Origin of the sequence: Stappia sp. 28M-7 (assembly GCF_014252955.1) — a bacterium.
In the GTDB taxonomy this organism is placed as follows: Bacteria; Pseudomonadota; Alphaproteobacteria; order Rhizobiales; family Stappiaceae; genus Stappia.
The window spans coordinates 961,719-1,016,771 of sequence record NZ_JACMIA010000001.1; the positions used below are offsets into that span (position 1 = coordinate 961,719).

55 protein-coding genes (2 of these 55 running past the window's edge) are annotated in these 55,053 nt (G+C 66.2%); 32 read left to right on the forward strand and 23 right to left on the reverse strand.

All coding sequences use genetic code 11. The features are described 5' to 3' along the window. Positions 1-156: the end of an NADP-dependent malic enzyme gene (locus tag H7H34_RS04380; RefSeq protein WP_185924371.1), read on the forward strand. The gene continues 2,148 nt to the left of window position 1, outside the view; only the last 156 of its 2,304 coding nucleotides appear in the window; the start codon falls outside the window, past its left edge; the stop codon is at positions 154-156. Positions 157-268: 112 nt separating this feature from the next. Then, positions 269-826, forward strand: coding sequence for a flavodoxin domain-containing protein (locus H7H34_RS04385; protein ID WP_158592671.1), 558 nt, complete (start codon positions 269-271; stop codon positions 824-826). A 48-nt stretch (positions 827-874) separates the two neighbouring features. On the opposite strand, the gene H7H34_RS04390 is transcribed toward H7H34_RS04385, so the two are convergent. Further along, positions 875-2,554, reverse strand: a complete 1,680-nt coding sequence (locus H7H34_RS04390; RefSeq protein WP_185924372.1) for an electron transfer flavoprotein-ubiquinone oxidoreductase — start codon at positions 2,552-2,554, stop codon at positions 875-877. Positions 2,555-2,795: 241 nt separating this feature from the next. On the opposite strand from H7H34_RS04390, the gene H7H34_RS04395 reads away from it, so the two are divergent. The 3 genes from H7H34_RS04395 to H7H34_RS04405 all read left to right on the forward strand — a co-directional run bounded on the left by H7H34_RS04395 (position 2,796) and on the right by H7H34_RS04405 (position 4,857). Beyond that, positions 2,796-3,716 (forward strand): uracil-DNA glycosylase, encoded by a 921-nt coding sequence (locus H7H34_RS04395; protein ID WP_185926435.1) that lies wholly within the window; start codon positions 2,796-2,798, stop codon positions 3,714-3,716. Positions 3,717-3,803: 87 nt separating this feature from the next. Beyond that, positions 3,804-4,655, forward strand: coding sequence for a S49 family peptidase (locus H7H34_RS04400; protein WP_185924373.1), 852 nt, complete (start codon positions 3,804-3,806; stop codon positions 4,653-4,655). A 16-nt stretch (positions 4,656-4,671) separates the two neighbouring features. Then, positions 4,672-4,857 carry a hypothetical protein gene (locus H7H34_RS04405; protein WP_120268711.1) on the forward strand — a complete coding sequence of 62 codons (186 nt, stop codon included), beginning with the start codon at positions 4,672-4,674 and terminating at the stop codon, positions 4,855-4,857. A 69-nt stretch (positions 4,858-4,926) separates the two neighbouring features. Here the strand turns inward: H7H34_RS04405 and H7H34_RS04410 are convergent, their stop codons facing one another. Further along, on the reverse strand, positions 4,927-5,325 hold the full coding sequence (locus H7H34_RS04410) for a hypothetical protein (RefSeq protein WP_185924374.1): 399 nt from the start codon (positions 5,323-5,325) through the stop codon (positions 4,927-4,929). Positions 5,326-5,621: 296 nt separating this feature from the next. Between H7H34_RS04410 and H7H34_RS04415 the strand changes: the two genes are divergently transcribed. From H7H34_RS04415 to glyS, 5 genes are all read left to right on the forward strand, one after another. After that, positions 5,622-6,569 carry a glycine--tRNA ligase subunit alpha gene (locus H7H34_RS04415; RefSeq protein ID WP_199270633.1) on the forward strand — a complete coding sequence of 316 codons (948 nt, stop codon included), beginning with the start codon at positions 5,622-5,624 and terminating at the stop codon, positions 6,567-6,569. Positions 6,570-6,615: 46 nt separating this feature from the next. Further along, positions 6,616-7,089: a hypothetical protein gene (locus H7H34_RS04420; RefSeq protein WP_185924375.1), complete on the forward strand. Its 474-nt coding sequence runs from the start codon at positions 6,616-6,618 to the stop codon at positions 7,087-7,089. A 171-nt stretch (positions 7,090-7,260) separates the two neighbouring features. Beyond that, positions 7,261-7,818 carry a LemA family protein gene (locus H7H34_RS04425; RefSeq protein ID WP_120268715.1) on the forward strand — a complete coding sequence of 186 codons (558 nt, stop codon included), beginning with the start codon at positions 7,261-7,263 and terminating at the stop codon, positions 7,816-7,818. A 15-nt stretch (positions 7,819-7,833) separates the two neighbouring features. After that, positions 7,834-9,777 (forward strand): DUF2207 domain-containing protein, encoded by a 1,944-nt coding sequence (locus tag H7H34_RS04430; RefSeq protein ID WP_185924376.1) that lies wholly within the window; start codon positions 7,834-7,836, stop codon positions 9,775-9,777. A gap of 116 nt (positions 9,778-9,893) precedes the next feature. Further along, positions 9,894-11,972, forward strand: coding sequence for a glycine--tRNA ligase subunit beta (gene glyS / locus H7H34_RS04435; protein ID WP_185924377.1), 2,079 nt, complete (start codon positions 9,894-9,896; stop codon positions 11,970-11,972). Between the two features lie 89 nt (positions 11,973-12,061). Here glyS and H7H34_RS04440 read toward each other — a convergent pair whose 3' ends face one another. The 4 genes from H7H34_RS04440 to H7H34_RS04455 form a co-directional block, all read right to left on the reverse strand. Continuing rightward, on the reverse strand, positions 12,062-13,321 hold the full coding sequence (locus H7H34_RS04440) for an MFS transporter (RefSeq protein WP_120268718.1): 1,260 nt from the start codon (positions 13,319-13,321) through the stop codon (positions 12,062-12,064). A 246-nt stretch (positions 13,322-13,567) separates the two neighbouring features. Further along, entirely contained in the window at positions 13,568-14,290 is a 723-nt protein-coding gene (locus H7H34_RS04445; RefSeq protein ID WP_185924378.1) for an anti-sigma factor, read from the reverse strand. Next, the gene (locus H7H34_RS04450) at positions 14,287-14,820 is read right to left on the reverse strand and encodes a sigma-70 family RNA polymerase sigma factor (RefSeq protein WP_245164973.1); all 534 of its coding nucleotides are present in this window, start codon (positions 14,818-14,820) and stop codon (positions 14,287-14,289) included. The genes H7H34_RS04445 and H7H34_RS04450 overlap by 4 nt, the downstream gene beginning before the upstream one ends. Before the next feature lie 257 nt (positions 14,821-15,077). Continuing rightward, a complete protein-coding gene (locus H7H34_RS04455; protein ID WP_120268720.1) occupies positions 15,078-15,881 on the reverse strand; it encodes a DUF4394 domain-containing protein in 804 nt (267 codons plus the stop codon). 432 nt (positions 15,882-16,313) lie between these two features. Between H7H34_RS04455 and nadA the strand changes: the two genes are divergently transcribed. From nadA to nadC, 3 genes are all read left to right on the forward strand, one after another. Continuing rightward, the gene (gene nadA, locus H7H34_RS04460) at positions 16,314-17,399 is read left to right on the forward strand and encodes a quinolinate synthase NadA (protein ID WP_209006153.1); all 1,086 of its coding nucleotides are present in this window, start codon (positions 16,314-16,316) and stop codon (positions 17,397-17,399) included. 126 nt (positions 17,400-17,525) lie between these two features. After that, positions 17,526-19,154, forward strand: a complete 1,629-nt coding sequence (locus tag H7H34_RS04465) for an L-aspartate oxidase (protein WP_185924380.1) — start codon at positions 17,526-17,528, stop codon at positions 19,152-19,154. Further along, positions 19,154-20,023 (forward strand): carboxylating nicotinate-nucleotide diphosphorylase, encoded by an 870-nt coding sequence (gene nadC, locus H7H34_RS04470; protein WP_185924381.1) that lies wholly within the window; start codon positions 19,154-19,156, stop codon positions 20,021-20,023. The genes H7H34_RS04465 and nadC overlap by 1 nt, the downstream gene beginning before the upstream one ends. A gap of 21 nt (positions 20,024-20,044) precedes the next feature. On the opposite strand, the gene H7H34_RS04475 is transcribed toward nadC, so the two are convergent. The 4 genes from H7H34_RS04475 to H7H34_RS04490 form a co-directional block, all read right to left on the reverse strand. Further along, positions 20,045-21,910 carry an EAL domain-containing protein gene (locus tag H7H34_RS04475; protein WP_185924382.1) on the reverse strand — a complete coding sequence of 622 codons (1,866 nt, stop codon included), beginning with the start codon at positions 21,908-21,910 and terminating at the stop codon, positions 20,045-20,047. Between the two features lie 403 nt (positions 21,911-22,313). Further along, positions 22,314-23,591: a cell wall hydrolase gene (locus H7H34_RS04480; RefSeq protein ID WP_120268725.1), complete on the reverse strand. Its 1,278-nt coding sequence runs from the start codon at positions 23,589-23,591 to the stop codon at positions 22,314-22,316. A gap of 221 nt (positions 23,592-23,812) precedes the next feature. Next, positions 23,813-24,502, reverse strand: a complete 690-nt coding sequence (locus tag H7H34_RS04485; RefSeq protein WP_185924383.1) for an RluA family pseudouridine synthase — start codon at positions 24,500-24,502, stop codon at positions 23,813-23,815. Positions 24,503-24,548: 46 nt separating this feature from the next. Further along, a complete protein-coding gene (locus H7H34_RS04490; RefSeq protein WP_120268727.1) occupies positions 24,549-25,040 on the reverse strand; it encodes a PaaI family thioesterase in 492 nt (163 codons plus the stop codon). Positions 25,041-25,193: 153 nt separating this feature from the next. On the opposite strand from H7H34_RS04490, the gene H7H34_RS04495 reads away from it, so the two are divergent. Further along, complete coding sequence (locus H7H34_RS04495; protein WP_185924384.1) at positions 25,194-25,640, forward strand: MarR family winged helix-turn-helix transcriptional regulator; 447 nt, start codon at positions 25,194-25,196, stop codon at positions 25,638-25,640. A gap of 1 nt (position 25,641) precedes the next feature. Here the strand turns inward: H7H34_RS04495 and H7H34_RS04500 are convergent, their stop codons facing one another. The 4 genes from H7H34_RS04500 to ygfZ form a co-directional block, all read right to left on the reverse strand. Next, positions 25,642-26,607, reverse strand: a complete 966-nt coding sequence (locus tag H7H34_RS04500; RefSeq protein ID WP_120268729.1) for an NUDIX hydrolase — start codon at positions 26,605-26,607, stop codon at positions 25,642-25,644. Further along, positions 26,604-27,143, reverse strand: coding sequence for a tyrosine phosphatase family protein (locus H7H34_RS04505; RefSeq protein WP_185924385.1), 540 nt, complete (start codon positions 27,141-27,143; stop codon positions 26,604-26,606). Before H7H34_RS04505 ends, H7H34_RS04500 begins: the two co-directional genes overlap by 4 nt. A 90-nt stretch (positions 27,144-27,233) precedes the next feature. Next, positions 27,234-27,845 carry an HD domain-containing protein gene (locus H7H34_RS04510; RefSeq protein ID WP_185924386.1) on the reverse strand — a complete coding sequence of 204 codons (612 nt, stop codon included), beginning with the start codon at positions 27,843-27,845 and terminating at the stop codon, positions 27,234-27,236. 46 nt (positions 27,846-27,891) lie between these two features. Further along, positions 27,892-28,812 carry a CAF17-like 4Fe-4S cluster assembly/insertion protein YgfZ gene (gene ygfZ / locus H7H34_RS04515; RefSeq protein WP_245164975.1) on the reverse strand — a complete coding sequence of 307 codons (921 nt, stop codon included), beginning with the start codon at positions 28,810-28,812 and terminating at the stop codon, positions 27,892-27,894. Between the two features lie 299 nt (positions 28,813-29,111). Here ygfZ and H7H34_RS04520 point away from each other — a divergent pair, with 299 nt between their 5' ends. Further along, on the forward strand, positions 29,112-29,930 hold the full coding sequence (locus H7H34_RS04520) for a class II glutamine amidotransferase (protein ID WP_185924387.1): 819 nt from the start codon (positions 29,112-29,114) through the stop codon (positions 29,928-29,930). Between the two features lie 117 nt (positions 29,931-30,047). Here the strand turns inward: H7H34_RS04520 and H7H34_RS04525 are convergent, their stop codons facing one another. Further along, positions 30,048-30,806, reverse strand: a complete 759-nt coding sequence (locus H7H34_RS04525; protein ID WP_185924388.1) for a hypothetical protein — start codon at positions 30,804-30,806, stop codon at positions 30,048-30,050. A gap of 342 nt (positions 30,807-31,148) precedes the next feature. Here H7H34_RS04525 and H7H34_RS04530 point away from each other — a divergent pair, with 342 nt between their 5' ends. Next, complete coding sequence (locus tag H7H34_RS04530) at positions 31,149-32,411, forward strand: L,D-transpeptidase family protein (protein ID WP_185924389.1); 1,263 nt, start codon at positions 31,149-31,151, stop codon at positions 32,409-32,411. An 86-nt stretch (positions 32,412-32,497) separates the two neighbouring features. On the opposite strand, the gene H7H34_RS04535 is transcribed toward H7H34_RS04530, so the two are convergent. Continuing rightward, a complete protein-coding gene (locus tag H7H34_RS04535; protein WP_208996691.1) occupies positions 32,498-33,184 on the reverse strand; it encodes a hypothetical protein in 687 nt (228 codons plus the stop codon). A gap of 207 nt (positions 33,185-33,391) precedes the next feature. Here H7H34_RS04535 and H7H34_RS04540 point away from each other — a divergent pair, with 207 nt between their 5' ends. Beyond that, positions 33,392-34,018: a LysE family translocator gene (locus tag H7H34_RS04540; RefSeq protein ID WP_185924390.1), complete on the forward strand. Its 627-nt coding sequence runs from the start codon at positions 33,392-33,394 to the stop codon at positions 34,016-34,018. A gap of 27 nt (positions 34,019-34,045) precedes the next feature. Here H7H34_RS04540 and H7H34_RS04545 read toward each other — a convergent pair whose 3' ends face one another. The 4 genes from H7H34_RS04545 to H7H34_RS04560 all read right to left on the reverse strand — a co-directional run bounded on the left by H7H34_RS04545 (position 34,046) and on the right by H7H34_RS04560 (position 35,945). Further along, positions 34,046-34,318: a hypothetical protein gene (locus tag H7H34_RS04545; protein ID WP_120268737.1), complete on the reverse strand. Its 273-nt coding sequence runs from the start codon at positions 34,316-34,318 to the stop codon at positions 34,046-34,048. A gap of 142 nt (positions 34,319-34,460) precedes the next feature. After that, positions 34,461-34,889, reverse strand: a complete 429-nt coding sequence (locus H7H34_RS04550; RefSeq protein WP_120268738.1) for a TIGR02301 family protein — start codon at positions 34,887-34,889, stop codon at positions 34,461-34,463. 67 nt (positions 34,890-34,956) lie between these two features. Then, entirely contained in the window at positions 34,957-35,382 is a 426-nt protein-coding gene (locus H7H34_RS04555) for an NUDIX hydrolase (protein WP_185924391.1), read from the reverse strand. Between the two features lie 56 nt (positions 35,383-35,438). Next, on the reverse strand, positions 35,439-35,945 hold the full coding sequence (locus H7H34_RS04560) for a hypothetical protein (protein ID WP_185924392.1): 507 nt from the start codon (positions 35,943-35,945) through the stop codon (positions 35,439-35,441). A gap of 130 nt (positions 35,946-36,075) precedes the next feature. Between H7H34_RS04560 and H7H34_RS04565 the strand changes: the two genes are divergently transcribed. Continuing rightward, the gene (locus H7H34_RS04565; protein WP_185924393.1) at positions 36,076-36,861 is read left to right on the forward strand and encodes an SOS response-associated peptidase; all 786 of its coding nucleotides are present in this window, start codon (positions 36,076-36,078) and stop codon (positions 36,859-36,861) included. Between the two features lie 3 nt (positions 36,862-36,864). Here H7H34_RS04565 and H7H34_RS04570 read toward each other — a convergent pair whose 3' ends face one another. Next, positions 36,865-38,289 carry an FAD-binding oxidoreductase gene (locus tag H7H34_RS04570; protein ID WP_120269244.1) on the reverse strand — a complete coding sequence of 475 codons (1,425 nt, stop codon included), beginning with the start codon at positions 38,287-38,289 and terminating at the stop codon, positions 36,865-36,867. Positions 38,290-38,514: 225 nt separating this feature from the next. On the opposite strand from H7H34_RS04570, the gene fabI reads away from it, so the two are divergent. Both fabI and H7H34_RS04580 read left to right on the forward strand, forming a co-directional pair. After that, positions 38,515-39,333, forward strand: a complete 819-nt coding sequence (gene fabI, locus H7H34_RS04575; protein ID WP_120268742.1) for an enoyl-ACP reductase FabI — start codon at positions 38,515-38,517, stop codon at positions 39,331-39,333. Positions 39,334-39,427: 94 nt separating this feature from the next. Then, positions 39,428-40,054, forward strand: a complete 627-nt coding sequence (locus H7H34_RS04580; protein WP_120269245.1) for a histidine phosphatase family protein — start codon at positions 39,428-39,430, stop codon at positions 40,052-40,054. Between the two features lie 13 nt (positions 40,055-40,067). Here H7H34_RS04580 and H7H34_RS04585 read toward each other — a convergent pair whose 3' ends face one another. Both H7H34_RS04585 and H7H34_RS04590 read right to left on the reverse strand, forming a co-directional pair. Next, on the reverse strand, positions 40,068-40,328 hold the full coding sequence (locus H7H34_RS04585; protein WP_209006154.1) for a DUF1344 domain-containing protein: 261 nt from the start codon (positions 40,326-40,328) through the stop codon (positions 40,068-40,070). A 305-nt stretch (positions 40,329-40,633) separates the two neighbouring features. Further along, positions 40,634-41,458 carry an alpha/beta fold hydrolase gene (locus tag H7H34_RS04590; RefSeq protein WP_185926440.1) on the reverse strand — a complete coding sequence of 275 codons (825 nt, stop codon included), beginning with the start codon at positions 41,456-41,458 and terminating at the stop codon, positions 40,634-40,636. 322 nt (positions 41,459-41,780) lie between these two features. Between H7H34_RS04590 and H7H34_RS04595 the strand changes: the two genes are divergently transcribed. The 12 genes from H7H34_RS04595 to H7H34_RS04650 form a co-directional block, all read left to right on the forward strand. Then, positions 41,781-42,239, forward strand: a complete 459-nt coding sequence (locus H7H34_RS04595; protein WP_185924394.1) for a MarR family winged helix-turn-helix transcriptional regulator — start codon at positions 41,781-41,783, stop codon at positions 42,237-42,239. A 136-nt stretch (positions 42,240-42,375) separates the two neighbouring features. Beyond that, positions 42,376-43,584, forward strand: coding sequence for a DUF3095 domain-containing protein (locus tag H7H34_RS04600; protein ID WP_185924395.1), 1,209 nt, complete (start codon positions 42,376-42,378; stop codon positions 43,582-43,584). A 95-nt stretch (positions 43,585-43,679) separates the two neighbouring features. Then, positions 43,680-44,765, forward strand: a complete 1,086-nt coding sequence (aroC, locus tag H7H34_RS04605) for a chorismate synthase (protein WP_185924396.1) — start codon at positions 43,680-43,682, stop codon at positions 44,763-44,765. Positions 44,766-44,833: 68 nt separating this feature from the next. Further along, complete coding sequence (gene ribB / locus H7H34_RS04610) at positions 44,834-46,153, forward strand: 3,4-dihydroxy-2-butanone-4-phosphate synthase (RefSeq protein ID WP_185924397.1); 1,320 nt, start codon at positions 44,834-44,836, stop codon at positions 46,151-46,153. Between the two features lie 424 nt (positions 46,154-46,577). Continuing rightward, complete coding sequence (gene dxs / locus H7H34_RS04615; RefSeq protein ID WP_185924398.1) at positions 46,578-48,497, forward strand: 1-deoxy-D-xylulose-5-phosphate synthase; 1,920 nt, start codon at positions 46,578-46,580, stop codon at positions 48,495-48,497. Between the two features lie 243 nt (positions 48,498-48,740). Continuing rightward, entirely contained in the window at positions 48,741-50,171 is a 1,431-nt protein-coding gene (locus tag H7H34_RS04620; protein WP_185924399.1) for an MFS transporter, read from the forward strand. A gap of 598 nt (positions 50,172-50,769) precedes the next feature. Next, positions 50,770-51,300, forward strand: a complete 531-nt coding sequence (locus tag H7H34_RS04625) for a copper chaperone PCu(A)C (RefSeq protein WP_185924400.1) — start codon at positions 50,770-50,772, stop codon at positions 51,298-51,300. 6 nt (positions 51,301-51,306) lie between these two features. Beyond that, on the forward strand, positions 51,307-51,924 hold the full coding sequence (locus H7H34_RS04630; RefSeq protein ID WP_120268751.1) for an SCO family protein: 618 nt from the start codon (positions 51,307-51,309) through the stop codon (positions 51,922-51,924). Next, complete coding sequence (locus H7H34_RS04635) at positions 51,921-52,085, forward strand: hypothetical protein (RefSeq protein ID WP_158592674.1); 165 nt, start codon at positions 51,921-51,923, stop codon at positions 52,083-52,085. Before H7H34_RS04630 ends, H7H34_RS04635 begins: the two co-directional genes overlap by 4 nt. 3 nt (positions 52,086-52,088) lie before the next feature. Continuing rightward, on the forward strand, positions 52,089-52,832 hold the full coding sequence (locus H7H34_RS04640) for a TlyA family RNA methyltransferase (RefSeq protein ID WP_185924401.1): 744 nt from the start codon (positions 52,089-52,091) through the stop codon (positions 52,830-52,832). Positions 52,833-52,903: 71 nt separating this feature from the next. Further along, complete coding sequence (locus H7H34_RS04645; RefSeq protein WP_185924402.1) at positions 52,904-54,163, forward strand: class I SAM-dependent RNA methyltransferase; 1,260 nt, start codon at positions 52,904-52,906, stop codon at positions 54,161-54,163. A 43-nt stretch (positions 54,164-54,206) separates the two neighbouring features. Next, on the forward strand, positions 54,207-55,053 hold the 5' portion of the coding sequence (locus H7H34_RS04650) for a class I SAM-dependent methyltransferase (protein ID WP_185924403.1). Its footprint extends 284 nt past the window's final position; the window shows 847 of its 1,131 coding nt (coding positions 1-847); it begins with the start codon at positions 54,207-54,209; the stop codon falls past the right edge of the window.

Genomic DNA, 55,053 nt, shown 5'->3' on the forward strand with positions numbered 1-55,053 from the left:
CTGGTGAAGGTGATGACCGACAGCCTGCATGTCGGCCCGATCCTGCTGGGCACCGCAAAGCCGGTGCATATCCTGACGCCCTCGGTCACCTCGCGCGGCGTCGTCAACATGTCGGCCTTCGCCGCCGTGGAGGCGCAGACGCGAAATCGCACCTGAAGGTGCGATTTCCTTTGCCGGCTACATCTTGATCGTGTTGACTTCCGTCATGAAAGCTTCGTCCGGCTAATGCAACCTGCAAGGCCGGACGCGGCACTGCAGGATGGACGGAATGGCACACTTCCTCGTGGTCTACGCCACGACCGAGGGACAGACACGCAAGATATCGGAGAAGGTGGCCGCGCGCCTGAGGGGGGCGGGGCACAGCGTCACGCTGGTCGATGCCAGAGCCGCGGCCTCGCTTGAGCTCGGCTCCTTCGATGCGGCCGTGCTTGCCGCCTCGCTGCATGTCGGCCGTCACCAGCCGGAAATGCTCGATTTCATCCGGCGCCAGACTGTGCGGCTGGAGCGGGTGCCGACCGCGTTCATCTCCGTCAGCCTGTCCGCATCGTCCGCCAAGGCGGAAGACATCGCCAATGCCCGCGAGGCGGCCGAGGCGATGTTCGACGAACTCGACTGGGAACCGACGCATCTGCATCTTGCGGCGGGCGCCGTGCACGACCGGCAGATGGGCGTGCTGAAGCGCTGGGTGATCCACCGCATTCTCAGGCAAAAGGGCGTAGAGATGTCCGCGTCCGGCGACATGGAATTCACCGACTGGCCGGCGCTGGAGCGCTTCGTCGACACGTTCATGCGCGAGACGCTGGAGGCGGGCAGGGAATTCGCCTGATGGCGTTCCCCTGCCTGCTGTTGTCTGCGCCGCAGATGCGGCCTGCCGTTACATGTTCGGGTAGTTCGGGCCGCCCGCACCTTCCGGCACCGTCCAGGTGATGTTCTGGTTCGGGTCCTTGATGTCGCACGTCTTGCAGTGGACGCAGTTCTGCGCGTTGATCTGGAAGCGCGGGGCGTCCTCGCCTTCCTCGATCCACTCGTAGACGCCGGCCGGGCAGTAGCGGTTCGACGGGCCGGCATAGACATCGTGCTCCGACGTCTTCTGCAGGGTCTCGTCCTTCACCTTCAGGTGGATCGGCTGGTCTTCCTCATGGTTGGTGTTCGACAGGAACACCGAGGAGAGCTTGTCGAAGGACACCTTTCCGTCCGGCTTGGGATAGGCGATCGGGCTGTGCTTGGCGGCCGGCTCCAGGCTCTCCGAATCCCGCTTGCCGTGCGAGACGGTGCCGAAGAAGGAGAAGCCGAAGAGCTCGTTCGTCCACATGTCGAGGCCGCCGAGCATGGTGCCGAACAGCGTGCCGTAGCGCGACAGCAGCGGCTTGACGTTGCGGACCTTCTTCAGGTCCTTGCCGATCTCGCTTTCCCGCCAGGCCGTGTCGTAGCCGGCAAGCTCGGCATTCGCCTCGCCGCGGCCGAGCGCCGCCATGACTTCCTCTGCCGCCAGCATGCCCGAGAGCATGGCGTTGTGAGAGCCCTTGATGCGCGGCACGTTGACGAAGCCGGCGGAGCAGCCGATCAGCAGGCCGCCGGGGAAGGAGAGCTTGGGCACCGACTGGAAGCCGCCCTCGGTGATGGCGCGTGCGCCATAGGCGATGCGCTTGCCGCCCTCGAACGTCTCGCGGATCGCCGGATGGGTCTTGAACCGCTGGAACTCCTCGAACGGGGCGAGGTAGGGGTTCTTGTAGTTGAGGTGGACGACGAAACCGACCGCGACCTGGTTGTCCTCAAGATGATAGAGGAACGAGCCTCCGCCGGTCCGGTTGTCGAGCGGCCAGCCGAAGCTGTGCTGCACCAGGCCCGGACGATGCTTCGACGGGTCGACCTGCCACAGCTCCTTGATGCCGATGCCGAACTTCGGCACGTCGGAATTCGCATCGAGATCGAAATGCGCGATCAGCTCCTTGGCGAGCGATCCGCGCACGCCCTCGGCGATGAGGACATACTTGCCGCGCAGCTCCATGCCGCGGGTGAAGTTGGCATTGGGCTTGCCGTCCCGGCCGATGCCCATGTCGCCGGTGGCAACGCCGACCACGGCGCCGGTGTCGTCGTAAAGCACTTCGGCCGCGGCAAAGCCGGGATAGATCTCGACGCCGAGCGCCTCGGCCTTCTCGGCCAGCCAGCGGCAGACATTGCCGAGCGAGACGATGTAGTTCCCGTGATTGTTCATCAGGGACGGCATCATGATGTTCGGCAGCCGCATGGAGCCTGCGGGGCCCAGCACCAGGAAGTGGTCAGCGGTCACCGGCGTCTTGAACGGCGTGTCCGCCTCCTCGCGCCAGCCCGGCAGCAGCTTGTCGACGCCGATGGGATCCACCACCGCGCCCGAAAGGATATGGGCGCCGACTTCGGAGCCCTTTTCCAGCACGACGACGGAAAGGTCTTCGCCCTTCTCCTCGGCGATCTGCTTGAGCCTGATGGCTGCCGACAGTCCGGCCGGTCCCGCGCCGACGATGACGACGTCGAACTCCATGCTCTCGCGTTCGCCAAGCGTCTCCGTGTCGCTCATGCCTCTCTCCCTCTCGTGCCGCGTGCCTCGGTCTAAGGGTTTCTGTTTAGTGCAGCGCGAAAGAGGCCGCAATGTCGATAAACCGATGGCAGTTATATGACGTTTACGTAAGAGTAATATCCGAAACGCTTTGCGGGACGTCAAGGTCGGGGCAATTGCGCTTGTCCCGGCGATGCGGCACAACAGCGGCATGGAACCTGCTGACCCGACCGACCAGAGGCAAGACGACCGTCCGTCCGTGATGGATGGCGAGGGCGAGCGCAAGGTGTCCTCGGCGCTCGAGGCGCTGCTCGACTTCTATATCTCCGCGGGAGCCGACGGCTGGCTGGAGCTGGACCCGGCGGACGCCTTCGCCCTATCCGAGGCGCCGCGCCCGTCGATGCAGGCAGCTTCTGGGCGTGCGGCACCGGCCGCAATGCCGCCTGCCGCGCCCGCGGCGCCCGCGCGGCAGATGCCGCCCAAGTCTGCGCCGCCGATGCAGCCGGCGCCCGCTCATGCACCGGGCGCGCCGGTGGGCGGTGCGGCGGTCGTTCCGGGCGATGAAGTGGTGGTTGCCGCCCGCGAGGCGGCGCGTTCGGCAGCGACGCTGGACGAGCTGCGCGACACGCTGGCCCGTTTCGATGGCTGCAACCTGAAGCTCACCGCCAAGTCGCTGGTCTTCGCCGACGGGCCGGCGGATGCGAAGGTGATGTTCGTCGGCGAGGCGCCGGGCCGGGAGGAAGATGCGCGCGGGCTGCCCTTCGTGGGGCGCTCGGGCCAGCTTCTCGACCGGATGCTGGAGGCCATCGGCCTGGCGCGCGGCGAGGTCTACATCACCAATGTCGTGCCCTGGCGCCCGCCGGGCAACCGCACGCCGAGCCCGCAGGAAACCGAGATCTGCAAGCCCTTCATCCTGCGCCAGATCGAACTGGTGCAGCCGAAGGTGCTGGTGTTTTTGGGCGGAGCTTCGGCCAAGGCGCTGACCGGCGTGCAGGACGGCATCCTGCGGCTGCGCGGACGCTGGCTGGAACTGCCGCTGGGGCCGGCCGCGCAAGGGGTGACGATCCGGGCGATGGCAACGCTCCATCCGGCCTACCTGCTGCGCAGTCCGGTGCAAAAGCGCTATGCCTGGCGCGATTTCCTGGCCATCAAGGCCGCGCTGGACGAGGCCTCCGGTACCTGACGGCGGCTCTTTTATCGCCGCGCCGCAGACCTATATCCCGAAGATACCGGTATTTCCGCCGGACCACTTCGAGCCCGAGGACACCCCTTGTTCGACAGCCTTCGCAAGCGCCTTCCCGGAAAATGGGGCAATGTCCCCACCACCATCCCGGTGGTGCGCCTTCAAGGGGCGATCGGCATGGCCTCGCCCCTGCGCCCCGGCCTGTCGCTGGCGACCGTCGCGCCGCTCCTCGACAAGGCCTTCTCCTTCGATGCGCCGGCGGTGGCGCTGATCGTCAACTCGCCCGGTGGCTCGCCCGTCCAGTCGCGGCTGATCCACGACCGCATCCGCCAGCTCGCCGGCGAGAAGAAGAAGGACGTTCTCGTCTTCGTCGAGGATGTGGCGGCCTCGGGCGGCTACATGCTGGCGATTGCCGGCGACGAGATCGTCGCCGACGAGAACTCCATCGTCGGCTCCATCGGCGTGGTGTCGTCCGGCTTCGGCTTTTCCGAGGCGATCTCGAAGCTCGGCATCGAGCGACGGGTGCACACGGCCGGTGAGAACAAGGCGATCCTCGATCCGTTCCGCCCGGAGCGCGAGGAGGACATCGTGCATCTGAAGGCGCTGCAGCAGGAAGTGCACGAGAGCTTCATCGCCCTGGTGCGCCGTCGCCGCGGCGACGTGCTTACCGATGCGCCGGACCTGTTCACCGGCCTGTTCTGGACCGGTGCGACCTCGCGCGATCTTGGACTGATCGACCGGATCGGCGATATTCGTTCGACCCTGCGCGAGCGGTTCGGCGACAAGGTGAGAGTGCGGCTGGTCGGCGGACCGCGCTCGCTGTTCTCGCGTCGTCAGGGCGTGGGGGTGGAGATTGGTGCCGGCCTGACGCAAGGCTGGGCGGACGAGGCGATCGGAGCGCTGGAGCAGCGTGCGCTCTGGGCCCGCTACGGACTGTGAGGATCGGGAGGACGGCATGGTCAACGTGATCGCGGCGGCAGGCCTCGCCATTGGCGGATATCTGCTGATACGAGCGGTGAGGCGGGAAATGTCGCGCGTCGAGCGCCGGGTGTCCGAAGCGGCCAAACGGGCGACCGGCGAACTGCCGGTCAAGACGCTGGAGCAGGATCCGGAGACGGGCCGCTATCGCCCGAAGGACTGAACCGGATTTCATTGTCCGCGTGCGTCGGGCGCCGCGAGACCCTCGCGACGCCCCGATGCACTGCGAACTCTAGCGATGGGTAGAGATCGCCCCCTTCACCACACGCGGGCAGGTCGGCTGCACGATGATCGTGCCGTTGGGGTAGACGTAGCGCACGGTGTCACAGCTTGCCGCGGTGCTCGGCAGCGGCTTGCGCGGCAGGCCGCCAGGATAGTTCGACGCATGCGTCGGAGCGGCTGCCTGCTGGGCCTTCATGCACTTGGGGGTCGCGCACAGGATGACGCCGTCGGCAGCGCCCTTGTAGCTCCAGACCCGGCCGGACGAGGAGCCGCCCTGCGACTGACCGGCGCCGGCGCCCGCAGCCGGGCCGCCATTTCCGGCGGTGCTGTTGGCAAAGGCCGTACCGGCGGTGCCCGCCATTGTCAGGGCGAGTACGGTTGCCAGAGTCATTTTTCGAAACGCGGTCATGTCACTTCCTCCGGATGTCGGACGGGGAACCATTCCCGGTGTCCGTATCTCGATGGCGCGGGATGTGTGTCCTCCCCGGTCGTCATCGCACTATGAACATGACGTAAGGTGAGATGTGCCGCTGTGACCCCGGGCACAGTTTTCCGTGATGTGCTGCCGGGCGGATCGGGCCTTGCGATGCCGCCATGTCTTGACGCCACCGGGTGTTGATGGCACCTCTCGCCCGGGCCCCGACGGGCCATCCATTCTTGCATTCAAGGACGACGCAGATGACGAGCGAAACGGTGCCTGCGCACATGCGGCCCGAAAACTCCTTCCAGGGGTTGATCCTGACGCTTCAGAGGTTCTGGGCCGATCAGGGTTGCGTTGTCCTGCAGCCCTACGACATGGAAGTGGGCGCCGGCACCTTCCACCCGGCGACGACCCTGCGCTCGCTCGGCCCGCGTCCCTGGAAGGCCGCCTATGTGCAGCCCTCGCGCCGCCCGACAGACGGGCGCTACGGCGAGAACCCGAACCGGCTGCAGCACTACTATCAGTTCCAGGTGATCATGAAGCCGTCGCCGGAGAACCTGCAGGACCTCTACCTGCGCTCTCTGTATGCCATCGGCCTCGATCCTGCCCTGCATGACGTGCGCTTCGTCGAGGACGACTGGGAAAGCCCGACGCTGGGCGCCTGGGGCCTCGGCTGGGAGTGCTGGTGCGACGGCATGGAAGTGTCGCAGTTCACCTACTTCCAGCAGGTCGCGGGTTTCGAATGCGCGCCGGTCTCGGGCGAGCTCACTTACGGCCTGGAGCGCCTGGCGATGTACATCCAGGGCGTCGATAACGTCTACGACCTCAACTATAACGGCCGCGAAGGCGCCGAGAAGGTGACCTATGGCGATGTGTTTCTGCAGGCCGAGCAGGAATATTCCCGCCACAACTTCGAACATGCCGACACCGAGATGCTGTTCCGCCACTTCCGCGATGCGGAAGAGGAATGCCGCCGACTGCTCGACGCCGGCGCCAAGGCGCGCGAGGCATCGGGCGCGGCCGTGCACCAGGTGGTGCTGCCGGCCTACGACCAGTGCATCAAGGCGAGCCACGCGTTCAATCTGCTGGATGCGCGCGGCGTCATCTCGGTGACGGAACGCCAGAGCTATATCCTGCGGGTGCGCGAGCTGGCCAAGGCCTGCGGTGCGGCATTCCTGGAGACGGAAGCCGGCGGGGTAGGGTATCAGGGCGGGATTTCGCTCGCAGGTTGAAGGCGGGTGTGCTAGCTGCTGCGATGTTTCCGTAAGGAGTCATTGCATGCACCATCCGGCCTTTTTCGCCCTTTCGGCCCTTTTTGCCGTTCTCGTTGCCGCCTCGCCCGCCCTGGCAAAGACCAAGGCGGGGATAACGCCTTTGTCCGTCTGCTCCACCAAGGGCGAGTGGGACAAGCTCAACAAGACGCTCCGGACCCGCGCCCACAATTTCGAGTTCGTCGGGCGCGTCGACAAGAACAACCCGAACCGGCAGGACAAGAAAGCGGCCGCCCGCAGCGCTCTTGCCAGCTCGAAGAAGGGCCAGCCGGTCGACTTGAATTGCCGTCCGCTGCCGGGCGGCACGGTTCTTGTCGACGATGCCGGCGGCTTCTCCGGTTACATGTGCGTGCGGGCACCGAAGTGGAGTTCCTGCGGCTGGATCCACAAGCGCTATTTCACCGACTATTTCGGGGCTACCTCCGACCCCAAGGTCTGGCGCCGCAGCCCGAAGCAGGAAATCCTGTTTCTCTATCGCTGAGAGACAGCCGGCAGCGTCGGGTGCTCCACCGGCTGAGACGGGCAAGGTCGCGCGGGCCGCTTTCGCGCTGCCGGTGACCTGCGTCACATTCCCTTCAACCAATCCGGTTTCCACTGCAGCCTGCTTGCAGTAGCGTTACGCGCTTAATGTGACTGGAGAGGGTATCGCCTGATGGCCACCTGGATCGTGCTCGCCCTGATCGCCCTGATCGGCCTGTACCTCGTCTACATCTACAATGATCTGGTGCGGAAGCGGCAGATGGTACGCGAAGGCTGGAGCGGCATCGACGTCCAGCTCAAGCGCCGCTCCGACCTCATTCCGAACCTCGTCGAGGCGGTGAAGGGCTACGCCACGCACGAGCGGGCGGCGCTGGAGGCGGTCACCGAGATGCGGGCGCAGGCGGCAGGGCTCGATCCGGCGGACGTTGCCGGCCGCGCGCGCGCCGAGGGCATGCTGTCCCAGGCGCTCGGCAGGCTCTTTGCGGTGGCCGAGGCCTATCCGGACCTCAAGGCCAGCGCCAATTTCCGGGAGCTGCAGTCGTCGCTGGAAAGCGTCGAGGATGCGCTGCAACTGGCCCGTCGCTACTACAACGGCGCGGTGCGCGCGCTCAATGTCGTGGTCGAGAGCTTCCCCTCCAACCTGGTGGCCGGCCGGTTCGGCTTCACCCAGGAGGAGTATTTCGAGATCGACGACCCGGCCGAGCGGGCGGTGCCCAAGGTCAGCTTCTAAAAGGGCAGTCCTGCCATGCGCGCGCCCGCCTTCCTGATCGCCTTTGCTGCGTTTTGCGCTGCAGGCCTGTTGGTGCTCGCCCCTGTCGTGGCGCATGCGGACGAGCGCATCCTCGCCTTCAACTCCACCATCGAGGTGGCGAGCGACGGCGAGCTGACCGTCACCGAAACCATCCGCGTGCGCGCCGAAGGCAACCAGATCCGCCGCGGCATCTTTCGCGACATCCCGCTGGTCTTCGAGACGGAAAGCGGCCGCAAGGCACGCGCCGGCTTCGACCTCGTCTCGGTGGAACGGGACGGAGAGGAGGACGGCTATTCGGTCAATCGCGGCGGAAGCGGCGTGCGCATCTATATCGGCCGCGAGGAGACGTTCCTGCAGCCGGGCACCTACACCTACACCATCGTCTACCGGACCGACCGTCAGGTGCGCTTCTTCGAGAACCACGACGAGGTCTACTGGAACGCGACCGGCAACGAATGGGATTTCCCGATCGACCGGGCGACGGCGCGCATCGTGCTGCCGGAAGGGGCGGCCATTGCCGCCCATACGGCCTATACCGGCCCTTATGGCGCGTCCGGCCAGGACTACACGTCGCGGCTCGAGGACGGCGGACGCAGCGTCGTGTTCGCCACGACCCGGCCGCTGGGGCCGCGCGAGGGCCTGACCGTCGTCGCCGAGATGCCGAAGGGCGTCGTCACGGAGCCGACGGCGGATGAGGAGTTCGGCTATTTCCTGCAGGACCATCTGGCCGAAATCCTTGGCGGCATAGGCCTCGTCCTCGTCCTTGCCTATTACCTTTGGGCCTGGTGGTCGGTGGGCCGCGATCCGCCGAAGGGCGTGATCTTCCCGCGCTTCGAGGGACCGCAAGGCATTTCTCCGGCCCTGTCCAACTATGTTGCGCGTAAGGGCTTCGGCGATGGCGGCTGGCGCGCTCTCTCCGCGGCCTGTCTCAGCCTCGCGGTGAAGGGCAAGCTGGTGCTGGACGATCTGGCCGGCGACCTGACGCTGACCCGGCCGGAAGGGACGCGTGGCGACTATGCCGGGCTGCCCAAGGGCGAGAAGGCGATTGCCAGCTGGCTCGACAACCGCGATGGCAGCTTCACCGTGTCCAAGGCCAACGGGACCTCGGTCCAGAAGCTCGGCAACAACTTCCGTGGTGCCATCGAGGGCGAGAACCGCAACCGCTACTACAAGACGAACCGGCTCTACCTGGTGCCGGGCGTCGCGCTGTCGGTGCTGACGATCTTCGTGCTGCTTGCCTTCGGCAATCTCAGCGAGGAGCAGATCGCGCTGATGATCCCGATCTTCATGGTGACCTTCGTCGTGGTGATGTTCGCGGTGCAGATCGGCAAGGCGTTCCGGCGCTCCGCCGGCATGGTGCTGCGCGTCGCGATCACGGTCGTCGTTTTCAGCTTCATCACCATGGGGCACCTGATCGCATCGGCTGCTCTGCTGCAGCTGCAGGGCGACATTCCCCCGCTCGCGCTGATCGCCGTGGCGCTGCTGTCGGTGAACATCCTGTTCTTCTTCCTGATCGGGGCCCCGACCGCGCTCGGCCGCAGCGCCATGGACGAAATCGAGGGCTTGAAGATGTATCTTCAGGTCGCCGAGAAGGACCGGATGAACATGCAGGGCGCCCCAAAGATGAGCCCCTCGCATTTCGAAACGATGCTGCCCTACGCGGTGGCGCTCGATGTGGAAAAGCCCTGGTCGAAGGCCTTCGAGGCCTGGCTGCTGACGGCGGCCGGGGCGGCCGCTGCGGCCTCCTATGCGCCGGGCTGGTATTCGGGGCGCGGCTTTGACGCGCACAACATCTCCGGCACGCTCGGCAAGAGCGTCGAGGCCATGTCGGGCACCTTCTCCTCCTCGCTTCCTGCCCCCAAGTCGTCGAGCTCCGGCGGGGGCGGAGGCGGCTTTTCCGGCGGCGGCGGCGGCGGCGGCGGCGGCGGCGGCTGGTAGGCATATCGGCCCTAGCTCTCACGCGCGGGGGTGACTTTTTCCCCCGCTCTTGCTAACGGACGCGCAACAGTCACGGTCGCCGGCTGCCCGGCTGCCCAACCATTCGAGACCTCCCGATGCCCGATCTTCTCCTGGAGCTTTTCAGCGAGGAAATTCCCGCCCGTATGCAGCGCCGCGCTGCAGAGGACCTGAAGTCGCTGGTGACCAATGCGCTGGTCGAGGCGGGCGTCACCTATGAGGGCGCGAAGGCGTTTTCCACGCCGCGGCGGCTGGCGCTGCATATCGCCGGGCTGACGGCAGGCTCGAAGCCGACCCGCGAGGAGCGCAAGGGCCCGCGCGTTGGATCGCCGGAAAAGGCGCTGGAAGGCTTCCTGCGCGGTGCGGGGCTTGCCTCCATCGACGAGGCTCAGGTCGTCTCCGATCCGAAGAAGGGCGACTTCTACGTCGCGGTGATCGAGAAGCCCGGCCGCTCGACGCCGGACATCGTTGCCGAAGTGATGCCGGGCATCATCCGCGGCTTCCCCTGGCCGAAGTCGATGCGCTGGGGCAGCGGACAGCTGCGCTGGGTGCGCCCGCTCCACTCCGTCGTCGCGACCTTCGGGCCCGAGACCGAGGAGCCGGAGGTGGTGCCCTTCGAGATCGACGGCATCGTCTCGTCCAACACGACGCGTGGCCACCGCTTCATGGCGCCGGATGCCTTCGAGGTGCGGCGGCTGGAGGACTATGCCGACAAGCTGGAGAAGGCGAAGGTCGTGCTCGACGCCGACCGGCGCAAGGACATCATCGTCAACGATGCGCGCAACCGCGCCATGGCGCTGGGCCTGGAACTGGTCGAGGACGAGGGCCTGCTGGAGGAAGTCGCCGGCCTGGTCGAATGGCCGGTCGTGCTGGTGGGCAGCTTCGACGAGGCGTTCCTGGAACTGCCCGACGAGGTCATCCGCCTGACCATCCGCGCCAACCAGAAGTGCTTCGTGATGCGCGACCCGGCAACCGGGCGCCTGTCCAACCGCTTCGTCGCCGTGTCCAACATCGTCGCTTCCGATGGCGGCGCGACGATCATCGCCGGCAATGAGAAGGTGATCCGCGCCCGCCTGTCCGATGCCCGCTTCTTCTGGGAAACGGATCTCAAGGCGCCGCTGGAAAGCCGGCTGCCGAAGCTCGATAGCGTGGTCTTCCACGAAAAGCTCGGCACGCAGGGCGCGCGGGTGAACCGCCTCGAGGCGCTGGCGCGGGAGATCGCCCCGCTGGTCGGAGCCGATGTGGAAAAGGCGGCGCGCGCCGCGCGCCTTGCCAAGGCCGACCTGCCGACGCAGATGGTCTACGAGTTCCCCGAGCTGCAGGGCCAGATGGGCCGCACCTATGCCGAGCTGCAGGGCGAGGACGCCTCCGTCGCCCGCGCCATCGAGGAGCACTACAAGCCGCAGGGCCCGTCCGACGCAGTGCCGGCCGATCCGGTCGCCGTCGCCGTGGCGCTCGCCGACAAGCTCGATCTGCTCACCGGCTTCTGGGCCATCGACGAGAAGCCGACCGGCTCCAAGGATCCCTTCGCCCTGCGCCGCGCCGCACTCGGCGTGATCCGCATCGTGCTGGAGAACGGGCTGCGGTTACGGATGTCCGAGTTGCTTGCCAGCGCCAACGCGGCGATGGCGGCGGCCGGCGGCGAGCTGCGCCAGGATCTCCTGTCGTTCTTTGCCGACCGTCTGAAAGTGCATCTGCGCGAGCAGGGCGCCCGTCACGACCTGATCGACGCGGTCTTCGCGCTGGAGGGGCAGGACGACCTGTTGATGGTGGTGCGCCGGGTGGAGGCGCTGGGCGCGTTCCTGGCGACCGAGGACGGCGCGAACCTCCTGGCCGGCACCAAGCGCGGGGCGAACATCCTGCGCGCCGAGGAGAAGAAGGACGGCGCCGCCATTTCCGGCGCGCCGCATGCCGATCACCTGGCCGAGCCGGCGGAGATCGCCCTGGCGGCGGCCATCGACACGGCACGCTCACAGATCCGCGATGCGCTGTCGCGCGAGGACTTCGCCGGCGCGATGACGGCGCTGGCGGGCCTGCGCGCGCCGGTCGACACGTTCTTCGACGACATCCTGGTCAATGCTGAGGATGCGGACCTGCGCCTCAACCGGCTGCGGCTGCTCGCGGAGATCCGCGAGGCGACCCGCGAGGTGGCCGACTTCTCGAAAATCGCCGGCTGACGGGCCGGTTTCGAAACCAGCAAAAAGGGCGCGGAACCGGCAGGTCCCGCGCCCTTTTTCATGTCCGGGTGCGGCAGATGCCGCCCGCCTTATTCCGCAGGCGTGCCGGCCAGCCGGGCGACCGGCTCTTCCTTGATCGGCCAGTGGACGATGGCCGCGAACAGACCGAGCGCGATGCCGAGATACCAGATCACGTCGTAGGAGCCGGTCTGGTCGTAGAGCCGGCCGCCGAGCCAGACGCCGAGGAACGAGCCGATCTGGTGCGAGAAGAACACGAAGCCGAACAGAGTCGCCATGTAGCGCGGGCCGAACATCACCGCGACGAGGCCGGAGGTCGGCGGCACCGTGGAGAGCCACAGGAAGCCCATCGTGCCGGCGAAGATCAGCACGGTCAGCGGCGTTGCCGGCGCCATCAGGAAGAGGGTGATGGCAATGGCGCGGCCCAGATAGATCAGGGACAGGAAATAGGGCTTCGACCAGCGCCCGCCGATATAGCCCGCGGCAAGCGCCCCGAACACGTTGCACAGGCCGATCAGCGCGATGGCGATGGCGCCCCACTTCGGGTCGAGGCCGAGATCCGCGATATAGGGCGGCAGGTGCACGGTGATGAAGGCGACGTGGAAGCCGCAGACGAAGAAGCCGAAGGTCAGCAGGATGAAGCCGCGGGTGCGGAAGGCCTCGGAGATCGCCTCGGTGAGCTTCTGGTCGGCAATGGCCGAGCCCGGCACGTAGGCGGCCGGCTTGCCCTTCAGCGCCACCGCCAGGAAGGGAATGAGGACCATGAGGCCGGCCAGCACATAGAGGCTGTCGTGCCAGCCGAGCCCGTCGATGAGGCCCTGGCTGAGCGGAGCGAAGAGGAACTGGCCGAAAGAGCCGGCCGCCGTGCCGATGCCGAAGGCGAGCGAGCGGCGCTCCGGCGTCACGGCGCGCCCGAAGGCGGCGAGCACCAGCGAGAAGGACGAGAAGGCGACGCCGAGGCCGATCATCACGCCGCCGGCGACATGCAGCAGCAAGGGGCTTTCCGCCTGTGCCATCAGCAGGAGGCCGAGCGTGTAGACAACGCCGCCGAAAGCGATCGTGCGCGCCGTGCCGAACCGGTCGGCGATCATGCCGGCAATCGGCTGGGCCGCGCCCCACATGAGGTTCTGGATGGCGAGCGCCAGGGCGAAGATCTCGCGCGACCAGCCGCGCGCCTCGGTCATCGGCGTGAGGAAGAGGCCGAGCGCGGAGCGCGGGCCGAAGCTGAGAAGGGCGATCAGGCAACCGCAGATGATGATCAGCGGCAGGTTGGCGGAGGCCTTGGGGAGGGGCGAGCCGGGAGACGGCGCGCGCGTCGCGGAGGTGGTCACGTCGTAGGGTCCTGTCACTGCGGCAGGTCAGGGCAAAGGGTCCGCCCGGCTGAAGAGCGTTGCTGCCGCCTGCCGGCATGCTGAGGGGGCCTTGCCGCCCGCGCGCCCGGGAGGGCAGCGCGAGGCAAACGAAGCCGGTTGCCGGGATTATGCTCGATACGCAGGCCGTGAAAAAGCGAAACAATTTCATGTTTCGCTTTCACATCCCTGATGAATTCACGGAGGGTTTCGCGGCGGCAGACGCACTCAGATCGGTTGCTGCGCGAGGCCCTTGCCGTGGATCGGACCGGTCGGCAGGTTGGTCGGCGAGCCGCCCTCCGGCTCGAAGGTGATCTCGTAGAGCTGGTCGCGGCGCGGCGGCGGAAGGCCTTCAACCGACAGGCGCGTGCCCGTTCCGCTCGGCAGCAGCCCGAGCGAGACCGGCGGGCCTTCCTCGGTCGGCTTGGTCCAGACCTGCATGACCTGGCCCTGCGGCACGGCGGCGCCGTCCAGCAGGGTGATCCAGGTGGTGTTGTCGGCTGCGCCCTCCACGAGGGCGACCGGCTTGCCGCCGGCATCCAGCAGGACGGCGACCACGGTCGGCTGCGGCATGGTGAGAAGCGACCAGCCGAGCGCGACGGCCAGAACCAGCGAGGCGGCGAGGCTGGCCAGCGCGGCAAGGCGCCAGCGGGTGTCTGCAGGCTTGTCGCCGCGGTTCCTGGTGGCAAGTGGAACGACATTACCGGCAGGCTTCTGGGCCTCGGCCGGCGCCTCGTCGAGACGCGCGGCGACACGATTCCAGAGCCCGTCGGGCAGGGGAACCTCGTCGGCGGTCGCATCCAGCTCCCCGAAGCGGACGCGGGCGCGCTCCAGCCTTGCGGCGACCACAGGATCGGCGGCGGCAAGCGCCTCGATCTCGGCCTGTTCCGCCTCGCTGGCGAGGCCGAGCACGACCTCGTCGATGCGTTCATCGAGCGGGCGCTGCGTCATGACAGGCACTCCCGCAGCTGCGTCAGGCCGCGCCGGAGCCAGGCCTTCACCGAGCCGAGCGGCGCCTTCATCCGTCCGGAAATCTCGCCATGGCTGTAGCCGAGTACGTAGGAAGCAAGGATCGCCATGCGCTTGCTCGGCTCCAGGGCGGACAGGCAGCGCCTGAGGTCGCTGTTGGCATCCAGCCGGTGATAGGCGTCTTCCAGCACGCTTTCGTCCGCCGCCTCGTCGAAGGCCTCCATGTCGCCATGCGGCACATCCCTCTCGCCCTGGCGCAGCAGGGTAAGGCAGCGGTTGCGCAGGATCGTGTAGATCCAGCCCGTGGCGCTGCCGCGCGCGGGATCGAACTGGCCGGCGTTGCGCCACAGCGCGACGAAGCTTTCCTGCACCGCGTCCTCGGCAAGGTCGCGGCGGCGCAGCATGCGCAGCGCAACGCCGAGCATCCGCTTGCCTTCATGGTCCATCAGGGTCTTCAACGCGGCACGGTCACCGGCGGCGCAGGCTGCGACAAGGGCGCTGTGGTCGATCAAGGTCCCGCTCTTCTTCAGCCGGTCATCGCGAACCTGCCCGGGAGGAGGGGCTGCGGCTCGCCTCGCAGTCGGTGCCGATGGTGGAGCTTTCGCTGCGACTTGGCAAAGGAAATCCGGAGCAGCTGGCAACCGGTCCGCCTCGGCGGGAACCTGCGGAAAGGTGTGGGATGCCATGGCGATGCACCGGCGATGCGGGGAGGAGGGGGCAGGGGCGGCACCCGGCGGCGCCGACCCCGAAAACCCGAAAGCCTCGCGGCTTACTTCGCCGTCATGAACGTGATGTCGCGCACGCTTACGCCCTCGGCACCCTTGAGCGGCCAGCTCTGGGTGATCTTGCCATCCTCGAGCGAGACGGTGTGCAGCCCGCCGCCAGAGACGAGCCAGGCGGTGTTGGTGCCGGCCTCGTCGGTGGCAATGTCGAAGGCATAGACGTCGGAACCCTCGATGCCGAGCTTGCCGACGGCTGCCAGCGTGCCGTCATTGGGTGAGGTCTGACGGATCAGCGCGACGATGGTGCTGTCGATGTCGTACATCGCCGTCTTCTCGGGCTTGCCGAAGGAGTTGGTGTAGGCCGCCGCCACGATGGCCGGCGCCTCGCCCGCATGCATGTCGGCCGTCTCGAAGGCAAGGCTGCCGTCAACGGTCACGGCGCCGCTTTCGATGTCGACGCGGTGATTGGTGGTGCCCGACATGAAGCGCAGCTTGTTGGCTGCCGGGTTGAAGTCGACGATCACGGCGCCGCCCTCGGCGACGGGCAGTTCCTTGTCCATGGTGGAGATCACCGTGGTGGCGCCGGTCTCGGGATCGATCTCGACGATCTGGAACGTCTCGGTCACGCCGATCAGCTGGCCGTTGGCCGGCCGCAGGTCGATGCCGAGCAGGCGGTCGACGCCCTGGGCATCCATGGTGGCGGTGACCGTGGCGGTGGATGCGTCGATCTTGTGAAGGGTCTTGTCGCCCGACAGGGCGATTGCGGTGAGGCCGTCGTTGTCCGCAGCATGAGCTGCCGTGGCGAGGGCGATGAGTGCGGTGGTCGCGAGAGCGAAAGTCGTCCTGGTCACTTGAACTGATCCTCGTATCCATGGGCTGCGGCCGATCCGCAGCACCTGCACACCCGTGACTCTCCCAAGAGGCCGTTTGGATGCAGGGACCGCGAAAAAAATTCGAACTGCCGGAAACGAATGACGGAAAATGTGCGAGATTGACGCAGGTGAGGGTGATCAGATGTCTGATTTAAAAAGGATTTTTTGATTTGTCTTACAAAAAGCCGGGTCAGGACCAATAAACGCATTGGCAAGGAACGCGCACGTGCCTATATATGCCCCGTGGGAGCATAAGCGTCGGCTAAGGACGCGTTTTTTAAACGGCAGTTTATGCTCAAAGTGAGCAAAATGACCGGATCGACCGAAAGGTCTCGCAAAACGGTCATGTTGCTCGGTAGAGGTCGGGCCCTGCGCGAGCTTGAGGCCCGGACGAAGTCAAGGGAGGTCGTCATGGCCACCATCGCACTCGATATCGGCAGCAATGCCGGATGCTCGACCGCCGCACCCGCACGGGCCAGCGGCTATTCGATGCTGCCGCGTCCTCATCTTGCCTACACGCCGGAAGTCGCGGAAGCGACCGCGCCGATCTACGAGAAGGTCCGTCACCTGATTCCGGAGATCGAGTGGCCGGTGCTTGCTCCCGTGATCCACGAGATCAACCGCCTCAAGAAGGAGCGGAACGCCGTCATCCTCGCCCACAACTACATGACGCCGGAGATCTTCCACGGTGTCTCCGACATCGTCGGCGACAGCCTGGCGCTGGCGAAGGAAGCGGCGAAGACCGACGCGGACGTGATCGTCCAGTGCGGCGTGCACTTCATGGCCGAGACCGCCAAGATCCTCAATCCGGACAAGACGGTCCTGATTCCGGACATGAATGCCGGCTGCTCGCTGGCCGAGTCGATCACCGCCGCCGACGTGCGGGCCTTGCGCGAAAAGCACCCGGGCGTGCCGATCGTCACCTATGTGAACACCTCGGCCGACGCGAAGGCCGAGTGCGATATCTGCTGCACCTCGGCCAATGCCGTGCAGGTGGTGGAGAGCCTCGGTGCGCCGCGCGTGCTGCTGATCCCCGACCAGTACCTGGCGGCCAATGTGGCACGCCAGACGGATGTCGAGATCCTGACTTGGGCCGGTGCCTGCGAAGTGCACGAGCGCTTCACCGCGGCGGAGCTGCGCGAATACCGCGAGATCGAGCCGAGCGTGAAGATCATCGCTCACCCGGAATGCCCGCCGGAAGTGGTCGACGAGGCCGACTTCACCGGGTCCACCGCCGGCATGATCGACTGGGTCAAGACCAATCGGCCGGAGAAGGTGATGCTGGTCACCGAGTGCTCGATGGCCGACAACATTGCCTCGGAGACGCCGGGCGTGGATTATGTCCGTCCGTGCAACCTGTGCCCGCACATGAAGCGCATCACGCTGTCCAAGATCCTGGACTGCCTGCTGGAAATGCGGGATGAGGTGACGGTCGATCCGCAGGTCGCCGCCCGGGCGCGCACTGCGGTCGAGCGGATGATCAACCTCAAGATGTGATCGTCCTTCCAACGGCAACACAGCCAATGCCGGGCGCGGCCAGCGTCCGGCATTGCCGCGTGGCGGCCCGCCCCGACCGTCGTTCCTCCGGCCGCCGCCCGGCTGCCGGCCTTCCGGACGAAATTCATGACGTCGCCACGTCCCGTGACTTCCCATATCGATGATGTCGTCATTCTTGGCGGCGGTCTGACCGGCCTGTTCTGCGCGCTCAAGCTGGCGCCGCGTCCGGTGACGATTCTCTCCGCCTCTCCCATCGGCGAGGGCGCGTCCTCCGCATGGGCGCAAGGCGGTATTGCCGCAGCCGTGTCCGACGAGGACAGCGCAGCCGCTCACGCAGCCGATACCATCGCCGTCGGCGGCGGGCTGTGCGAGGAGAAGATCGTCCGCCTGATGACCGAGGAAGCGGGCGAGCGCGTTCGCGATCTTCTCGGCTACGGCGTTCCCTTCGACATGGACCTGGAGGGGCGGTTGCAGCTGTCGCGCGAGGCGGCCCACTCGATGAACCGTATCGTGCGCGTGCGCGGCGACATGGCCGGTCGTGCGATCATGGACGCGCTGGTCGTTGCGGTGCGCAACACGCCGTCGATCCGGGTGGTCGAGGGGTATCTGGGCGAAGAACTGCTGCATGAGGGCCGGATCGTCACCGGCGTGCTCGCCCGCCGCCGCGGCGACCGCGAGCGCCTTGCCTTCCCCGCCCACGCGGTTGTTCTGGCCTCCGGCGGCATCGGGCACCTCTATGCGGTGACGACCAACCCGCCGGAAGCCAACGGCCAGGGCCTCGCCATGGCCCTCAATGCCGGCGCGGTGGTCGCCGACACCGAATTCGTGCAGTTCCACCCCACCGCCCTCAATGTCGGCCGCGACCCGGCGCCGCTCGCCTCCGAGGCGCTGCGCGGCGAGGGCGCAACGCTCATCAACGCCGATGGCCGCCGCTTCATGGAGGCGGTCGATCCGCTGAAGGAACTGGCGCCGCGCGATGTCGTCGCGAGGGCGGTCTTTGCCGAGAATCTTGCCGGGCGCGGGGCCTTTCTCGATTGCCGCGAGGCGCTGGGCGATAGCTTTCCCGAGCGCTTCCCGACCGTCTATGCCGCCTGCATGGAGGCCGGCATCGATCCGGTGCGCCAGCCCATCCCGGTGGCGCCGGCCGAGCACTACCACATGGGCGGCGTGCTGACCGACGCCAACGGTCGCACCTCTCTCGACAATCTCTGGGCGGCCGGCGAGGTCGCCTCGACCGGTGCCCATGGTGCCAATCGGCTTGCCTCCAACTCGCTGTTGGAAACGGTGGTCTTTGCCGCGCGTGTTGCCGAGGACATCCAGAACCAGATGCCCAATCCGCGCACGGCGCACTGGCCGGGCATCGACGATCACATTCAGGAGCCGAGCCGCCGCAACGAGGTGGAGCGCGAGGCGATCAGCCTGCTGCGCCGGACCATGGCGGACGGTGTGGGTGTGGTGCGCACGGCCGAGGGCCTGACGGGTGCGCTTGCCGTGATCGACGCGCTGGAGGCGCGCTGCAAGCGTCGCTCGATCCGCAACATGATGACTGCGGGCAAGGCGGTTGCAGCGGCCGCGCTTTTGCGCCGCGAAAGCCGCGGCGGGCATTCGCGCGCCGATTATCCGCAGGAGGATCCCGCCTTCGCCCGCCGCACCTATCTGACGGCGAAGGACATTGCCGGCGTGGTGCGAGAGGCGGTGGACAGCGACATCGGCCGCCGGGCCGTCGAGGCCCTGCCGGCCGTCGGAGACGCATGATGACCAGTGCTGGAACCAACCTGCCGGTTCTCCCTGCTCTGATGGTAGAGGACGCAGTGCGCGCGGCGCTGCTGGAGGACTGGGGCCGGGCGGGCGACATCACCGCCCAGGCGACGCTGTCGCCGGAGATCGGCGCGCGCGCGGTGATCGCGGCCCGCCGCCCCGGACGCCTGTCCGGTGTCGATCTGGCCGCAGCTGCCTTCCGCCTGAGCGATCCGGCCATCGATGTCGAGATCCTGGCGCGCGACGGCGACCGGCTGGAGCCGGGCGATCTCGTGATGCGCGTGTCGGGACCGGCACGCGGCATGCTGTCGGCCGAACGGGTGGCGCTGAACTATCTCGGCCATCTGTCGGGCGTGGCAACGGCGACGGCTGCCTTCGCCGATCTTGTCGTCCACACGAAGGCCCGCATCGTCTGCACCCGCAAGACGACGCCGGGCCTGAGGGCTTTCGAGAAATACGCGGTGCGCTGCGGCGGTGGTGCCAACCACCGCTTCGGCCTGGATGACGCGATCCTGATCAAGGACAACCACATCGCGGTTGCCGGCGGGGTGCGACAGGCCATCGAGGCATCGCGTCGCTTTGCCGGCCATCTCGTGCGCATCGAGGTGGAGGTCGATACGCTGGACCAGCTGCGCGAGGCGCTGGAGGCCAAGCCGGACGTGATCATGCTCGACAACATGCAGCCGGACCGCCTGCGCGAGGCCGTTGCGATCGCCGGAGGGCAGGTCGTGCTGGAGGCCTCGGGCGGCGTCAGCCTCGAGACCGTTGCGGCCATTGCGGAAACGGGCGTCGACCTGATTTCCGTCGGCTGGATCACCCATTCGGCGCCGGTGCTGGATCTCGGCCTCGATATCGAGATCGGCTGACGCAGCAGCGCTCCGGATAGCCTAAAGCGCTTCCCGGAGCCGCTCCGCCGTCTTGTGCAGCGCTTCCACCGCGCTGCGGTCCTCGCTGTCGGCCCCGAAGGTGGCGACCGCGACACCGCCCGGCTCCGCCTTCGCGCGCTGCTTGAGACGGGCGATGTGGTTGCTCAAGAGGTCGAGGTTCTCGATCGAAAGACCGGTCGGGATGTGCAGGATGGCGATGGAGCAGGACAGCAGCGGGTAGGTCTGGACGCGCCCCTTGCGATCCTCGGCAAGGATATAGCCCTGGCGCCGGTGCTCCGGGCTGTAGAGGCTCTCCACATTGCGGGCGAATTCCTCGCGAAGCTCGGCCATCAGCCGGCCGGCCCGGTCGGGCGTCCATTCTTCCAGGCCGACGAAATAGTCGTCGCCGCCGATATGTCCGACAAAGGCGCGCAAGGTGTCGAGCCGGCGCTTCATCAGCTCGGCGAACAGGATCAGCGCCCGGTCGCCGATACGGAAACCGTAGGCATCGTTGAACGGCTTGAAATTGTCGAAGTCGATGTAGCAGAAGGCCCGGTCGCGCGAAGGTTCGGCACAGGCCCGCGTCACATGGTCGGCGATGGCCGAGTTGCCTGGCAGCTTGGTCAGCGGGTTCTGGTCCTGGGCGATCTGCAGGCGGACCTCGTTGGAAATCTTGAGCAGCGATCCGGCCAGCAGGCAGCCGACATAGCGACCCGCCCGCGTCACCAGGAGCCCGTCGGAGAAGTCCTCCGTGCCGAGATCGACGAGCCGGTCGAGCGGAGCGTTGATGTCGGCGACCGCACAGGGCCGCACGAAGCGCTGCAGGTGATTGTCGAGCGTCGGATTGAGCAGCAGATCCCGCCCGAAGGAGAGATAGAGGAAGCTCTTCAGGTCCGCCTCGCGGATCAGGCCGCGCGGCTCGCCGGCGGCGTTGAGCACGGGCAGGACGCTCTGGTGCGGATTGGCCTGGAAGATCTCGAGCGCGTGGGCGATGCTGCCCGTCTCGCTGATGGCGGCGAGCTTGACCATCTCGCGCTCCAGGAAGTCGCGCTCGGCGACCTTGCGCATGTCGGAGCGCAGCGGACGGTCGGTCGGCACCGGGTAGCTCGGCCGTGCCTCTCCAAGATCCGTGAAGGGGCGGGCGACCACATAGCCCTGGACCAGATCGCAGCCGACGTCCCGGCAGGCCCGCAGCTCGGACGGGGTTTCGACACCTTCGGCGACCACCCGGATGCCCAGCACATGCGCCAGTTCCACGACGCTCGACACGAACAGGCGCTTGCGCGCGTCGTTCTGCAGCGCGGTGATGAAGAAGCGATCGATCTTCAGGATGCCGGGCTCGTACTGGTAGAGCACGCGCAGCTGTGAATAGCCCTGGCCGAAATCGTCGAGCGCGATGCCGAAGCCGCGATCACGTGCCCGGCTGACAAGGTCGCGCAGATCGTCCTGGGCAAGGCGCTCGTGGATTTCCGGGATTTCGAGGCAGATGTTCCAGGGCGACAGGCCGTGCGCGGTCACCGCGGCGACGGTGCTGTCCAGCATGTCCTCGGTTGCAGCGAGGTTCCGGGCATCGATGTTGAGAAACAGCTTGGTCTTCTCGGCAGCCTTCATGCGCGAGAATTTGGCGATGGCCTTGCGGCGCAGCAGGGTTTCGAGCTCGGCAAGGCAGCCGATGCCATGGGCGTGGTCGAAGACGTCGCGCGGGGCGCGAAAGCCGAGCTTCTCCACCTGCCGCAGCAGCGCCTCGTAGCCGTAGACCTCGCCGGAATCGATGTCGACGATCGGCTGGAACGCATAGTCGAGCGCAGCTTCCGCTTGCGTCATGAACAGCGGCAGGCTCTGTGCGCTCTGCCAGGCGGCGGCGATCCGATGGGAGGTTTCGCTCATTCCCGATGCCTCTGCTCGCTCTTCCGGATGAGATTCGGCTTGATCTTCCTGGGGCGCATCGCGTTGCGGGGAGGGGAGTGCACACGCAAGGAGACGTTCCCTGGATGCCGCCTGCGCCGGAGGGTGGGCCGATTCGGTCAGATATTTGCGGAGCATGCCTGAAAAGGATGACGGTATGACTGCAGTCAGGCGTGGGGCCAGCCGTGCAGATGCATCCACGAAAAACATGAAATCGTCCTCTCCCGGAAATGCAGCAATTAAAACGAATTGTCGCCAATGGGCCGCAACTGGCCTCGCCGGGAGGGCTTAAGGGGCAAATGTTAAAGGCAAGGCCGCCAACGAACCCGTGGCGGCCTTGCGGATATGGATACTGGGGAAAACGGGAGACGGGGAGCGGCTTGCCTCAGCTCCAGCCACCGCCCTTGGTCCGGTAGAAGATGTGCTGGCCGATCCGGTCCAGCCGCTTCATGTAGCGGGCCCAGCGGGGGCTCACATAGGTCGCATGGTAGTGGGTCGAGGCGCCGACCTTTTCCAGATAACGCTGGCCCGAAACGGTCTCGCGAGCCACTTTCTGCGCCAGCTCCCATTGCGGCTTCTCGCCGATATTGTCGCGAATGCCGTCGCAGGCAAACGAGAACTGGCAGCGGTTGCGCAGGTGCCGGTTCTGGTAGACGACCTTGCAGATCGTCTCCGGATAGGCCGGGTTCCGCACCCGGTTCAGCACCACCTGGGCAACGGCGACCTGCCCCTCGAGCGGCTCGCCGCGGGCCTCGAAATAGACCGCCTCGGCAAGGCAGCGCTGCTCCTTGGAGGTGATGACGCTGGCGGGAAGGGCGCGGTTCGCCCACCAGAACGGATCGCTCTTGGCGTTGGTCTCGAGCGAGGCCTCGTCCTCCGCCGCTTGGGGCAGGCCGGAGCCGCCCAGCAGCGCTTCGAACGGCGCCCTGACATTGTCCATGCCCTGGGGCGCATAGGCGCTGGCATAGGAGACGCTGGTGGCGGCGACGTTGCGGGCCATCGCCAGCCGGACGAGATCGAGCGCCTCGCCCTCGGTCTTGCCACCGGCAGCGGCCAGAGCGGTGCCGGACAGTCCGGCCGGCAGGTTGGGACGCACGAAGGCGACGCGCGGCATGTCCGAAGGGGTCTTGCTGCCGATCATGCTGCTCATCGCATAGACCGAGCCGGCGGCGACGCCGGTCATCTGGCGGTCCGGGGCAAGCGAGACATAGCGGTCGCCCTTGGCTTTGCGATTGACCGGCGTCTGAGCGGGCGGGGCCTTCGGCGCGCTTTCCTTGGCGAAGTTCTCGAGGCCGCGAATGACGGCGGCATCGGTGCCCGGAGCGGCATTGGTGATCGCGTAATCCGGCGCATCCTGCTGGCGCCCCTGGGAGGCATCGGCGAGCACCAAGCTCGGCGTCACACTGCTGGAATGCGGTGCGGCCTCGATGGCCGACATCCAGCGCGGCGCGCTGCCCCGGCTTGCCTCGATAAGGGCCGTGATGTCCTGCTGACCGATGCCGCCCGACCAGGCGAGATAGATCGCCGGTGCAAGGGCTGCGAGCCGCCATTTCGAGCGCTTCGCCGCCGGCTGGCGCCGGTAGCGGCCCGGCGTGCCGGTGCTGCGTGTACGAAGCCACCGCGGGGCTTGGCGGGGGTCGAAGGTCTGCACCGTGCCAGTCATACGCGGCAACTCCGGTCCATGCGGCTAGCGTGTCTGGGGCGCCGGACCACACGGGCCTACGGCGAGATCGATTGAATTGATCGTCGCCGTTTAACCTTGAGAGAGAGTTAATGCGGTCAAAACACCGCGGAAATCTTTCGAAAGGCGGAGGGGAGGGGCACTGTTCTTGGTTAATGACAGTGTTGCCGGATCGGGGGAAATTGTTTGCCGGACAGGACTTTTCAGAACGGGCAGGGAGCCGAGAAAGTCATGCGCTCGCCGCCGTTGGGATGGTGCAATGTCAGGCTCTGCGCATGCAGTTGCAGCCGGGATGCCGCCTGGCGCGACTCGCTGTCGCCATAGAGCGGGTCGCCGAGGATCGGGTGGCCGATGGCCAGCAGATGCACCCGCAGCTGGTGCGAGCGACCTGTCAGCGGTTCGAGCTGCACCCGTGTCGCGTGCCGCTCGCGCTCAACAACGCGCCAGTGGGTGAGCGCGCTGCGCCCCTCTTCAGGGTCGACCATCTGCCGGGGGCGGTTCGGCCAGTCGCAGCGCAGCGGCAGGTCGATCGTGCCGCCGTCCTGGGACGGGCTGCCGGCAACGCGGGCAAGATAGGTCTTGGCGACATGGCGCCGCTCGAACTGCAGGCCGAGATGGCGGTGCGCCGCAGGGTTCATCGCCAGCACCAGTACGCCGGACGTGTCCATGTCGAGCCGATGGACGATGCGCGATTGCGGGTAGAGCGAGAGCGCCCGCGCTGCGACGCAGTCGGCAAGCGCGGGATCCTTCCCCGGAACGGTGAGGAGCCCGCTTGGCTTGTCGACGACGAGGATGTCGTCGTCGCAATGCAGCACGACAAGGAACGGCTCGCGCTCGGGGGCGTAGATGCGCTCGGGCAGGGGCCGGATCTGAGGCGGGTACTGGCTCGACATGGGCGGATCAATACGCCCGCACGCCGTCAGTGCAAGCGGCTTGCGGTCAGCGGGCCTCGCCTGCGGGGAAGATCATGCAGGTTTCGACGCCATGGGCGATGAGCTTGCCCGCGCTGTCGACAAGCCGGGCCTCGGAGGTCGCCATGCGCCGGCCCCGATGCAGGACGCGCCCCTCGCAGGTCAGCAGGCCGCTGGTCTCGAAGGCCGGCCGGACGTTGTTCACCTTGAACTCGACGGTCGTGTATCCCTCGCCCATGCCAAGGGTCGCGTGAACCGCGCAGCCGAGAGCCGAGTCCAGGATGGTGGCGATCCAGCCGCCATGAACGGTGCCGAGCGGGTTGTAGTGATCGAAGGAGGGCTCGCCCTCGAAGCGCGCAAAGCCCTCGGCGTTCGCGTCGGTCAGGATGAAGTTCATCGTCCGGCAGATTGGCGGGGCCGGAAAACGGCCGGCGATCATCGCCTCCAACTGGCCGATGCCCGTCAGTTTTGCCGCTTCTGCCGGGTCGGCAAGGCCGAAAGTGCGCGTCTCGATGTTCATCTACTGCCGTCTCCCTTAAGCGTGCATATGCACCTAATCATGTGATGCGACGCGGTGCAAGTGGGCGTGGCAAGACGAGGAAATGTTTGCAGATCGTCTTGTCGTGGATGTTGCGTGCCTATGCACGCATATGCCGCTGTGATACGCTGGGGCATGGCATCGAACCTCCTGTGCTCCTGTCACCGCATCCATCGGGCCGGCCGTGTCGTCACACGGCTTTACGAGCGGGCCATTGCCGACAGCGGCAGTGGTCTTACGCCTCAGCAATTTGCCGTTCTTGCAGCACTTGCGGAGGCGGACGCGATGACCGCATCCGAACTGACCGAGGTTGTGGGAGCGGACAGGAGCACACTGACACGCGCACTCGAGCGTCTCGATGCGTCGGGCCTTGTGGCCGGAGCGCCCGGAACCGACCGCCGCGAGCGACGGTTCGCGGTGACCGTGGCCGGAAGGGCGGAATTTGAGTTGGCGGTTGCTGGCTGGCGCCGGGCGGAAGGGGCGATGCGCCGGGCCATGGGACCGGAGAAGGTGGCCCAGCTCTGGGACCTGCTCGAAGAGGCCGAGGCAGCAACCGGAACCTATGTCCGGAAAGCGGTATAGGCTAGCGACCGCCGACCCGCAGCCCGAGGGCGGGACGTTCCTTCAGCACCTCGTGGCGGAAGCGGAACAGTGCGGCCGGGCGTCCTCCCGTCTGGGTCGAGGTCTCGCCGGTGGGTTCCACCAAATCGCCCTTTTCGACGAGCCGGCGGAAGTTCTGCTTGTGGATGTGCCGGCCGGAGATCGCCTCGACGCAGCGCTGAAGGTCCGTCAGCGTGAAGGCATGCGGCATCAGCTCGAAGATCAAGGGGCGGTATTTCAGCTTGGTCCGCAGGCGCGAGATGGCGGTCGCCAGGATCCTGCGATGGTCGTGGAGCATCGGCTGGCCAAGAAGAGGCTGGCCCGCGCGCTCCTGCGCAGCCGGCCGTCCGTCGCGCTGCGCCTCGTGCAGCAGCCCTGCCTCGTAGAGCATCTCGTAGCGGTCGAGGACGCGCTCCTCGTTCCACATTCCGTCGGTGACCGAGAAGGCCTGATGGACGCGGTCCTCCCGCGTGTTGCCGCGCGGCGGGCTGTGTTCGGGAACAGGTGCCTCCGCCCAGCGCTTCAGCGCGGGCAGGATCTCGCGTTCGACCATCGGCGGCATGCCGTCGCGCCAGTCCTCCCAGGGGAAGAACGAGTACCAGGAACGCCACTGCGCATTCTGCTGGGTGAGGGCCTCGTCCGACTTTGGTGTCTGGCGGGCAAGGGCGAGATAGCCGACCGAGACCACATGGGGCCCGGCGTCGGAATGGATGTGGTGTCGCCCGCGATCGCCGAACGTGTAGAGCTGCTCCACATAGCCGAGTTTCAGCGCGGTCTGTTCCTCCACCCATTCGCGCAGGCCGATCTCGAATGTCCGGTGGCGGGTCGGATCGAACGGGCCGAAGGGCAGCGAGGGAACGCTGGTGTTCGGAGGGGCCGCGATGGTGAGAACCTGCGGCTGCGGTGCGGCGACGGAAACGATGACGGCGTTGAGACCGATCTCGATCATGCGCGCCCCGGACCCGCTCGCGAATCGCTCGGTGCGACCGGCAGGGTAAACGGGGTACCTTCGAAGGCATCCGCGCCGCGGCCGATGGAGCGGACCGCCTCGACCATCCGGCCTTCGCGCTCCAGCAGCGCGTCGGCAAGTGCTACCAGCCGGGCATTGGGCGTCGCTGACGGCGAAGCGCGCCGCAGCGCGCCGGCCAGCGCCATCTCGTTCGCCTTGGGAGCAAGCGCGCAGGTCGCAATGAAGGCTGCGGCGGTGGAACGGCTGATGCCGGCGAAACAGTGAATCACCAACGGGGTTGAGCGGTTCCAGTCGCCGACGAAGTCTAGCAGCTTGCGCACATGCGCTTCCCCGGGAGGGGTCAGTCCCTCGGCGGGAGCGGTGATGTCGTTGAAGGCGAGGAAAAGATGGTCGTCGGCAGCGATGCTTGCGGGCCGGTCGACCCGCGTGCCTGCGTTGATCAGGGTGATCATTCTGCGCGCGCCAGTCCGCTCCACTGTTTCCTGCAAACGGGCGAGCGAACAGACGGTTATCATGGCGTTCCCTGTGTCTTCCTGACCTGCACCGACACCGCATCCGATGCCGCGGCGTCCACCTGAATTATTTAGGGCCTGCAGCCGCCCATGTCACCGGCTTGCCGATGCGCGAACACGCTCGAGTTCGGAAAAGCGGTCGAGGAAATGTTTCTGTGCCTGCGCGACCGGCAAGGCCCGCAGCCCCAGGCGCGGCGGCTGCCCTCGTCGTTTCGGGAACCCGGTCGGCTCGCCGAACAGGCGGCAGGCTTCCTCGTCGCTGAAGCCGGCAAGCTCCACTGCTTCGAAATAGGCGGCGACATGGTCGGCCTTCTTGGTCAGCTTGCGCAGGATCGTCGGCGTCGTTGCAGGCAGGGCGAAGCGCAGGTGAATCGCCGCCTGCAACCGGGCCTCGATCTCCTTGTAGCTGCCGCCCATTACCGCCTTGAACGGCGAGATCATGTCGCCGATGACGTATTCTGGCGCATCGTGCAGCAGGATGGTCAGGCAGCTGTCGGGCGAAAGGCCCGGCTCCATCTGCAGTGCAAGCCGCTCCACCAGAAGCGAATGCTCGGCGACGGAGAACGCGTTGTCGCCAATGGTCTGGCCGTTCCAGCGCGCCACGCGCGCAAGGCCATGGGCGATGTCCTCGATCTCGACATCGAGCGGCGAAGGGTCGAGCAGGTCGAGTCGGCGGCCGGACAGCATCCGCTGCCAGGCGCGCATCGGCTCCGCTTTCTTTCCGGCAGGGCGGCTCACGAACGGGGCGCCGTCATTCGGTGGTCTCCGCAGCTGCGGCAGTCTCCGGCCAGGTGAAGCGGGCGAAATCCGGCAATGCCGGCTCCAGCGGCACGCCGCCTGCCGTCACCGGCTCGCCGCGCGCGCGTGCCTGGGCGATCCTGTCGAGCCTGACCAGAGCAAGGCCCGCGCTGCCATCGATGGTCCCGAGCGTCCCGGCGGGCTTGTCTCCGGCAAGGATCTCCGTTCCGGAGGCGGGCAGATCGCGTTCTCCGGCGACCTTGATGATGCGGCGGCGCGCGGTGCCCCGGTGGCGCATCCGGCTCACCACTTCCTGGCCGATGAAACAGCCCTTGTCGAAGGCAACGCCGTTGAGATCGTCCATGTCCGCGTCATGGGGGAACGCATCGCCCAGCGCGAAGTCGAAGGGCGCTTCCGGTACGCCGGCTGCGACGCGGCGCGCGTGATAGGTTGTCTCGGTCTCGCCGGTGGCAAGCACGTCGATGACGGCGGGCGGGCCGAACACGCGCCAGCCGAACCCGGCAAGGCGCGGGTCGGCAACCGCGATGCAGCCATCGGCCTCGGGTTTTTGCCCGAAGGAGGCCGCGACCTTGCAGGTCTCGCTCACGTCGGCGATCTCGACCTTGGAGCGCAGCTTGTAAAAGCCGAGCCGGCGGGCAAAGTCCGCCGCCGTCTCCCGCTGCGTATCAAGCAGGTAGCCGGCCTCGGCCGCGACCACAAGGAAGTCGAACAGGATCTTGCCCTGGGGCGTCAGCAGGGCGCCGTAACCGGCGCCATCCGCGTCGACATCGTCCATGTCGCAGGTCAGAAGGTTCTGCAGGAAGCCGTGCGCATCCGCCCCGGCGACGCGCAGGACCGCCCGCGAGGGCAGGGGAACGAGGATCCCGTTGCCATCGCCCATTGCTGCGGGCTCGTTGGGTGTCTCTTCACTCATCGCGTCGCCGCTCCTCGGATTTCCTCGCGGTGAATGCCGATGGTGCAAGCCGACTCACGTCGGCCGCAATCCATTTCTCGCGACATAGGCCGGAACGCTGCGCCCAACAAGGGGAGCCGCTCCGCCTTCGCCGTTGCGCGAAACCTGCGCAAAAGCGCGGAACGTCGGGTGTCCTGCCGAAAATTCGACACGGTTTGTTACCCTCTTCGCGCTAGGATCCGTTTCAGGTCCGCGATCACCCATCTCCCGCTATCGGGCCCTGTTGCCGGCATTTCCGGCAGTTTCTGGGGTTTGCCGCCATGTGCCGCCTGGCTGCCTATATCGGTACTGAAATTCCGCTGGAAAATATCATCGCCCGGCCGCGCCACTCGCTGCTGGTGCAGAGCCAGGACGCCCAGGAGGCGAAGCTGCGCGTCAATGGCGATGGTTTCGGGATCGCCTGGTACGGCCACCTTCCGGAGCCGGGCCTGTTCAAGGACGTGTTGCCAGCATGGGCGGACACCAATCTGCCCAGCATCTGCCGGCTGGTGCGCTCGGGCCTGTTCCTGGCGCATGTGCGCGCCGCGACCACCGGTGCCTCGTCGCGCGAGAACTGCCATCCGTTCACCCATGGGCGCTGGGCGTTCATGCACAATGGCGGCATCGGCAATTTCGGACATTTGCGGCGGGACATGGAAGCGCTGATCGGCGACGACTATTACGCGCTGCGCCGGGGCACGACCGATTCCGAACTCTTCTTCCTGATGATGCTGTCCAACGGTCTGGACGTGGATGCGCCGGCGGCGCTGCGCAAGACGCTGGACCAGCTGCTTGCCATTGCCGAGCGGCGTGGCACGGCCGGCCAGCCGATCCGCCTGACCTGCGCCTTCAGCGACGGGACGCGGATTTTTGCGTTCCGGTTTGCCGACGACCGTCAGGCGCCCACGCTCTATCTGTCGGACTGCCTCGATCATGGCGGGCGTGCCTTCGCGTCCGAGCCGCTGGAGGGGCCGTGCGCACGCTGGCGGGCGGTCGAGCAGGACATGCTCTACGAACTGACGCCGGGCAGGCTCGATATGCACGCCATCGCAGCCGCATCGTCGCCCGTGTCCGCTTCTCTACGGTCGCTGTCCGCCTGAAATCGACGAGATCGTCGGCGCGCCGGACATCCCTTCCGGACAGTTCCAATGGAAAACCCCGCGCGGTTCCGAGCGGGGTTTTTCAGTCGAAAAGGCCTGGCGGAAGAAAGAGCAGGATCAGGCAGGGCTCGGCAGGGAGCCGCGACCGTTGCCGAAAGCGGCGGAGATCGAAGCGATCCGTGCACTCGCCGGGATCGGCCGAATGGTGAAGAGCCGCGGGATGCGGTTGTGGCCGGCATCGCTGGCGAGAGCCATCAGGGATTCGATCTGCTCGCCGACCCGGCGGTGGGTCTCGGTCTCGATGCGGATGCGCCGCCAGACGTGCCGCTGGACGACGAGATCGAGGCAGGCCTTGATGTCTGCGATCAGGAATTCGAGATCCAGCGTCGGCAGGCCGAGATAGGCGCGCAGCTCGTCGAACACCGTCTTCAGCACGGCGGCATAGGCGAATTCCTCGGAGGCCGGGCGCAGCTCGTTGATGTCGAGGCACTGGATCTGCGCTTCTTCGCGGGCGGTCTCGATGAAGGCGGCGATCTGGCCGCTGGAGAGCGTCGCCGTGCCGTCCTCGAGCGCCAGCTGCTTCATCAGGAGCGATGCCTCGAAAATGTCGAGGATCCGCCGCGACAGCAGGTGCACCAGCTCTCGCAAGGCGCGCTCCTGGGCCGGATTGCACTCCACGAAGTTCATCTCGATGATGTCGAAGATCCCCGCCTCGAACGTCTCGCTCATGTTGCGGAAGCAGGCGTGGTGATGGAGCAACTTGTTGACTGCCGGCAGCGCATCCACCTCCACCGGGCAATCCGACATGCAGATATCGTTGATGTCGGTGAAGCGCGGTGCGTTGGTGCGGTTCTGGCTATTCTGGCTCTTGAACACGGCAATCTCCTTTGCCAGCCCCTACAGGGGCGGCGCGATCTCTCGTCTTGTCTTTTGGGTGTCCGGCCGGAGATGGCCGTCTTGGTTAAACGATTCCGAATCGCGATCTGAGTCGCAATTGGGAAACGCCCCGCAAGGGCAAGGTTATTTTCATGAAGGAGCGCTGTTTGGTGTGGACAAGCGCGAATCGGGCACACAGGCGCAACAAGCGCCGGGCTGTGACAGCAATCACGGCAAGTTGAGCGGGTTTCGAGGCAGGATCTGCGGCAAATAACGAGGGGTTTACGGCTTTGCGCTACCTTTTGCCTAAGCCGCATCCGTGAGACTGCGAAGGTTGTTCGAATGATCGAGATTCCCCGCGAGACCTTTCCCGGCGTCGGCCGGTTCTCGTCCACCCTTGCCGCATTGTTGATCGCCGCCGGAACGATGGCGATGGCGGGCGGCACCGCGATCGCCCGCGATGCGGCTCCGATGACCCCGATTGCAGGCGCGGGTGCAGCGGCGCAGGCCGACGCTACCGACATGCCCTTGCAGATCCTCGTTTCGCTGGACGACCAGAAGCTGGAGGTCTACCGCGGCACGCAGCTGATCGAGACCACCCGCATCTCGTCGGGCAAGCGCGGGCACGGCACGCCGACCGGCGTCTTCAGCATCCTGGAGAAACGCCGCCGTCACTTCTCGAACCTCTACAACAACGCACCCATGCCCTATATGCAACGCCTGACCTGGTCGGGCATCGCCCTGCATGAAGGCGTGGTGCCGAACTATCCGGCCTCCCATGGCTGCATCCGGATGCCGCGTGGCTTTGCCCAGCAGCTCTTCTCGATGACGGATCGCGGCGCCCATGTGGTCGTGACGCGAAAGCGGGCCGAACCGCGCGCCGTCACCCATGCGGCGCTGCCCGCCCTGCGCCTGGCAGAGACGGAAGTCGCCAGCCTGGCTGCCGAACTGCGGCCGGGCCTGCCCGGCGCCGTCACGGACGGCGAGGCCGGCACCGTCGGTTCGATCGGCCCGACCGAGCCGGCGCTGCAGCTGCCGAGCGAGCCGCTGCGCATTCTCGTGACGCCGACCTCCGCGCGGGAGCGTGTGCGCGACATGCAGCGGGTTCTCGACCGTCTCGGCTATGATCCGGGGCCGGCCGACGGCGTGATGGGGCGCAAGACCCGCGCGGCGATCCGCCTGTTCCAGGAGGGGGCCGAACTGCCGATCACCGGCGAGCCGACCGACCTTGTGCTGCGCGCGCTCTACGCCGATGCGGGCGAGATGGGGCCGGCAACCGGCCGGCTCTACGTGCGGCGCAAGTTCAAGGAGGTCTATTCGGCCAATGTGGTGCTGAAGGACCCGGACCAGCCGCTCGGCACCCATCTGTTCACTGCCATTGCCGGCGTTGCGCCCGGCGCCGAACCGCGCTGGATGACCGTTGTCGCGGACGAGGCGGAAAACCGCTCGCCGGAAAGCGTGCTCGACCGCATCGAGTGGACCGACGAGGCCCGCGCCTTCGTGGAGGGGAACCTCGCCCTCGGTTCCTCGCTGATGGTCACCGACCGTCCGTTCAGCCTGCATTCGGGGCTCGGCACCGACTTCGTGGTGATGACGCGCCAGTAAAGCGCTGAGGGCCTGAAATGAGAAAAGGCGGCGGAGGTCATCCTCCGCCGCCTTTTCGTTTCGTCCTGGGTCTCGCCCCGCGAGCGTCAGTCGCCCGCGACGAAATAGTGCAGCGTCCCGTCCGGGCCGATGCCGACGCGATAGAAGGTCCAGGCGCCGGTTGCCTCCATGTCGGCAAGATCGCCGGACGTGACGACGCGGTACATCTCCACCTTCTGCTCGTTGGTCAGCCGGGCGAGGGGGATGCGGGAGAAATACGGCCAGATGTACATTTCCTGCGCCGTGCCCTGATCGACATGGACATAGCCCGTCTCCAGCAGCTCGGTCAGGATGGCCATCACCTCCAGGCCCTCTCCGTCGCCCGAACTCGACTTGATGAACTCGATCGGGTCGCCCGTCTCGCCGAAGGAGAGGGTGGGCATCATCTCGTTGCCCTCCAGCACCATGCGGAAGCGGTCGAGATCCCCGGCATGCGCGGCCTCGAGCAGCTGGGACCGCATGCGGGCGACCGCCTTGGGCAGGTCGGCGTCGCCGTATTTCACTTCCGGAAGATGGAGAGGCTGCGCGCCATAGGCGCCCGAGGCGGCGGTGCCCGGCTCCGGAGCAGCGGCGGGAACCTCGAGCGCATCGGAGGGGATGCGGGTGCCGTCTGCAGGCTCTTCGGTGGGCGTCACCTGGATCCGTTCCGTCTTCACGGTCGCAGCCTGCGCGATGGCGGAACTGTTGAGCGCCACGGTGAGCAGGAGGGCGGCGAGAGCCGGGCCAAGGTGCATGTCGGTCGTTCCTGTTGTCGGGGGCGGGTCTCGCGGGTGACCCTATACCAAGCGCGGGCGAGGGGGAATCACGCCTTGGCGAGCACGGCAACGCTGTAGGCCGCATGCGTGTTGCGCCTCGACGGTTGAGCTTGCCGACGGCGTTGGTTAGGGATTGTTCGCAAGGCAGGCTGCGGGATCGAGCCGCGGGCAAGGGATCTGGCAGTTTTGCAGGAACCGTTATTCTTTTTCATCGGGCTGGGCATCGGTATCGCCACCAGTGCGCCGGTCGGCCCAGTCAATATCGCTGTTATCCAGCGCGCGTTCCGCTCAGGGCTGTTGCCGGGCTTGTGTGCCGGATTCGGCGCGATGCTCGCCGACGGGCTCTATGCCACCTTCGCGGCCTTCGGCGTGACCGTGGTGTCGGACTTCGTCGAGCAGCACAGCCGGATCATCCAGTCGGTCGGCGGCGTGCTGGTGATTCTCTTCGGCCTTCGCATCCTGATGTCTCGGCCGCATTTCGAGGCCGGCGACGACGCACCGCAAGGACTTATGTCCGGCCTGGTCGGCGGGTTCGCGATGACCGCCACCAATCCGGGTGTGGTGCTCGGGTTTCTGGCGATCTTCGGCAGTCTCGGCGAATGGGCACCGGATCCGGGCAACTATATCGGCGCCGCCACCTTGGTGCTCGGCGTTCTGACAGGCGCGCTGGTCTGGTGGGTCCTGTTGGCGTCGCTCGTTTCGCATTTGCGCGAAAGAATGAACGACACCTGGCTCTTGTGGATCAATCGCGTTGCCGGGGGAGCCCTATGCGTCTTCGGCCTGGCGATCTTCGTCCATCTCTACCTTTTGTGAGGGCGCGCCGGGAGCTGCCCTCAGCCGTCAGTGCATGGGCTTGAACAGCGTGTAGTCGCCTCGGCGAACGCGCTCGGGCAGGCCTTCGGCAAGCTGTGCGACGGCTTCCTCGCCATAGGTGGTTACCAGGTCGACGAAGGCGGTGAACAGCGCCGCATGGGCGACAGCTGCAGAATCCAGACCGTCGGCGACGGCCTCCGCAAACGCATGATCGATGTAGCCGAGGGCCATCCGCCGGATGTCCTGATCGGTGACCGGGCCTTCATCGAACTCGGTTTCGGTGTTTTCGCTGTCGTGCATTGTGGCTGCCTGATTTCGTGTCGACGCGTCCGGTCGATGCGTCGTGCAGCCCTCACTGTGCGTGAGTCGTGGCAGGATCGTAAAGAAAAGCTTAAAACCTTCGCTAAATTCCGAAGAATATGGTTAACGCCGCTTCAGGATTTCAACGGTTGTAGCGGGTGGTGACGTTACGGATCAGCGCGCCGCCTTCCTCGATATAGCGGGCAAGTGCAGCTTCTGCTGCTGGCGTGCATTTGACGTAGACCGAGGAGAACCCTCGATAACCCTGGTTGAAACGTTCGATGAAGCGGCGGCGGCGTTCATCGTCCTGCACCTCGGCATCCAGCAGGGACTCCATCTCGTCGCGCCAGACGCTGCCGTCGGGCGAGCCGCAGAGCGGGCGGAGGTAATGGAGCGCGCCCAGGATCTCCGACAGCCGCATCAGCTCGGCCTCGTAGGGCGGATCCTCCGGTCGCGCAGGCTCCTGTGCTGCGGCCGGCTGAGCGGCCGCAATCGGCAGCTGGACGGCGAGCAGAAGCGCGAGCGGCAACATGCGGAGGGGATGCCGAAGCGGGCGGAACTGTCGTTTCATGGCCGGCAAGATGCGCTGTCTGATGTTGTTCCGCAAGGGGAGCAGAGCCGGCCTTGGCGTTGCGCAATCATGATGCGGGGTCATCGCCGATAAGGCGCAGCAGGCGGGCGGCGGTGCCCGGCGTCATGGTGAGCCCGGCGAATGAGCCGGGCGCGAAAAAGGCCGCGTCGGCCGCGTCGTCGCCCGGCTGCAGTGTGCCTTGTGGATAGCTTGCCCGGAACACCGCGATCACGAAGTGCCGCCCCGGGGCATGGTCCTCTGGCACCAGCTCGACGAGTTCCGCCGGGGCCGGCTCGATCTGCGCCGACAGGCCGGTTTCCTCGAAGAGTTCGCGCGCGGCGCCGTCGCGCAGCCGCTCTCCGAATTCCACCGATCCCCCCGGCAGGCTCCAGTATCCGGCAAAGGGCTCCTTGCCGCGCTTCACCAGCAGGACCTTGTCTTCGTGCCGAAGGAAAACACTGACGCCGAGACGGGGATGGTTCGAATCGCTCATGGCCGCAGCATGCCACGGCGCATCGTTCCGGCAAGGCCGATAAGCGGCGGGTTCGCCTACGCGAACAGCGCGTCGATGGAGGCTTGGGAGTCGGTCTCCGCGACGCTCGCGGGATCGAGATGACCGTGGATGATGGCGCTGGCGGTGGCGATCAGCGGCTTGATCTCTTCCACCGTCTGCAGGGCGACGATCGGCGCGACGGCGGTAATGTCGCCGGTCTCGCGCAGGCGCCCCTGCTTTTCGCAAACGGCGGTGTCGAGCGTTGCCACGACGTCCTTCAGGGCCTTGCGCACGGCTGGCGGGGCGGCCTGGAAGGCCTCGACGGCAAGATGCTTCTCGGCGAAGTTCGACGCCTCGAAATGCTGTTCGTAGCTGAGCGGCTGCCAGTCCAGAACGTCTTCCGCGCAATCCGGCATGTCTGGGAGCATTTCGAGCAGCATGACCACCTCATTGAAATGATTGAGGTAGTCGGTCGCCAGCCCGGTGCGGGGATTGATATTCGCCGCAGCCAGCCTGTCGGCCGAAAGATGCCCTTCTCCCAATGTCGGTAGCGCGACGGTCATTTGACGTCCTTTGACGATCCATTCCTCGCAGTCTTAATTGTGTCGGGTTTCAATTTGCCTAATTACGCGAGTACGATAACAAGCAATGCCGTGCGCCGGTGGGCGTGCGGGCCTGGAAGGACGGGAATTCATGTGCGGACGGTTCGCCCTGAAGGCTTCCGCTGAAGAGCTGCGAAACGTCTTCGAATATCTGGGGGCCGCGCCCGGCGCCGAGGGGATGCCGCCGCGCTTCAACATCGCGCCGACCCAGCCTATCGCCACCATCCGTCACGCTCATGGGGCGCGGCGCTTTGCGCTGGTCCGCTGGGGACTCGTCCCGGGATGGGTGAAAGATCCCTCCGCGTTTTCGCTGCTGATCAATGCAAGAGCCGAGACGGTGGCCGAAAAGCCGTCCTTCAGGGGCGCGATCCGCCATCGGCGCTGCCTCGTTCCCGCCAGCGGCTATTACGAATGGCATCGTCCCGACGACGGCTCCAGGCAGCCCTGGTACATCAGGCCGCGAGACGGCAAGTTGGTCGCGCTCGCCGGACTGTGGGAGGAATGGTGCGATCCCGACGGCGGGGAGATCGAGACGGGCGCACTGCTCACCGTTCCGGCCAATGCAGCACTCGCTCCGATCCATCACCGCATGCCGGCGGTGATCGCGCCGGAGGATTTCGATACCTGGCTCGATGTCGGCGGCACGTCGGTCAAGGAGGCGCTCGCGCTGCTGCGGCCTGCCCCGGAGAGCTTTTTCGAGGCTGTGCCCGTATCCCAGCGGGTCAACTCCGCACGGGACGACGACGAGGCGCTGACCGAGCAGGTCGCACTGGCTGAGGCGCCGGCCGAATCGGCCTCTCCTAAGCGCACGGCCGGGGCCGGCACGCGGCAGGCCAAGCCGGCCGGACGCACATCCGGCCAGCTCGATCTGTTCTGAGGCTTAGAGAACCCGACCCGGATTGAGGGTGTTGTTGGGGTCGAAGGCAGCCTTGATGCGCCGCATCAGGTCCATCTCCACCGGGCTTTTGACTTCGCCGAGGAGATCGCGCTTCAGCCGGCCGATGCCGTGTTCGGCCGAAATCGATCCGCCGAACTTCAGCACGATGCCATGAACGAGCTCGTTCATCTCGTCCCAGCGTGCGAGGAAGGCTGCCTTGTCGGCGCCCACCGGCTGGCTGACGTTGAAGTGGATGTTGCCGTCGCCCATGTGGCCGAAAGGCACGGGCCGGCAGTCCGGCACCATGGCCTCGACGGCGGCGATCGCCTCCGAGAGGAAGGCGGGAACGCTGGCGACCGGCACGGAGACGTCATGCTTGATCGAGCCGCCTTCCTCGCGCTGCACCTCGGACATGCCGTGCCGCAAGTGCCAGAAGGCAGCCGCCTGCGCGACCGATTCGGCAAGGGCCGCGTCCTCGACCAGGCCGGCCTCGTAGGCCTCGCCCAGGATGGTCTCCATCAAGGTGCGCGTCGGATTTTCCCCCTCCTCGCCTTCCGTTCCGGAGGACAGCTCCATGAGGACATACCAGGGGCAGGGCCCCTGCAGCGGATCGCGGGCCCCGGCAAGATGGCGGACCGAGAATTCCAGGCCGACGCGAGGCATCAGCTCGAATCCGGTCAGCATGGCGCCGGCGCGTGCACGGGCGCGGGTGAACAGCTCCAGGGCGTCTCCCGGTGACGCCAGCCCGATGAAAGCGACATCCTGTGCCCGCGGGCGTGGATAAAGCTTCAGGACGGCCGCCGTGATGATGCCCAGAGTGCCCTCCGAACCGATAAATAATTGTTTCAGATCGTAACCGGTATTGTCCTTGCGAAGACCTCTGAGGCCTTCCACAACACGCCCGTCGGGCAGCACGACTTCCAGTCCGAGAACGAGATCGCGGGTGTTGCCGTAGGCCAGCACGGCGGTGCCGCCGGCATTGGTGGCGATGTTGCCGCCGATCTGGCACGACCCCTGAGAGCCGAGCGTCAGGGGGAAGAGGCGCTCCACCTCGTCAGCTGCATCATGGATCGCCTGCAGGGTGCAGCCGGCCTCCACGGTCATCGTGTAGCCCTGCGCGTCGACCTCTCGAATGCGATTGAGGCGGCCCAGGCTGAGCACGATTTCCCTAGCGGAATCATTGGGAATTTGCCCGCCGACGAGGCCCGTATTGCCGCCCTGCGGCACGATCTTGAGACCTGTCCGGTCGGCATAGGCGAGGATCGCGGACACTTCCTCGCGCGTACCCGGACGCAGCACGAGAGGGGTCTCGCCCTGGTACAGATCGCGCCACTCGCGCAGGTAGGGGGCCATGTCGGCAGGATCGGTCAGCGCGTTGCGCGCTCCGACGATATCGACGAGTGGGGAGAGAAGGCTTGATTCGGGCATGGGCTGGACCGGCATGGTGGAAACGGGGAGTGCGGAAATTCCGGCGGTCACGCATATCACATTTTGCGGGGCAGTCGACGCGGGACAGGCAGCGGCCAGTGGCTTGAAGCGGTTGGGGGGCTGTGCCATAGGAACCGTCCCGGACTGCCGGTTGCGGTGCGGGGGCGGTTGGCGTTCGGCCTGTATGGCGACCGCTGAATGTATGGACTTGCTGGAGACGTGAGCATGGCGATGACGCAGGGACTGATGGCTGGGAAGCGCGGCCTTATCATGGGTGTCGCGAACAATCGGTCCATCGCTTGGGGGATCGCCAAGGCGCTCGCCGACGCGGGAGCCGAAATTGCCCTGACCTATCAGGGCGATGCGCTGCGCAAGCGGGTCGAGCCGCTGGCCACGGAACTGGGCGCCCAGGTCGTCGGCCACTGCGACGTGCTGGACGAGACCACCATCGACGACGTCTTCGCACGCATCGAGCAGATGTGGGGAAAGATCGACTTTCTCGTCCATGCGGTGGCCTTCTCCGACAAGGACGAACTGACGGGCCGCTACGTCGACACCTCCGCGGACAACTTCCGCAACACGATGCAGATCTCCTGCTACTCCTTCACCTCGGTCGCGCAGCGTGCCGAGAAGCTGATGACCGACGGCGGCTCCATGCTGACCCTCACCTATTACGGTGCCGAGAAGGTCATGCCGCACTACAACGTCATGGGCGTTGCCAAGGCGGCGCTTGAAGCGAGCGTGCGCTACCTCGCTGTCGACCTGGGCAAGGCCGCCATCCGCGTCAACGCGATTTCCGCCGGCCCGATCAAGACGCTTGCCGCTTCGGGCATCGGCGACTTCCGCTACATTCTGAAGTGGAACGAGTACAATTCCCCGCTGCGTCGCACGGTCACCATCGAGGAAGTTGGCGATGCCGCCCTGTTCCTGCTGTCCGATCTTGGGCGCGGCGTGACCGGCGAAATCCAGCATGTGGATTGCGGCTACCATATTGTCGGCATGAAGTCGGTGGACGCTCCCGACATCTCGGTGGTCAAGGACTGACCTTTTCCGAACAAACGCAAGAGTGCCGCAATGCGGCGGGGCCTGCTGGGGGGCGGGCGGACGTTCGCCGTAGCGTCGCGTCTTCGGAGGTATGATGAGCAATGCCAATGCGGGTGCGTCCCGCTTCTTTCCCCCCTTCCTCGTCTTCATCCGCCACGGGCAGACGGACTGGAACGCCGAAGGCCGCATGCAGGGTCAGCGGGACATCCCGCTCAACGATACGGGGCGTGACCAGGCCAAGCGCAACGGCGCTGCGCTTCGGGACTACCTGAAGGAAAACGGCATCGCTCTCGACGATCTCTCCTATTTCGTCTCGCCCCTGTCGCGGGCGGTCGAGACGATGGAACTGGTCTGCGACGAACTCGGCCTGTCCCCCGACATCTGCCAACGCGACGAGCGGCTGCGGGAAATCACCTTCGGCGCGTGGGAAGGCTCGACCATTTCCGAGCTGGAAGGGCGCGCGCCGGAACTGACCGCTGCCAGAAAGGCCGACAAGTGGGGCTTCGTGCCGCCGGAGGGCGAGAGCTACCGCATGCTGGCGAGCCGCATCGATGCGTGGCTGGCAACGATCACGCGCCCCGCAGTCGTGGTCTCCCACGGCGGCGTGATGCGCGTGCTGCAGGGTCGCTTCCTGTCGGTGCCGCAGCCGGAGATTCCGGCACTCGACATTCCGCAGGATCGCTTCCTCGTCTGGAAAGATGGGGAACTGGAATGGGTCTGACCGACTGAGGCGGTCAGTCCAGGACCTGGACGTCGGTCAGCATCCGGTTGCTGGTCGCTTCGTCATAGAACACCAGCACACGCATGCCCGGCTTCAGGTCGTCGACAAAGAAGTCGACCGGAATCGAGTAGGTCTGTCCGTCGGACAGGATCATCACAGAAGCGTCCGGGCGGATCTCGACGATCGTCGCCTCAACCTCGCCCGCCAGGGCGGCTGCCGTTCCAGCGAGCGACAGCATGATGGCGGCGAGGGTCATCTGCAGCATGCGTTTCATCGTGTTCTCCGTGGAGCCGCCTGTTTGGCTCGGAGCAGGATCGAACAAAAACCGGGCTCCGGCGTCAAGTGGGGATCGGCAGAAGCGCGGATGCAAGTCGCTGGTCCTTCGGGGCTTTGGGCGGCGATGCACGCTCTGCCGAAAGGGCAGCGGCTGCGCCCGGACCTGAGCGGGACCGGCGAACGAAGCGGGTGGTAAGGGTCAAGCGTGGCCTTTCGATGGCGGGGCGCGTCTCCCGCGGCCTCCTTCTCGAAAGGGGGCAGGGCCGCCGGACGGCGGCCCCAGTCTGATCGGAGGCGGTGGCCTCAAGCCCCACGGATGAAGGCCAGAACGTCGGCGTTGAATTGCTCCGCCTGAAGCTGGGCAAGGCCGTGGCCACCGCCCGGATAGACCTTCAACGTGGCATCCCGGATGATCTTCGCGGCGCGGTGCGCGGTTGCCTTGATCGGCACGAGCTGGTCGTCGTCGCCATGGATGATGAGCGTCGGCCGGTCGATTGCCTTCAGATCGTCCGTGTAGTCGATTTCCGAGAACTCGCGGATGCAGTCGTACTGCCCTTTGATCCCGCCGGCCATGCCCTGCAGCCAGAAGCTGTCGCGCAGGCCCTGGTTGTTCGCGACACCCTCACGGTTGAACCCGTAGAAGGGCGTGGTGATGTCCTTGTAGAATTGCGAGCGGTCGAGTGAAGTCCCGCGCCGGATATCGTCGAACACCTCCATCGGCACGCCATCGGGATTGTCCGCCGTTTGCAGCATCAGCGGCGGGATGGCGCCGACCAGGACCAGCTTGGCGACCCTGTCATTGCCATGGCGCCCGATATAGTGGGCGACCTCGCCGCCGCCGGTGGAGTGGCCGATCAGGATCGCGTCCTTGAGGTCGAGATGCTCGATAAGCTCGGCAAGGTCGTCGGCGTAGCGGTCCATGTTGTTGCCGTCCCACGGCTGGGAGGAGCGGCCGTGACCGCGCCGGTCGTGGGCGATCACGCGGTACCCGTTCATGCCGAAGAACAACATCTGCGCGTCCCAGGCATCTCCCGACAGGGGCCAGCCGTGGGAGAAGACGATCGGCTGCCCCGTGCCCCAGTCCTTGTAGAAGATTTCGGCGCCGTCGCTGGTGGTGAAGGTGGTCATGGTCATGTCTCCGTGGTCTGCGCTTTGAGCTGCCAGGGTCAGGCCCAGGCTGGGAAGAAGGGTAAGGCCGATGCCGAGCGCGCCACCGCCGATGAGGGCTGTGCGACGCGACAGGTATAGGCGTGAGCTCGAGTTGGTCATGAGGTTGATCCATTTAGATCGTTAGCGATCAAATCGTTGACGATGTCGTATCTAGAAGCCGTGCCTCCGCATGTCAATCGCTTTCGATTAAATCGTGTACGATTTTTCTAATTGAAGCTATGGGCCGTTGCGATATGATCGTGCGCGACTTATATGGGCGGCAGACAGAAGAGGATCGAACATGGCACTCGACAAGACGACTGACGAGGAAGCGACCTGCGGCCTGCCGGAAGAGATGCTGTGCTTTTCCGTCTATGCGGCCTCGCACGCCTTCAATCACCTGTACCGAAAGGCGCTCGCCGATCTGGGGCTCACCTATCCGCAATATCTGGTGATGGTGCTGCTGTGGCAGGCCGACAACCGGATGGTGAAGGATATCGGCCGTCACATGGACCTTGAGTCCAATACGCTGACGCCGCTTCTCAAGCGGCTGGAAGTTTTGGGCTTCATCCGTCGCTCGCGCGATGCGGAGGACGAGCGTGTCGTGCGCGTCCAGTTGACGCCGAAGGGGCGAGAGCTGGAGCAGGCTGCGCGCTCGGTGCCCCAGTGCATCGCTGCGGCCGTCGATCTCGAGCCGGACGAGGCGAGGGAACTCTCCCGGCGTCTCAACGCGTTGCGGCTGCACTTGCTGGAGGCCTGACGGGCACCTGCCCGCCGGCTTCTTTCTTTCCTGGCTGTTTCAAGTCTGCCGGCGCTATCGCCAGCGCGCCGGTCACGCCGGCTTGCGCCTCTGACGTGGCTGGCGGACACTGTGTGCGGGGCGGAATGGTGGTGCAATGACCAACCTGGGTACGGAAAGCGGACTTTTCTACCAGTCCCTGCCGGTGTTCAGCGACTTTGCGAAGGTCAGCGACGCGGCGGCCTTCGTTCCGCTGCCGGAAGACTGGACGTTGCTGGCTTCCGACATCGTGCGCTCGCGCGATGCCATCGCTGCGGGTCGCTACAAGGATGTGAACATGGTGGCTGCGGCGGTGGTGACCGCCGTGCTGAACGTGGCCGGCCGCATGGATCTCCCCTTCGTGTTCGGCGGGGACGGCGCGCTGATTGCTGTGCCGCCGAGCCTGGTGGATGCCGCCAGCCGCGCTCTGGTCTCGGTTCGTGTGATGGCGCGGGAAACCAGTGCTCTGCGGCTTCGCGTCGCCGCCATCCCGGTCGCGGCGCTGCGCCGGGCCGGTGCGGATCTGCGTGTCGCCAAGTTCGAACTCAGCCGCGGCAACAACCTTGCGATGTTCTCCGGCGGCGGCATCGAGCTGGCGGAGACGATTCTCAAGGACGAGGAGCGGGTGGAACCCTATCGCCTTGTCGAGCCGGATCTGGTGGAGCCCGCGCCGCTCGACGGCCTGTCCTGCCGATGGGAGCCGCTGCCGGCACGGCGCGGCCGGATGGTGACGCTGCTGGTGCGGCCCACGAGCGGCCGAGTGGAGGAGCTGAGCGGGATTCTCGAGGATCTTCGCGGGATGCTCGGCATCGACCTTACCGGAGCGGATCCGGCCAGCGCGCCGGTGCGGCGCAGTTCCCTGCGGTTTCGCTTTCCGCCGGCCGGGCTGACGCTGGAAGCGCGGATGGTCGGCTGGAAGCGGGGGCGTTGGCGCGCCTATCTCGTCGGATTGGCGGCATGCGCCGCCTTCGTCGTCGGCGTTGCCACCGGGCGCCGGCTCGGCCCCTTCGAGCCCGAGCGCTATCTGCATCAGGTCGCGCTCAACACGGACTTTCGCAAATTTGACGACACGCTGCGCCTCGTGCTGGATCTCGACAGCCGCGAGCGGGAAGCGCTCACGGGATATCTGGCCCGTGAAGAGGCGAGCGGGCGACTGGCCTACGGCCTTCACGTTTCGGATGAAGCGCTGATGACGTGCCTTGTTTTCAGCCTGGAGGACAACCGACATATCCACTTCATCGACGGAGCGGATGGCGGCTATGCGCGGGCGGCGCAGGACTTCAAGCAGCGGCTTTCCGCGGTAAAGGAGCCCGGGGCCACCGCCTGAGCGCCTCTGCATTGCTTTTGCGGTTTCCCTTGGCGGCCCGGCGCTTTAGAAGACCAGTGCCAGTCCGCTTGTCGGTCATGTTTCGGGTCACGCAGATGTCGCACAACACCTTCGGTCACCTTTTTCGCGTCACCACCTGGGGCGAGAGCCACGGCCCGGCCCTCGGCTGCGTCGTCGACGGCTGCCCGCCGCGCATCGAACTGACCGAGGCGGAAATCCAGACCTTCCTCGACAAGCGCAAGCCGGGCCAGTCGAAATATACGACCCAGCGGCGCGAGGCCGATGCGGTGCGCATTCTCTCCGGCGTGATGAGCGACGATCACGGCGTGCAGCGCACCACCGGAACACCGATCTCGCTGATGATCGAGAACACGGACCAGCGCTCGAAGGACTATTCCGAGATCCGCGAGAGCTACCGTCCCGGCCATGCCGATTTCACCTATGACGCCAAGTACGGCATTCGCGACTATCGCGGCGGTGGGCGGTCCTCGGCCCGCGAGACGGCGGCCCGTGTTGCTGCCGGCGCCATTGCCCGGAAGGTTGTTCCGGGCCTGATCGTGCGCGGTGCGCTGGTCCAGATCGGCCCGCACAAGGTCGACCGCAACCGCTGGGACTGGAACGAGATCGGCAACAATCCCTTCTTCTGCCCCGATGCGACGACTGCCGCGCGCTGGTCCGAATACCTCGACCAGATCCGCAAGGATGGCTCCTCGGTCGGTGCTGTTGTCGAGGTGGTCGCCGAGGGCGTCCCGGCTGGCCTTGGCGCGCCGCTCTACGGCAAGTTGGACCAGGAGATCGCCGCTGCGCTGATGTCGATCAATGCGGTGAAGGGGGTCGAGATCGGCAATGGCTTCGAGGCTGCGGCTCTGACCGGCGAGGAGAATGCGGACGAGATGCGCATTGGCCCGGACGGCCGTCCCACCTTCCTGTCCAACAATGCCGGCGGTATTCTCGGCGGCATTTCCTCCGGAGAGCCGGTTATTGCCCGCTTTGCCGTCAAGCCGACCTCGTCGATCCTGACCCCGCGTCGCTCCGTCACCCGCTCCGGCGAGGATGTGGATGTGCGCACCAAGGGGCGGCACGATCCGTGCGTGGGCATCCGCGCCGTGCCTGTCGGCGAGGCGATGGTGGCTTGCGTGATCGCCGACCACTACCTGCGCCATCGCGGTCAGGTTGGTTGATTTCAGTATCACTGAAATCTGGATCATTTTTCATTGCGATTGAATTCTTGCCGCATTAGCATATCGGCATGCGTCTAGATGCCTGGCTCACTCTCAACAAGGAAACCCGGTCGGCCTTTGCCCGCCGTGCCGGCCTGTCGCCGGCGGCTGTGACCGCCCTGTGCAATGACCCGGGCGTTTGGGTTTCGCGTGAAAGCGCGGAAAGGATCGCCGCCGCCACCGGCGGTGCGGTCACTCCGAACGACCTGCTCGGCTTGAAAGGAACTACCAACGTGGACATGTCCCAGACACGTGTCGCGGAGGCGCTGCGCGCCTTCGAGCGTGGCGAAATGCTTGTGGTCACCGACGATGACGACCGGGAGAACGAAGGCGATCTGATCGTCGCGGCCTCGCTCATCACCCCGGAGCAGATGGCGTTCATGGTCCGCCACACCTCCGGCATCGTCTGTGCCCCGATGACCCGCGACACCGCGCGGCGCCTGCGGCTCGATCCGATGGTCGCCGACAATGACGCGCCGCTGTCGACGGCCTTCACCATCTCGGTCGACTACCGCCATGGCCTCACCACCGGCATCTCCGCCGAGGAGCGGTGCTCGACCGTGCGCGGCCTCGCCAACCCCAATGCCGGCGCAGCGGATTTTGCGCGCCCCGGGCATATTTTCCCGCTCGTTGCCCGCGAGGGCGGCGTCCTGATGCGTTCGGGTCATACCGAGGCGGCCGTCGATCTTTGCCGCCTCGCCGGGCTTCCGGAAGTCGGCGTGATCTCCGAACTGGTCAACGACGACGGCACGGTGAAGCGCGGACCGGAGGTGGCCGAGTTTGCCGCCCGCCACAATCTCAAGTCCGTTTCGGTGGCCGATCTCATCGCCTGGCGCCAGCGCATGGAGCGCCTGGTCGAGCGGGTTGCCGAACAGCCGATCGAGACCATTGCCGGGCCTGCCTATGCGGTCACCTATTCGACGCCCTACGATCCGATGCACCACGTTGCGGTGGTCTTCGGCGACATTCTCGATGGTCGCAACGTGCCGGTCCGCCTGCAGCTGGAATCGGTGCTCGACGATGTCTTCGGCGATGCACGGGTGATGGACGATGTGATGCGCGACTTTGCAGCGCGCGGTCGCGGCATCGTCGTGTACCTGCGCGAAGGCTCGGTCGGCGTTGCGCGTCAGGCCCGGCGCGCCCGCACGGATCTGGCAGCGGCAGAGACGGAAGAGCACCAGTCGGCCCAGGCGCGCGAGGAGCAGTGGCGGGAGGTCGGTCTCGGCGCACAGATCCTGAAGGATCTCGGCGTCAACTCGATCACCCTGCTTGCGTCCCGCCAGCGCCGCTATGTCGGTCTGGAAGGGTTCGGCATCGTCATCGAGTCGACCGAAATCCGCGAAGCCTGAGAGCGACTGCTGCCCTGCGGCGCATCCGCGCAGGAGCGGAAATTCATTCCGATGCACAAAAAAGGAGGCCGTGCCAAGGGCACGGCCTCAAGTCGATCACTGTGCACGTGGCCCCATCGACCACAACCTGTATTTAGTATCTTTTTGTGTCCCTTGCATCCCCTAAATGCACCGTATCGACTGGAATTTTCTCGCAATATTGGAATTTTCAACAGGGATTAATTTACCCCTGGTTGTAGTCTTGTGGCTCGAATAGTGATCTTTCCTCCGTCTGGTTGCCGCATTTTGCGGTCATTGCAGAGGGGGATGCGCCGCCCGGATTTGCGCCCTATGTGAACATGGTGGTATTCACCGGCATGGCCGCCACACGATCGGGAGCGCTTTGACCTCCCGTGTCTCGCGTCGAACCTCTGGGATCGCTTCCGTGTACAAACGCCCCGAAACGCCTCTGCTCGACACCGTCCTTTCGCCGAGCGACCTTCGCCAGCTGCCTGAGCGCGATCTGCGCCAGCTTGCAGACGAGTTGCGAGCGGAGGTGATCGACGCCGTATCCGTCACGGGTGGGCATCTCGGTGCGGGCCTTGGCGTGGTCGAGCTGACCACCGCGATCCACTATGTGTTCAACACGCCCGACGACCGGCTGATCTGGGACGTCGGCCATCAGTGCTATCCGCACAAGATCCTGACCGGCCGGCGCGACCGCATCCGCACCTTGCGTCAGGGCGGGGGACTGTCCGGCTTCACCAAGCGCTCGGAGAGCGAATACGACCCCTTCGGCGCGGCCCATTCCTCGACCTCGATTTCCGCCGGGCTCGGCATGGCTGTCGCGCGCGATCTCGAGGGGCGTGCGAACAACATCATCGCGGTGATCGGCGATGGAGCCATGTCCGCCGGCATGGCTTACGAGGCGATGAACAATGCGGGCGCCCAGCACTCGCGCCTGATCGTCATCCTCAACGACAATGATATGTCCATCGCTCCGCCGGTCGGTGCGATGAGCGCCTATCTGGCGCGTCTCGTCTCCGGGCGGACCTATCTCACCCTGCGCGACGCCGCAAAGCAGCTTGCCAAGGTCCTGCCGCGCCACCTGCAGCAGAAGGCGGCGCGTGCCGAGGAATACGCCCGCGGGTTCTGGACCGGCGGGACGATGTTCGAGGAGCTCGGCTTCTACTATGTCGGCCCGGTCGACGGCCATAATCTCGACCATCTGCTGCCCGTGTTGAAGAATGTGCGCGACACCCATCAGGGCCCGGTGCTGATCCACGTCGTCACCCGCAAGGGCAAGGGCTACGCGCCGGCGGAGAACTCGGCTGACAAGTATCACGGCGTTGCCAAGTTCGACGTCATCACCGGCGAGCAGTCGAAGCCCAAGGCCAATGCTCCGAGCTACACCCGCGTCTTTGCCGAAAGCCTGGTCGAGGAAGCGCGGCACGACGAGCGCATCGTCGCCGTTACCGCGGCCATGCCCGACGGTACGGGGCTGGACCTCTTCGGCGAAGCCTTCCCTGAGCGGACCTTCGATGTGGGCATTGCTGAGCAGCATGCCGTTACCTTTGCCGCCGGCATGGCGACGGAGGGCTACAAGCCGTTCTGCGCGATCTACTCGACCTTCCTGCAGCGCGGCTATGACCAGGTGGTGCACGATGTTGCCATCCAGGGCTTGCCGGTTCGCTTTCCCATCGACCGCGCCGGGCTCGTCGGCGCCGATGGTCCGACGCATGCGGGCAGTTTCGACACGGCCTATCTGGCGTGCCTGCCCGGTTTCGTGGTGATGGCGGCCGGCGACGAGGCGGAACTGCGCAACATGGTTGCAACGGCCGCTGCCTATGACGAGGGCCCGATCTCCTTCCGCTACCCGCGTGGCGAGGGCGTCGGCATCGACCTGCCGCAGCGCGGACAAGTGCTCGAGATCGGCAAGGGGCGCGTGATCCGCGAGGGAACCAAGGTTGCTCTCCTGTCGTTCGGCAGCCGTCTGCGCGAATGCCTGCTGGCGGCGGATGAGCTGGACGCGGCCGGCCTGTCGACCACCGTCGCCGATGCGCGTTTTGCCAAGCCGCTCGACGAGGATCTGGTGATGCGGCTCGCCCGCGAGCACGAGGTCCTGGTGCTGGTCGAGGAAGGCTCGGTCGGCGGTTTCGGGTCCCACGTGCTGCAGCTTTTGGCCGAGCGCGGGGCGCTGGATGCGGGCCTCAAGGTCCGCCCGCTCTGCCTGCCCGACCGCTTCATCGAGCATGATCGGCCGGAGCGTATGTATGCGGAGGCCGGGCTCGATGCGCGCGGCATTCTGCAGAGCGTTTTCGCTGCCCTTGGGCGCGATGCGGGGGCCGCCGCGCGGCTGGCCTGAAACCGGCAGGCCAGCGCGATATTGCGACCCATACCGGGAGCGGGCAGCGCCATGCGCTGACCGCGCATTGACACTGCCGCGCGAATATTGAAACGGTCCACTCGACATGCTGCGAGCGATCAAGCGCGCTTGCCATCTGTCCGTGAAGTGGCGGCAAGCTGCAAGCTGTGCGTTGCCTGAACCTTCGAAAACGCCATTGACGGGCCGCGAGCGCCGGCCCGCACAGTCAGGAAAGAGCGCGACATGGCGCAGGCGCTTGCCCCGGTTTCGGCCCTTCTCATCGCGATTGCGCTGCTCGTCACCGGCCATGGCCTGCAGAGCACGCTGATACCGCTCGCCGGTTCCCAGGCCGGTTTTTCCGACCTGCAGGTCGGTCTGGTTTCCTCCAGCTACTTCTTCGGTCTCGTGCTGGGCTGCCTCGGCGCGCCTTACGTGATCATGCGTGCCGGTCATATCCGTGCATTCGCCGCGCTCGTCTCGCTGATGTCGGCGGCGGCGATCCTGCACCCGATCATGGTGGACCCGCTGTCCTGGAGCGCGATCCGCATCATTTCCGGCTTCTGTCTGGCCGGCTTCTACATGATCGTCGAAAGCTGGCTGAACGAGCAGGCGTCCAACGAGAACCGCGGTACGATCATGTCGATCTACATCGTGCTGGTCTATGCGGCGATGACCACGGGTCAGCTGTCGCTGACCGTGATGGACATCACCACCTTCGTACCCTTCGCCATCGCCTCGGTCGCCGTCAGCCTGGCGGTCATTCCGGTCTCGCTGACGACCGCGAACCAGCCGGCCCCGATCACCGTGGTCCGGTTCCGCCCGGTGAAGCTCTACCGCAACTCGCCGACGGCTCTCGTCGCGGTTCTGCTGATCGGCGTCACCCAGGGTGCGCTGTGGATGCTGGCGCCGCTCTACGCGATCCAGATCGGGCTGACGACCAGCCAGGCGGCCTATTTCGCGGCGGCCTTCGTCGGCGCCGGCGCGATCACGCAGTGGCCCATCGGCCGCCTGTCCGACCGGCTCGATCGCCGGCTTGTGCTCCTTGGCCTTGCCGTATCGGCTGTGGTCGTCTGCATCATCTTCATGACCGTGCCGATCCAGGGCGTCACGATGGCGATCCTGCTGGCGCTGCTGGCGGGCGTCGCCACCCAGCCGGCCTACGCGATCGCAGCCTCGCACGCCTTCGACCATGCCGACCGAAACGATTATGTCGAGACATCCTCGGGCATGAACCTCGCCTTCGGCATCGGTTCCTCGTTCGGCCCGCTCACGGCCTCCTACCTGATGCAGTCGGTCGGTCCCTGGGGGCTTTTCCTGCAGGTGGCGGTAATCCAGGGCCTGATGGGGCTTTACATTCTCTCGCGCCTGTTCCAGCGCGCAGCCCCGTCCGTCGAGGACAAGACGGACTTCGACTACGCCGCTTCGGCGCAGGTCGGTACGGTGCTCAGCCCCGAGCCGCTGGATCTGGAGGACCCCTCGGTCATTCCCCCGGAAGAGTTCCCGGCCTACGACTACATCAACGAGGAGACCTCCGAGGAGACGTCCGCCCCGGTCAGCGAAGAATTCTGGACAAGCGCGCCAGACGAAGACGCAGCTGCGGACGAAACCCGGCCGGAAGGCACAACGCCGGAGCCTGCGGGCGACGCCGGCGAGACCGCACCGCCTCGGGGCTGAACATGGCCGTGTCGCTTGCAGGACCTGCGGCATCTCATCGCTCGACCTGCAGCGTGGCTTGGGGCATTGTCGCGCCATGATCCGAAGCCTGACCATGCTGGGCGTTTTGCGCCGCGAGGCCCTGCCATTCGTGCTGGCCTGCGCGCTTGCCCTCATGCTGCAGCTGGCGGCCATGCCGCTGACGCTTGCAAACGCGGGCGACCAGAGTGCCGGGCCTTTGTCGGTGCTTTGCCTCGGCAACGCGGATCAATCTGCAGGCGGAGCACAGCCCGCCTCTACCCCGTCTCATCACGTTCCGGGCTTCTGTCCCTGCGGCCCGGTCTGTGCCCATTCCGGCGTGTTGTCCTTTGCGGCAACGGCCGTCGTCGCTGAACCCGCGCTTCCTGCGCCGTCCCCTGGGCTCAAGCCGCTGCTTCCGCGCAGTGAGGCGTCGCTTTCCGCTCGCCCGCAGCAATCAAGCGCAATCCGCGCTCCACCTCCCGCAAGGACCTGATCCGGCGGCGCGACGGTTGCGCCCGCCGGCAATCTTTTCCGTCCTTGCGCCATGTCCATGTCGCTGCAGGACGGAGCTGCTACACGTCCATCGGGAGACGATGACATGACCAGATTTGCAAAGCTTGCCCTTGCCGCTCTGATTGCGGTTGCCACACTGCCCGCCTTCAATCTGCCCGCGTTCGCGGCCGACGTCACAGCCGGTAACCTGACTCTCTCGGGAGCCTGGACACGCGCTACGCCGCCGCGCGCCCGCGCCGGTGGCGGGTTCCTCACCATCGCCAATTCCGGCGAGGCGGACCGCCTCGTTTCCGTCTCTTCGCCGGTCTCCACGCGAACCGAGATCCACGAGATGGCCGTGCAGGACGGCGTCATGAAAATGCGCGAGATGGCGGACGGCGTCGAAGTGCCGGCCGGTGGAACGCTCGAGCTGAAGCCGGGCGGCTATCACGTGATGTTCCTGGAGCTCACCGGTCCTCTCAAGGAAGGCGAGAACGTGCCCGTCACCCTGACCTTCGAGAAGGCAGGCACGGTCGAGGTATCGCTGACGGTCGAGAAGATGGGCGCCAAGGGCATGTCCGGCCATGGAATGGGACACGGAATGCCCGGTCACGGCCAGCCCGGCGCGAAGGAGTAAGCCAGAATGTCCGCACTGAAAATCCTCCGCTACGTCGCCTGGGGGGCGGTGATCGTCCTGCTCGGCGCCATGGGCTTCGTCGGCTACAAGCAGTATGTCGCGCCGGAAGGCGAGGGGCTCATCGCGCCTCTCGCCAGCATCGGTGGCCCGTTCACGATGATCGACGCCTCTACCGGCAAGACGGTCACCGATGCGGATTTCCGGGGCAAGCCGTCGGCCTATTTCTTCGGCTTCACCTTCTGCCCGGATGTCTGCCCGACCACCCTGGCCGAAACGCAGATGTGGATCGAGCAGCTCGGCCCGGATGCCGACAAGATGAACTTCGCCTTCGTCTCGGTCGATCCGGAGCGCGACACGCCGGAGGTCATGCGCGACTATGTGGCCGCTTTCGACAAGCGCATCCGGCCGCTGACCGGGACGCCGGAACAGACCGAGGAGATGGTCAAGGCGTATCGCATCTATGCCCGCAAGGTGCCGCTGGATGACGGGGACTACACGATGGACCATTCCGCGGCAGTTTTCCTGATGGACCAGGACAACCGGTTCGTTGGCACCATCGCGTATGACGAGGACCCGAAAAATGCCATGGTGAAACTGCGTCGCCTGATCGATAATGCTTCGTGACACGTGATGTGAACCGGACCTTCGACATGCGCTCGGACTTGCTCCTTCCTGCTGGACTGTTCTTCGCGGCGGCCTTCGTCGCGACGGGCACCCTGTGGTGGATGTATGGCGAGCGCATCTATGTCGACCGGCTGCTCACCGGCATCGCCAACTGCTTCTGACCGATGGCGGGGCGTGAGCGGCTGGACCAGCTTCTGGTGACGCGCGGGCTTGTCGAAAGCCGAGCCCGCGCCCGCGATGCGATCTTGCGCGGGCATGTACGGGTCGATGGCATGGCCGTCGACAAGCCGGGCCAGAAGGTGGCCGTGGGCGTCCGGCTGGACGTCGATGATCCCGCCGGCGGCTATGTCTCGCGCGCCGCACTGAAGCTGAAGACCGGGCTCGAGCACTTTTCCCTTGATGTCGCCGGCCGGATTGCCCTTGATCTTGGGGCATCGACCGGCGGTTTCACGCAGGTCCTGCTGGAGGCCGGCGCTTCGAAGGTCCATGCCATCGATGTCGGGCATGGGCAGATGCACCCGACGATCGCGAACGATCCGCGCGTGGTCAGGCGTGATGGGATCAATGCCCGCGCCTTGACGCGCGATGATCTGGATGGCGAGTATCCGGCCACCGTCGTCTCCGACATGAGCTTCATTTCCCTGCGCCTTGCGCTGCCGCCCGCACTGGACCTTGCGGCGCCGGGCGCGTGCGGCCTCTTCCTCGTGAAGCCGCAATTCGAGGCCGGTCGCGAGGCGGTGGGCAAGGGTGGTCTCGTGGACCCGCAGGTCGGCGAGGAGGTCGCCCGCGATCTCGCACGCTGGCTCGCCGGACTGGGCGGCTGGTCCGTGCTCGGTCTCGAACCGTCGCCGATCACCGGCGGCGACGGCAACCGCGAGTGGCTTCTGGCAGCGATCAGGGACGGCTGAGCGCGCTCCTTTCGCGTGCCCGTCTGCATCCCTGCTTGCGCGCGCATCGGCGGCGGAGTAACGGGTGCCCCATGACCCAGGACGCGACACTCGACATCACCGCTCTTGCCCACAAGGGCGAGGGCAGGGCGGACACTCCGGACGGTCCCGTCCATGTTCCCTTCACCTTGCCCGGAGAGACCGTGCGGGTCCGCCGGGAGGGCGCGCGCGCCCGGTTGCTGGAGGTGGTGTCTCCGTCGTCCGATCGCGTGGAGCCCGTCTGTCCGCATTTCGGCACCTGCGGCGGCTGCGTGTTGCAGCATATGGATCAGGCCGCGATCCTGGAGTGGAAGCGCCAGCAGGTCGTCGCAGCCTTTGCCGCGCGCGGGCTCGAGGACGTCGAACCGCTGATCGAGCCGACGGTGGACGCCGGTGGCCGCGGCCGTCGTCGTGCGGTCTTTGCTGCAACGCGTGCCGGCGCTCGCATTCTTCTCGGCTTCCATGAACGCTCCAGCCATCGCCTCGTGGATGTGGCCCGCTGTCCGGTATTGGTCCCGGAGATCGTAGACCTGTTGCCGGTGCTGAAGACGCTGGCGGCGCGGGTGATGCCGCGCAAGGGAGAGGTGACACTCACCGTTCTCGCAACGCCCGCCGGTGCGGATCTTGCGCTTGCGTCCACCGCGAAGGTCGAGCCGCGCGCGACGGCGGCCCTGATCGAGGAAGCGATGGCCGCCGGGATCGCCCGCCTGTCGCTCAATGGCGAGGTTCTCGTCCAGGCGCGCGCACCGGCCATCGACATGGGCGGTGTTCCCCTGGTCCCGCCGCCCGGCGCGTTCGTTCAGGCGACGGAAGCGGGAGAGGAGGCGCTCGCCGCCCGCGTGCTGTCCGGCGTTGGCAAGGCGCGCAAGGTTGCCGATCTCTTCTGTGGCTCGGGCACGTTTGCCCTGCGGCTTGCCCGCAAGGCGACGGTGCGGGCGGTCGAGGGCGAGGCTGCTGCGCTTGCAGCGCTCGACCGGGCAATGAGAACCGGTGCCGGAGCACTACGGGAGATCCGTGCCGAGCGCCGCGATCTCTTCCGCAATCCGCTGACGGCTGTGGAACTCGACGACTACGGTCGGGGAATGGAGGCGGTGGTCTTCGATCCGCCGCGCGCGGGCGCGGAGGCGCAGGCGAAGGAACTGGCGCGTTCGAAGGTGCCGGCGGTGGTTGCCGTTTCGTGCAATCCCGGGACGCTTGCCCGCGACCTGCGCATCCTCGTCGATGGCGGCTATCGGATATCGTCCGTCCTCCCGGTGGATCAGTTCCGCTTTTCGCCCCATATTGAGGTTGTCGCGGTCCTGTCGCGCGGCTGAGCGAGCCGCCGCGGCAACCCGGCTCGAAAGACGGGAGAGCGCCATGGCGGAAACGAGCCTTGCCGGACGAGCCTTCACCTGGGGACGGAGGGCGCGCTACGTCGCCCGCCAGGGCTCCCGCGTTGCCTGGTTCGCGGTCCACGGCGAAATCGCCCAGTCGATCTCTCGCCGTATCGCCAGAGCGGCACGCGACGACAGCAAGCCCGGGCCGAAGCAGCCCGGCGGCGAGGAAAGCAGGTCCGCGCCCCGGAAGAGCGTGTCGACGCCGGACCTCCGGCGCCTGTTCTCCCAGATCGGGGCGCTGTTCGCGCGCGATCTCGCCAATGTCGAGGCGGGACACTACCCCATGCCGGAAGGCGAGTTCGGCAGCCCGCGCGCCTTTCTCGATCTCAGCAGGCGGTTCCTCGCCGATGTCCCGAAGGTCGCAAGGCGGCGCGTGAGTGGCGGCCATCAGGAAGTCTATGAGGCAACCCGAGAGGGTGCCCCCGGCCTGCCGCGCTACTACCGGCAGAACTTCCATTTCCAGAGCGAAGGATGGCTGTCGCGCGACAGTGCTCGCATCTACGATTTTCAGGTCGAGGTGCTGTTCAAGGGCGCGAGCGCGGCTATGCGCAGGCAGGGTCTTGTCCATCTGTCGCAACTGGTGCGCGAAAGGGACCAGCGAGAGATTGCCTATGCCGATATCGCCTGCGGGACGGGCGGGCTGCTGGCGCCGGCCCTTGCCGCCTTTCCGCGTCTTCGCGGCGTCGGGGTCGATCTGTCACTGCCGTACCTGGAACACGCGCGCGAGGCGCTGCCGAAAACGAGGGCGCGTCGAGCCGGCTTCGTCAATGCCAATGCGGAGAGCCTGCCCTTTGCAGATGGCAGCCTCGATGCCGTCTCCTGCGTTT

What these genes read in the sequence shown, in the direction of transcription:
- H7H34_RS04425 (WP_120268715.1), top strand. Translation starts at nt 7,261, where the DNA reads ATGGCCACCTGGATCGTGCTCGCCCTGATCGCCCTGATCGGCCTGTAC.
- H7H34_RS04545 (WP_120268737.1), bottom strand. Translation starts at nt 34,318, where the DNA reads ATGCACGACAGCGAAAACACCGAAACCGAGTTCGATGAAGGCCCGGTC.
- nadC (WP_185924381.1), top strand. Translation starts at nt 19,154, where the DNA reads ATGACCAGTGCTGGAACCAACCTGCCGGTTCTCCCTGCTCTGATGGTA.
- H7H34_RS04390 (WP_185924372.1), bottom strand. Translation starts at nt 2,554, where the DNA reads ATGAGCGACACGGAGACGCTTGGCGAACGCGAGAGCATGGAGTTCGAC.
- H7H34_RS04510 (WP_185924386.1), bottom strand. Translation starts at nt 27,845, where the DNA reads ATGCGCGCCTGGCAGCGGATGCTGTCCGGCCGCCGACTCGACCTGCTC.
- nadA (WP_209006153.1), top strand. Translation starts at nt 16,314, where the DNA reads ATGGCCACCATCGCACTCGATATCGGCAGCAATGCCGGATGCTCGACC.
- H7H34_RS04485 (WP_185924383.1), bottom strand. Translation starts at nt 24,502, where the DNA reads ATGTCGAGCCAGTACCCGCCTCAGATCCGGCCCCTGCCCGAGCGCATC.
- H7H34_RS04645 (WP_185924402.1), top strand. Translation starts at nt 52,904, where the DNA reads ATGACCCAGGACGCGACACTCGACATCACCGCTCTTGCCCACAAGGGC.
- ygfZ (WP_245164975.1), bottom strand. Translation starts at nt 28,812, where the DNA reads ATGAGTGAAGAGACACCCAACGAGCCCGCAGCAATGGGCGATGGCAAC.
- H7H34_RS04585 (WP_209006154.1), bottom strand. Translation starts at nt 40,328, where the DNA reads ATGAAACGCATGCTGCAGATGACCCTCGCCGCCATCATGCTGTCGCTC.
- H7H34_RS04475 (WP_185924382.1), bottom strand. Translation starts at nt 21,910, where the DNA reads ATGAGCGAAACCTCCCATCGGATCGCCGCCGCCTGGCAGAGCGCACAG.
- glyS (WP_185924377.1), top strand. Translation starts at nt 9,894, where the DNA reads ATGCCCGATCTTCTCCTGGAGCTTTTCAGCGAGGAAATTCCCGCCCGT.
- H7H34_RS04555 (WP_185924391.1), bottom strand. Translation starts at nt 35,382, where the DNA reads ATGAGCGATTCGAACCATCCCCGTCTCGGCGTCAGTGTTTTCCTTCGG.
- H7H34_RS04405 (WP_120268711.1), top strand. Translation starts at nt 4,672, where the DNA reads ATGGTCAACGTGATCGCGGCGGCAGGCCTCGCCATTGGCGGATATCTG.
- H7H34_RS04620 (WP_185924399.1), top strand. Translation starts at nt 48,741, where the DNA reads ATGGCGCAGGCGCTTGCCCCGGTTTCGGCCCTTCTCATCGCGATTGCG.
- H7H34_RS04505 (WP_185924385.1), bottom strand. Translation starts at nt 27,143, where the DNA reads ATGATAACCGTCTGTTCGCTCGCCCGTTTGCAGGAAACAGTGGAGCGG.
- H7H34_RS04465 (WP_185924380.1), top strand. Translation starts at nt 17,526, where the DNA reads ATGACGTCGCCACGTCCCGTGACTTCCCATATCGATGATGTCGTCATT.
- H7H34_RS04395 (WP_185926435.1), top strand. Translation starts at nt 2,796, where the DNA reads ATGGATGGCGAGGGCGAGCGCAAGGTGTCCTCGGCGCTCGAGGCGCTG.
- H7H34_RS04385 (WP_158592671.1), top strand. Translation starts at nt 269, where the DNA reads ATGGCACACTTCCTCGTGGTCTACGCCACGACCGAGGGACAGACACGC.
- H7H34_RS04600 (WP_185924395.1), top strand. Translation starts at nt 42,376, where the DNA reads ATGACCAACCTGGGTACGGAAAGCGGACTTTTCTACCAGTCCCTGCCG.
- H7H34_RS04430 (WP_185924376.1), top strand. Translation starts at nt 7,834, where the DNA reads ATGCGCGCGCCCGCCTTCCTGATCGCCTTTGCTGCGTTTTGCGCTGCA.
- H7H34_RS04535 (WP_208996691.1), bottom strand. Translation starts at nt 33,184, where the DNA reads ATGCACCTTGGCCCGGCTCTCGCCGCCCTCCTGCTCACCGTGGCGCTC.
- H7H34_RS04420 (WP_185924375.1), top strand. Translation starts at nt 6,616, where the DNA reads ATGCACCATCCGGCCTTTTTCGCCCTTTCGGCCCTTTTTGCCGTTCTC.
- H7H34_RS04590 (WP_185926440.1), bottom strand. Translation starts at nt 41,458, where the DNA reads ATGACCACCTTCACCACCAGCGACGGCGCCGAAATCTTCTACAAGGAC.
- H7H34_RS04520 (WP_185924387.1), top strand. Translation starts at nt 29,112, where the DNA reads ATGTGCCGCCTGGCTGCCTATATCGGTACTGAAATTCCGCTGGAAAAT.
- H7H34_RS04625 (WP_185924400.1), top strand. Translation starts at nt 50,770, where the DNA reads ATGACCAGATTTGCAAAGCTTGCCCTTGCCGCTCTGATTGCGGTTGCC.
- H7H34_RS04550 (WP_120268738.1), bottom strand. Translation starts at nt 34,889, where the DNA reads ATGAAACGACAGTTCCGCCCGCTTCGGCATCCCCTCCGCATGTTGCCG.
- H7H34_RS04495 (WP_185924384.1), top strand. Translation starts at nt 25,194, where the DNA reads ATGGCATCGAACCTCCTGTGCTCCTGTCACCGCATCCATCGGGCCGGC.
- H7H34_RS04565 (WP_185924393.1), top strand. Translation starts at nt 36,076, where the DNA reads ATGTGCGGACGGTTCGCCCTGAAGGCTTCCGCTGAAGAGCTGCGAAAC.
- H7H34_RS04490 (WP_120268727.1), bottom strand. Translation starts at nt 25,040, where the DNA reads ATGAACATCGAGACGCGCACTTTCGGCCTTGCCGACCCGGCAGAAGCG.
- H7H34_RS04415 (WP_199270633.1), top strand. Translation starts at nt 5,622, where the DNA reads ATGCGGCCCGAAAACTCCTTCCAGGGGTTGATCCTGACGCTTCAGAGG.
- H7H34_RS04630 (WP_120268751.1), top strand. Translation starts at nt 51,307, where the DNA reads ATGTCCGCACTGAAAATCCTCCGCTACGTCGCCTGGGGGGCGGTGATC.
- H7H34_RS04445 (WP_185924378.1), bottom strand. Translation starts at nt 14,290, where the DNA reads ATGACGCAGCGCCCGCTCGATGAACGCATCGACGAGGTCGTGCTCGGC.
- H7H34_RS04560 (WP_185924392.1), bottom strand. Translation starts at nt 35,945, where the DNA reads ATGACCGTCGCGCTACCGACATTGGGAGAAGGGCATCTTTCGGCCGAC.
- H7H34_RS04580 (WP_120269245.1), top strand. Translation starts at nt 39,428, where the DNA reads ATGAGCAATGCCAATGCGGGTGCGTCCCGCTTCTTTCCCCCCTTCCTC.
- ribB (WP_185924397.1), top strand. Translation starts at nt 44,834, where the DNA reads ATGCGTCTAGATGCCTGGCTCACTCTCAACAAGGAAACCCGGTCGGCC.
- fabI (WP_120268742.1), top strand. Translation starts at nt 38,515, where the DNA reads ATGGCGATGACGCAGGGACTGATGGCTGGGAAGCGCGGCCTTATCATG.
- H7H34_RS04480 (WP_120268725.1), bottom strand. Translation starts at nt 23,591, where the DNA reads ATGACTGGCACGGTGCAGACCTTCGACCCCCGCCAAGCCCCGCGGTGG.
- H7H34_RS04595 (WP_185924394.1), top strand. Translation starts at nt 41,781, where the DNA reads ATGGCACTCGACAAGACGACTGACGAGGAAGCGACCTGCGGCCTGCCG.
- aroC (WP_185924396.1), top strand. Translation starts at nt 43,680, where the DNA reads ATGTCGCACAACACCTTCGGTCACCTTTTTCGCGTCACCACCTGGGGC.
- H7H34_RS04530 (WP_185924389.1), top strand. Translation starts at nt 31,149, where the DNA reads ATGATCGAGATTCCCCGCGAGACCTTTCCCGGCGTCGGCCGGTTCTCG.
- H7H34_RS04640 (WP_185924401.1), top strand. Translation starts at nt 52,089, where the DNA reads ATGGCGGGGCGTGAGCGGCTGGACCAGCTTCTGGTGACGCGCGGGCTT.
- H7H34_RS04500 (WP_120268729.1), bottom strand. Translation starts at nt 26,607, where the DNA reads ATGATCGAGATCGGTCTCAACGCCGTCATCGTTTCCGTCGCCGCACCG.
- H7H34_RS04410 (WP_185924374.1), bottom strand. Translation starts at nt 5,325, where the DNA reads ATGACCGCGTTTCGAAAAATGACTCTGGCAACCGTACTCGCCCTGACA.
- H7H34_RS04570 (WP_120269244.1), bottom strand. Translation starts at nt 38,289, where the DNA reads ATGCCCGAATCAAGCCTTCTCTCCCCACTCGTCGATATCGTCGGAGCG.